Below are 57,671 nucleotides of genomic sequence, written 5' to 3'. Positions count from 1 at the left end.
CCACGCGATGTCCGGTTCGCGCGCCACGCCCCGCTGTGTCCGGCGTTCCGCGGCTGACTCCGGCTGTCCGTCGTGCGCTGCCGCACCGCTCGAACTCTCGCCGCTGATCCGGTCGCCCCCGGCATGATCGAGGGGCGGCGGTGACTGGCGTCCGGTCACCAAACTGCCGACCTCGATGACGAAGGTCCGCCCGTTGTACTCGACTATCGAGCCGTACGGGTCTGCCAGCGCCTCGAAAAGCGTCTTCTCACCGGGTATCGCGCCACCGGCCTCGTAGGCGGAGACGTAGCGGCAGCCGTCGTGGTGGCTCGCGCGCCGCGCGATGGTGATCGCGGGCAGGACAGCGGCGGTGAACAACTTGGTGTCCCCCAGGTCGTACAGCTCGAGCGGAGCAAGGTCGGTCAGCAGCAGTCGCCGGATGTTCGCGCCGGCCTTGGTGGTCAGGAATCGGTTGGCGCACAACAGGCCGAGCACGCCTCGGGCGGCCAGCAACCGGGGCAGCGTCGCGACGAACGGATGCGTCAGGTCGATCCGCCCGCGCAGGCCGAACCGCTTGCTCAGCAACCGCGCGGTCGATCCGCCCAGCTGCTGGGTGCGCACGTACGGCGGGTTGGTGATCACCGCGTCGAACGAGCCGTCGGCGAGCTGGGCCTCGACCGCGAGGAAGTCGGCCCTGCGCCAGTGCGCGGCGATCCCCGCCGCGCCGGCACGCTCGCGCGCGACCGCGAGCGCGCGGGCGTCCAGGTCGTAGCCGGTCAGCACCAGCCGGGCGCCCGGGAACCGTGCCGCGGCCTCGTGCCGCACCGCGAACAGCAGCTCGCCGTCGCCGCACGCCGGATCGAGCACGCGCAGGACGCCGGTCTTCGAAACCTCCACATGGCGCAGCAGCCGCTGCGCGAGAAACCGGGCCAGCACCGGCGGCGTGTAATGCCTGCCGTGCCGTTTGCGGTCCCGCGCGGCGGGGGCTTCGGACGCCATATCGGGATTCTGCCTCGTCCGAGCCGCGCGGATCGTGCAACGCGAACAACCGGCTTCCCGCTGAGCGCGTCGCGGTCGGCTCGCCCGTCCTCGGCGATCGGCGTGCGCCTCCCGGCTTTCGCACCGGAGTGTTCGATGCTAGCGTCTGGTCTCGAAATAAGACTGCCAAAGGAGGCGGGGGAATGACAGTGACGACCGACGAGTTCACGGCGCTGACCCGGGTGCTCGACCAGCGGTGGACGTGCAGGCAATTCCGCGGGCAGCCCGTCGAGCGCGACACGGTCCGCGCCCTGCTGCGGCTGGCCCAGCGGACGCCGTCGTGGTGCAACACCCAGCCCTGGCAGGTCGTGGTGACCGAAGGCACCGGAACCGATCGCTTCCGGAAGGAACTGCTCGAACACATCGCCACCGCCACGCCCGCACCGGATTTCGCGTTTCCGGCGCAATACACCGGTGTCTACCGGGACCGCAGGCGGGAATGCGGCAAGCAACTGTATGAAAGCGTCGGCATAGCCAAAGGCGATCACGGGAAGACCATGCGGCAAGCCGTGCGGAACTTCGAACTCTTCGACGCGCCGCACGTGGCGATCGTGACCAGCGAAGCGGACCTGGGCGTCTACGGGGCGGTGGACTGCGGCCTCTATATCGGCAGTTTCCTCCTGGGCGCACAGGCCCTGGGCCTCGGCGCGGCGCCGCAGGCCGCACTGGCTACCTACTCCCCGTTCATCCGGGACTACTTCGGCATTCCCGATCACCGCAAAATAGTTTGCGGCATCTCCTTCGGCTACCCGGATACGGATCACCCGGTCAACAGTTTCCGCACCGCTCGCGCCGAGCCCGACGAGGTCGCCACCTGGTTCGCCGAGTGACGCCCCGAACCGCAGTCTCGACCACCTCCGAGCAGTAACCACCTGCTCGGAGGTGGCAGAGCAACCCACTTACGACGCACCGCCCGGCCGAACCCGAACCGAATCGGCGGGGCGCGGCACGCCGACCTCGGCGTTCGTGTCACCAGGGCAGCACACCGTATTCGTCGCCCGCCGGAGCGCCCCAACGGTATCCCCACAACTGCCCGCTCGGTCCGCCCGCCGGCAGAGTCGCGAGGTGGACGACCACCTCGGCGCCCTGCGCCGCAGCGCGAAAACCGGTGTTGCCGTTGAGATCGGTCGCACAGTAACCGGGGTTCGCCGCATTCACCTTGATCGGTGTATCCCACAGTTCCTTGGCATACATCGCGGTCACCATGGTGAGGGCGGTCTTCGAGGAGGGATACGCGATCGAAGCCATCGGCCACATGGGCCCGTCGGGATCCATCATCAAGGCCAGTGAGCCGACCTCGCTGGACACGTTGACGATACGACCGGCGTCCGCGCGGCGCAGTAGGGGCAGCATCGCATTCGTCACGGCCACGACGCCGAACACGTTGGTTTCGTACACCTCTCGCAGGGTCGACAGCGCGGTGGACGAGGGCTTGCCGTCCCCGTCGAGTCGCCCCGCGATGCCCGCGTTGTTCACCAAGATGTCGAGTTCGCCGAACTCCTCCTCGATCCACGCCGCCGCTCGCGCGACCGAATCGGCGTCGGCGACGTCCAGTTGAACGAAGCGGGCGTCTGCCCCCTCGGCGTTCAGCTTGTCCGCGGCCGTGGTGCCGCGGGCGTTGTCCCTCGCCCCGACCAGCACGGTCGCGCCACGGGCGGCGAGCTGTCGAGCGGTTTCGTATCCGATGCCCTTGTTGGCGCCGGTGATCAGTGCTGTCGTCGTCACACCACGAGATTGGCAGCTGCCGATCCGGCCGGGGAGGACCGATTTGTACCACCCTCGGGCGCTGGCCGTGCGCCAGAATGTCCTCATGCCGAATCGAGCCGAGCTGGCCGCCTTTCTGCGCACGCGGCGCAGTCGGCTGCGGCCCTCGGATGTCGGGCTTCCTGACGTGGGCGCCCGGCGCACACCCTTCAGCGCGTGCTGCCCGCAGCCTTCGCACCGGTGGCGTCGAGCAGACCCGGACCCGGCTCCGGGGTGACATCGCGGGCGGTGAGTTCCTCTCCACACAAATCGCACTCGAGGCGTACATGTGCCTCGCCCGCACAGTCGCGGTGCCGGTAGCGCACCGGAGGTCCCTCGGGCGCCATGTAGGTGTCGCCCCAATCGCGGATGGCCAGCAGAATCGGGTAGATGTCGTGCCCCTTGGGAGTGAGGCGGTATTCCTCGTGTGCCCCCACGGCAGCCTTCTGCTTGACGAGGATGCCATTGTCGATCAGCCGGTCCAGCCGATCCTGCAACCTGCTGCGCGAGATACCCAGTGCGCTCTGGAACGCGTTGAACCTGCGGATGCCGGAGAAGCATGACTTGAGAATCAACAGAGTCCAGCGATCACCGAAGATCACGAGTGGGCGCGTGATCGAGCACGGCACATCGGCCAGTTCTTCGTAGCGCACCTCCCGATGCTACCGACCGCTCCCCCGCCCGCGCCCCGTGAAACCTCACTACCGCTGGGGGTGGGTGACCGGAGGTTTGCCACCACCGGGAAGCAGCGCGGCATCAGCGGTCGGACCCGAGTCCCGTTGACTCCCCGAGCGATGACGGCGGCGACTTGCGACCGACAGCCTGGTATGTGATCCATATCACGAACCATCTGGTCGGAAAGCGCCGTTGTGCGTATGCTGACGATTCGCCGAGAACGGGTGCCGCTCACGAGGTGCCGCCCCTCGGGCGCAGTGCCGGCAAGAAAGAACGAGTGCCACCTGATGAAGCGATCCGCTGCTCCCGTGATTCCGACCGCGCCGGGTGCGCTGCCTCTTATCGGCCACAGTCTGGCGCTGCTACGACAACCGTGGACATTCCTCGAGTCGTTGTCCGCCCTCGACAGTGGTTTGGTCCGGGTACGGATCGGTCCGATGGCTACCGCAGTTGTGGTGTGCGATCCGGTTCTCACCCAGCAGGTGCTGCGTAACGACCGCGTCTTCGACAAGGGCGGCCCATTGTTCGAAGTCGCTCGGCATGTCGTGGGCGACAACGTGATCACCGCCTCGCACGACGCGCACCGACGGCAACGCCGCCTGATTCAGCCTGCCTTTCATCGCGGGCGCCTACCTGGCTACGCAACCGCGATGTCCAGGGAGATCGATGCGGTGACCGGTCGATGGCGCGACGGTGAAACCATCGATGTACTGTCCGAGATGTTGCACATCACGCTTCGCAGTTTCCTGGCGGCGATGTTTTCCGAGAGTTTGACACCCGCTGCACTCGACCATGCACTGTCGGATGTCACGACGATCGTCACAGGCCTTTACCGGCAGATGTTACTTCCACGGCCACTCGATGAACTCCCGACTCGGCGCAATCTCCGTTATCACCGCGCGCGTGCCGGCCTGCGCCGGCTCGTCGATCGGATCGTCGACAAGCGGCTCGACGAGGGCGCCGACCACGGTGACCTGCTGTCGAGCCTGATCGCGGCACATGGGGGCGCTGCTCGGTGCGATAGGGACTCGCTGCACGATCAGTTGACTGCCTTTTTCATCGCGGGATCGGAAACAACCGCGAGCGTCCTGGCCTGGGCGTTGTACCTGTTGTCCCGGCACCCCGCTACCTGGCGAGCTGTGCAGCTGGAAGCAGACCGGGTATCGCTGGATGGCCATATGCGATACGGCCACGCAAGCGAGCTGACGACGACGCGCCGGGTGCTGGCCGAGACCATGCGGCTCTACCCGCCGGGGTGGCTGTTCACACGGACTGTGACCACCGAAACACTGCTCGGGGGATACCGGTTGGCTCCCGGCACCGCAGTGGTCTACAGCCCCTACCTCCTGCACCGCCTCCCCACCATGTTCCGCGAGCCGTCCCGATTCGATCCGGATCGCTGGAATGCCGATCCCGGACTCGATGACTGCCCCTCCTACATCCCATTCGGCGCCGGCGCCCGACGCTGCGCGGGTGAACACTTCGCGCTCGCCGAAGCCACGCTCACACTCGCCACAATCGCCCGCCGATGGCAGCTGCTGCCGTCTTCGATGCGGCCGGTCCGACCCGCCGTGGCCATGGCGCTGCGACCGCGCGCGTTTCGCCTCCGGGTAATGGCCCGAACTCACGCCGAGAGCGGTGTAGCGCAGTCATGATCGGATGCACACCCACCGGTCGGCACGACAACACCGTGGATGTCGACAGCCGACTCCGTCGTCTCCCCCCGATCGCCGTCTTCTGCCCGATCGAATCCGCGGTACATCCGCAGGCCGGCGAGCTCGAAATGGCGTCGATGCAGTGGCTGGCCGGCTTCGACCACCTCGGGGGCGCCGAGTACCGGCGCCGCCTGCTCGCCACGAGATCGGCCGAGTTCGCCGCACGTGTGGCGCCCCACGGCATCCTCGACAGACTGCAGATCGCGGCGGACTGGGACTACTGGGGATTCGCATTCGATGATCGCAGCGACGACGGTGCCCTCGCGAGGGATCTCGCGGGCTTCGTTGCTTATACACATCGGCTTATGCGATTGCTGGAGACGCCCGATCCCCGAACCCGCGAGACAGATCCGACGCTGGCGGCCATCGTCGATCTCTCGACACGGTTCTCGGCACAGGTCACCCACGCCCAGCATCGACGTTGGGTCGACGCGCATCGCAGCTGGTTGTTCGGGGTGACCGCCCAGATCGCGGCGACAGGCGTACCGGATCTCGATCGGTACTTGACGATCCGCTTGAACAATGCCGCAGGCGAGGTGGTCACGGTGATGACCGAACTGGTGACCGGCTACGAGATTCCCGACTCGGAATACAGTCACCCCACGATCCGAGCACTGTCCGAAATGGCCAGGCTGATAGCGGCGTTGGATAACGACCTGCACTCCTTCGCCAAGACCGTAGTTATGGGCGAAGCCAACCGGCAGAACATCATAGAGGTCCTCGCCGTGCAAGACGGGTGTTCGAGTGGGTCTGCTGTCTCACGCGCGATCTCGCTGCGGGACCGAATCATGTGCCGATTCCTCACGCTGAGCGCGCGAGCAGGGGAGTTCAGCGTCGATACCCGCCAATACATCCGGGATCTCGGGCATGTCATACGCGGGAACATCGACTGGGCGCTGACCGTGCCGCGGTACATCGTCGACGGTCAGGCGGTGTCGGAGTTCTTCTCCGTCATCGATACGCCTGCCGATGGCTCAGTCCAAGCGCCTGGGATACCTTGCATCGACTGGTGGTGGCAGCTGTAACGCCTTCAACGCGCATCGCGCCCATCCCTCGAAAACGACACGGTCGCCGCAGCCCCTCGAATAGAAGCGTTGCGGCGACCGCGTGAACCAAGCGTGCCGGAGCCCGCTTCGATGGTTCGATCAGAGCGGGATGTTCTTGTGGTGGCTGGCGCGGGCCGGGGCCGCGGCGAGCGCCGCGGCGATGGTGCTGCGGGTCTTCGCCGGGTCGATGACCTGGTCGACGACACCGATCGCGATGGCGCGCTCCACGCCGCCCGCGATGCGCTCGTGTTCGGCGGTGAGCCGCTCGTGCAGCGCCTCGCGCTCCTCCTCCGGCGCGGCCGCGAGGGCCTTCTTGTGCAGGATGCCGACCGCGGCCTTGGCGCCCATGACGGCCACTTCCGAACCGGGCCACGCGTAGACAGCCGTCGCACCGAGCGAGCGAGCGTTCATCGCGATGTAGGCGCCACCGTAGATCTTGCGGGTGACCAGGGTGACCCGCGGAACGCGCGCCTCGGCGAACGCGTGCAGCAGTTTCGCGCCGCGCCGGACGACGCCTTCCCACTCCTGGCCGACACCGGGCAGGTAGCCCGGGACGTCGGTGATCACGATCAGCGGAATGCCGAACGCGTCGCACAACCGCACGAAACGTGCCGCCTTCTCGGCGCTTTCGGAGTTCAGGCAGCCGCCCAGGCGGATCGGGTTGTTCGCCAGCACGCCGACCGTGCGGCCGCCGAGACGGCCCAGACCGGTGACGATGCTGCGGGCGTACAGCCCCTGCAACTCCTCGAACGACGACTCGCCGTCGACGTTGTCGAGCAGTTCGTGGATGATCGGCTTCACGTCGTAGGCGCGCTTGGCCGATTCCGGCAGCAGAGCCTTCAGGTCCATGTCGCCGTGCTCGGCCGCCACCAGGTCGAATTCGCCCTGCTCGGCGAACATCGACACCAGGCGGCGCGCGCGGTGCAGCGCGTCGGCCTCGTCGTGAGCCACGATGTGGGTGACGCCGGACTTCTTGCCGTGCGTCTCGGGACCGCCCAGGGTGGCCATGTCGACCTGCTCGCCGGTCACGCTGCGGACCACGTCGGGTCCGGTCACGAAGACGCGGCCTTCCGGAGCCATGATCACGATGTCGGTCAGCGCCGGACCGTAGGCGGCGCCACCGGCGGCGAAGCCGAGCACCACGGAGATCTGCGGAACCAGGCCGGACGCGCGGACCATGGCCTCGAAGACCAGGCCGACCGCGTGCAGCGCCTCGACGCCCTCGGCCAGGCGAGCGCCACCGGAGTGCCACAGCCCGACCACCGGGACGCCGGAATCGATCGCGGTGTCGATCGCGTCGACGATGTGCTTGCAGCCCTCCACGCCCATCGCGCCGCCCATGACGGTGGCGTCGGAGCAGTAGGCCACGGTGCGGACGCCGTCCACCTCGCCGATGGCAGCGAGCACGCCGGACTTGTCACGCGGGTGCAGCGGAAGGATGGTCCCGGGATCGAAGAAACGCTGGAGTCGGCCGAGCGGATCGCGCGGGTCGGTTGCCGTCTCTTGATGCAACGCGGGAGCGATGATTGTCATCGCGTGGTCTCCTCAACCTCAAAAAGTGGGCCGCTGGCGCGGCTGCGTAAGTCGAACCACGGCGGGGCCGGGCCAGTTCGATGGCCGACCCCGCCGGGATCGTGTGCAGTCGATCGCGCGGCTATGCCCGACCGAAGGCGAGCGCCACATTGTGCCCACCGAATCCGAAGGAGTTGTTGATCGCGTACTCGATCTCCTGGCGGCGGGCTTCGCCCTTCACCACGTCGAGATCGATCTCCGGATCCTGGTTCTCCAGGTTCAGCGTCGGCGGAACGATGCCGTCGCGGATGCTCATCACAGTCAGCACGGACTCCAGGGCGCCGACGGCGCCGATCGAGTGGCCGAGCGCCGACTTGGGCGCGTACACCGAGGCATGGTTGCCCACGGCCTTGGTGATCGCATTCGCCTCGGCGGTGTCGCCGATCGGCGTCGCGGTCGCGTGCGCGTTGATGTGCGTGATGTCCTTCTTGGTCAGACCCGCGGACTGCATCGCCCTGGTCATCGCCCGCGCCGCGCCGTCTCCCGTGGGATCGGGCGCGACGAGGTGGAAGCCGTCGGAGGTGATGCCCGCACCGAGCAGTCGCGCGTGGATGGTCGCGCCCCTGGCCTTGGCGTGCTCTTCGGTCTCGATGACCATGAGCGCGCCCGCTTCGCCGAAGACGAAGCCGTCGCGATCCTTGTCGAAGGGACGCGAAGCGCCCTTCGGATCGTCGTTGCGGGTGCTCATCGCGCGCATCATGGTGAACGCCGCGATCGGCACCGCATCGATGAAGCCTTCGACGCCACCGGTGACGACGATGTCGGCGTCACCCATGACGATCATGCGCCAGGCATTGGCGATGGCCTCGGAGCCGGACGAGCATGCCGAGACCGGAGTGACCACTCCTGCCCTGGCCTTCAGTTCGAGACCGACAACGGCCGACGGGCCGTTCGGCATGACCATCTGCACAGCCAACGGCGAAATCTTGCGATAGCCGCCGTTCTTCAGCTTGTCCACGGAATCGATGAGGGCGTCGCCGCCTCCCAATCCGGTGCCGATGGCCACACCCAGCCGCTCCGGGTCGACTTCGGGGCTGCCCGCGTTCCGCCAGACTTCGCGACCGAGCACGGTCGCGAGCTGCTCGACGTAGGCCATGCGCCGACATTCGACACGAGACAGCAGAGTGTCGGGCCGGACCTTCAGATGACCGCCGATGCGGACCGGAAGATCGTATTCCTCGACGAAGGAATCCTCGAGAACGTCGATGCCGCTCTCGCCGTTGAGGAGTCCCTTCCACGTCGCATCGACGTCACCCGCGATCGACGTGGTCGCCGCAAGGCTGGTTACGACGACGTTGGGGAAATTCCCGTTCAAGGTGGAAGGAGTGGTCACAGTTTCGGCCCTACTCGGCGTCGAACTTGGCCTTGAGCTCGGCCGCCGCGTCCGCGTTCTCGGCCTCGAGCTTCTGGATGTAGGCGACGGCGTCGCCAACCGTCTTCAGGCTGGCCAGATCCTCGTCGGGGATCTTCACGCCGTACTTGTCCTCGGTCTGAACCGCGATCTCGACCATGGACAGCGAGTCGATGTCCAGGTCATCGACGAAGGACTTCTCGATCGTCACCTCGGAGGGCTCGATGCCGGTCACCTCTTCGATGATCTTGCCGAGTTCCTCGACGATTTGTTCCTGGGTCAGAGCGGCCACTTCGTGGCTCCCTTCTTGTTACTTTGTAGGGCTCTACTGGTTTTTTTCGGATCGAGGGCGGTAATAGTTACCGACTCTCGGTCACGACCTCGCATCTGCATGCATGGCCGCGGAGGAAAGCTAGCCGGATACGGTCAACTCAGCCAACGCGGGGAGGTCTTGCGGGGTCTTCAGGGCCAGCGTGGGCGTGCCCTTCAGCTCCCGCTTCGCGATACCGACGAGGGTGCCCGCCGGCGGCAGTTCGGCCACCGCCGAGACGCCGGCCCGCCGGACGGTCTCGGTGCACAGATCCCAGCGAACAGGCCGGGTGACCTGGGCGGCGAGCTTGTCGATCGCGTCCTGTCCGGACGCGACCGGCTTGCCGTCGAAGTTCGACAGCAGGGTCCTGGTCGGCTCGTTCGGCGTGATCTTCGTTATGGCATCGGTCACAGCATCCTGCGCCGGCGCCATGAACGCCGTGTGGAACGCGCCCGCGACGGGCAACGCCCGGACCCGGGCCTTCTCCGGGGGATTCGCGGCGAGCTCGGCCAGAGCGTCCAACCGGCCCGCGGCCACGATCTGACCCACCGCGTTGCGGTTGGCCGGAACGAGGTCGAGTTCGGTGAGCCGTTCGAGCACGGCGGCCTCGTCGCCGCCGAGCACCGCGGACATACCGGTCGGCTCCAGTGCACACGCCTTGGCCATCTCCGCGCCGCGGATGGCGGCCAGCCGGACCGCGTCGTCGGCGGAGATGACTCCGGCGACCGCCGCGGCGGCGAGTTCACCGACCGAGTGTCCGGCGACGATGGTAGCGGCGGGAAGCGTCTCCGGCGAGATCTCCGCGAACGCGAGCAGCGCCGCGGCGACCACCAGCGGCTGGGTGACGGCGGTGTCGGTGATCTCCTCGGCCGTCGCGGTGGTGCCGAGACGGACCAGGTCCAGGCCGGAGGCCTTGGACCACAGCGTCAGGCGCTCATTCGCGCCGGGAAGGTCGAGCCAGGGCGCGAGCATGCCGGGTGTCTGAGAGCCCTGTCCAGGGGCGAACAACGCGATCACGCCTCTAAGAAAACACTGTGAGGCGGGCCGCACGAGATGTCGACGCGGATGAAGGTTCGGAGGCGCTTTTGTGGGGGTCCCACAAAAGTCCACGTGGGCTGTCCGAATCGACCGATTCCACGGATGCGTTACAAGCCCTCGGGACCCAACGCGACCGGAGTGGCTTCTGGGGCAGGAGTCGACGATTCGTTACGGGTTCGTGTCAAACGACCCACCGTGGCGGCGATCCGGAGCACATAAGCGTCCCGCGGATTCATCGGATCACGGCCGGTGATCTCGGCGATTCGCTTGAGGCGATACCGGACCGTATTTGGATGGACGTACAGCTGACGCGCACACGTCTCGACGGCTCCACCGCAATCCAGATAGGCATCCAGAGTGTCCGCCAGCGACGACCCCGCCGCGGCCAACGGTAGGACAAGGTACTCGTTCAGCGCGTCGATCGCAGCTCGATCGCCCAACAAAGCGCGTTCCGGGAGCAACTCCGCCGCGTGCACCGGTCGCGGCGCCCCGCGCCAGCCCACCACGGCCTCCATCCCGGCCAGCGCTTCCACCGCGCTGGCGTGGGCGGCGCCCAGCGTGCGGGTGGTCGGCCCGATCACCACCGGCCCGTCCGAGAACACCTCGCCGAGCAGATCGGCCAGGAACGGGGAGACATGCGACGGCTCGCCCAGATGGCCGGACACGACCATCACCAATCTGGTCCCCTGCACCACCGCCAAGGCGGCGCGACCGTGCCGCGCGGCGATCGAGTGCACCGCGCCCACCGACGAGACGCCCTGCTCCCCGGGGGGCGTGCCCACCAGCACTGTCGCGGGCGCGGTGGCATCCCAATTCAGGGTGGCGGCCCGCGACAACATGTCCGGCCCCGTGTCGCCGCGCACCACGGCGTCGACGACGAGCGCCTCCAGCCGGGTGTCCCACGCCCCGCGCGACTCCGCGGCGCTGGCGTACACCGAGGCGGCGGCGAAACCGAGCTCGCGCCCGTAACGCAGTACCGCCTCGGTGAGGGCGACCAGCTGCCGGTCGTTGCGCGCGAGCGCGGGCAGCCACTGCTCGAAGAACTCCATCGCCACGCGGACCATGTCCACGGTCTGGCGCAGCGTCAGCCGCCGGGCCAAGTCCTGCGGGATCACCTGGAAGGCGTCCAGGCTGAACCGGATGTCACTGTCCGGGTCCTGGAGCCATTCCAGGAAGTTCACCACCGCGGTCTGCACCAGCATCTGCACGCCGGCCCGCTGCGCGGCGTCCAGATCGGCGAAGAAGGGCAACCGATCCTGCATCGACCCCACCGCCTCGGTGGAGAGGCGGCCGGAGAACTGCTTCACACGTTTGAGCAGCGTGTCCGGGAGAGGGTCGCGCGTCTGCCGGTTCGGGGAGAGCGCGCCCGTCGGCAGATACACCTCGTGCTCGGAAGAGCCCTCGGAGATCCGTCGCGGCCGCGGCGGTTTACGATCCACCATCCAATATTCCGCTACGCGACGTCTTCGTCCGAACTCACCGCTGCCTTCGGCGCGGCGTCCACGTCGGCGATCCGGTATTTCGCCGCCGCTTCCACGGCCTTCGCGGGGTCGATCTTGCCGGTCCGGCCGAGACCGGCCAGCGCGGCGACCACGATGGACTGCGCGTCGACGTTGAACACCCGTCGCGCGGCCGGGCGGGTGTCGGAGAAGCCGAAACCGTCCGTGCCGAGCGTGGTGAAGTCGCCGGGCACCCACTTGCGGACCTGGTCGGGCACCGCACGCATCCAGTCGGTCGCCGCGACGTAGGGGCCCGCGGCCCGCGACAGCGCCTCGGTGACGTACGGGACGCCCGGGTCCGCACCCGGGTTGCGCAGTGCGGCGATCTCCTTGTCGAGCGCCTCCTTGCGGAGCTCACCCCATGAGGTCACCGACCACACGTCCGCCTGCACACCCCACTCCTGGGCGAGCAGCGCCTGCGCGCGCAGGCCGTCCGGCACGGTGACGCCGGAGACCAGGATCTGGGCGCGCACCGCGCCCTCACCTCCGCGCTTGTACAGGTAGATGCCCTTGAGCAGACCCGCGACGTCGAGGTCCTCCGGCTCGGTCGGCTGCGGGTACGGCTCGTTGTACAGGGAGATGTAGTAGAAGACGTCCTCGCCGCCGAACTCGCCCGCGCTGCCGTGCGGATGGGTGCCGGGTAGCGGCGCCGCGCCCTTCGGCGGGGTGCCGCCGCCGTACATCCGGCGCAGACCGTCCCGCACGATGTGGGCGATCTCGAACGCGAACGCCGGGTCGTAGGTCACCACGGCCGGGTTGGTCGAGGCGAGCAGCAGCGAGTGCCCGTCGTTGTGCTGCAGGCCCTCACCGGTCAGCGTGGTGCGCCCGGCGGTGGCCCCGAGCACGAACCCGCGGGCGAGCTGGTCGGCGGCCGCCCACAGTCCGTCGCCGGTGCGCTGGAAGCCGAACATCGAGTAGAAGATGTACAGCGGGATCATCGGCTCGCCGTGCGTGGCGTAGGAGGTGCCCGCCGCGGTGAACGACGCCGTCGACCCCGCCTCGTTGATGCCCTCGTGCAGGATCTGCCCGACGGCGCTCTCCTTGTAGGCGAGCATCAATTCCGCGTCGACCGATGTGTACAGCTGACCGTTGCGGTTGTAGATCTTCAACGAGGGGAACCAGGAGTCCATACCGAAGGTCCGGGCCTCGTCGGGGATGATCGGCACGATCCGCTTGCCGATCTCCTTGTCGCGCAGCAGCTCCTTCATCAGCCGCACCAGCGCCATCGTGGTGGCGACGTTCTGCTTGCCCGACCCCTTGCGCACCGAGCGGTAGGCCTCGTCACCGGGCAGCTTCAACGGCTTGGCCGCGGCGCGCCGCTCGGGCAGGAACCCGCCGAGCGCCTTGCGCCGGTCGAGCATGTACTGGACCTCGCGCGCCTCCATACCGGGGTGGTAGTACGGCGGCAGGTACGGATCCTTCTCCAGCTCGGCGTCGCTGATCGGAATCCGCTGCAGGTCGCGGAAGTCCTTGAGGTCCTGCAGGGTCAGCTTCTTCATCTGGTGCGTGGCGTTGCGACCCTCGAAGTGCTTGCCGAGGGTGTAGCCCTTGATGGTCTTGGCCAGGATCACCGTCGGCTGACCCTTGTGCGCCATCGCGGCGGCGTAGGCGGCGTACACCTTGCGGTAGTCGTGGCCACCGCGCTTGAGGTTCCAGATCTCCTGGTCGGACAGATCCTGCACCAGCGCCTTGGTCCGCGGGTCGCGACCGAAGAAGTGGTCGCGAACGTACGCGCCGTCGTTGGCCTTGTAGGTCTGGTAGTCACCGTCGGGGGTGCTGTTCATCAGGTTCACCAGCGCACCGTCGCGGTCGGCGCCCAGCAGCGCGTCCCACTCCCGGCCCCAGATCACCTTGATGACGTTCCAGCCCGCGCCGCGGAAGAACGACTCCAGCTCCTGGATGATCTTGCCGTTGCCGCGCACCGGCCCGTCCAGGCGCTGCAGGTTGCAGTTGACCACGAAGGTCAGGTTGTCCAGGCCTTCCATGGCCGCGACGTGCGCGAGACCGCGCGACTCCGGCTCGTCCATCTCGCCGTCGCCGAGGAACGCCCACACGTGCTGGTCGGAGGTGTCCTTGATGCCGCGGTCGTGCAGGTAGTGGTTGAACCGCGCCTGGTAGATGGCGTTCATCGGGCCCAGGCCCATGGACACCGTCGGGAACTCCCAGAAGTTGTTCAGCAGCCGCGGATGCGGGTAGGACGGCAGCCCGTGGCCGGGACCGCCGTGGCTGTACTCCTGGCGGAACCCGTCGAGCTGATCGGCCGAGAGCCTGCCCTCCAGGAACGCGCGGGCGTAGATGCCCGGCGAGGCGTGACCCTGGATGAAGATCGAATCGCCGCCGCCGGAGTGGTCCTTGCCGCGGAAGAAGTGGTTGAAGCCGACTTCGTAGAGCGCCGCCGAGGAAGCGTAGGTCGAGATGTGTCCGCCGACGCCGATGCCGGGGCGCTGCGCGCGATGCACCATGATCGCGGCGTTCCACCGGATCCAGGCGCGGAAGCGCCGCTCCACCTCCTCGTCGCCGGGGAACCACGGCTCGTTCTCGGTGGGAATGGTGTTGACGTAGTCGGTGGAGGTCAAGGACGGGATGGCGACACGACGTTCACCGGCCCGCTCCAATAGGCGGAGCATGAGGTAACGCGCCCGACCGGGGCCTTCCCGGTCGAGCATTTCATCGAACGACTCGAGCCATTCGCTGGTTTCCTCCGGGTCGATGTCCGGTAGGTAGGACGCCACCCCTTCGCGGATCACACGCACCCGTCCACCGGGCTGCGGCGCATGCGACCCGTTCGGATCGCGGCTCGCGGACGGCGCGGGGGCGGAACTGGAACCGGCGGATTTCGCCGGCGCGGAAGAGTGGATCAGGTCGGTCAAATCTGCTCCTCGTACAGGGGTGGACATGCTGATGGCGTCGGTATCCCCGGGCGGGTTCGCCGGTTGGCGGACCGCCCGTTTACGAAAGGTTCGGGCGCATCATCCATCCTTGCCGATGACGCGTCCCAAATCATCATGTCAGCCGTAAATCCAGTACCGTTCGACAGGCAAGGTGAGGATGACGAGCGTGGCAGCCCTGAGGAGCGGGAGAGCGATGAAGCTGCTGAACCCACGCGGGTTCGGAATGGTGTGCGCCAGCGGCGCCGTCGCCATCGGATTGGTCGTCGCGGGATGCGCCAACCGGGTGGAGGGCGTGGCGGGTCCGAACACCAGCGACCTGGCGGCGTACAAGACCGAGGCGGCGTCCTCGTCTGCGGCGGCGACCTCCTCGCGGCGTGCCGCGGCGCAGGCCAAGGCCATCGCCGACAATTGTGGCCAGTTCCCCTCCACCACCGGAGCGGGCGTGAGCAAGTACAACGAATTCGTCGACGCGCACGATGCGAACGCGCCCGACTACGTCGCCAAGCGCGACTCGGCGGTGCAGACCCTCGAGGACGCCGCGAACAAGGTGGAAAGCGGCGTGAACTCCGCCAGGGACGCGCTTCCTCCGGATCTTGCCGCGAAGTTCACCGAGTACGTGAACGCCGCCCGCGCGCTGGCCGCCGAGACCCGCCCGATGACCTACACCGCTCCGGTCGCGGCGCTCAACGACGCCAGCAGGCGGGTCAACGACGCTCGCAACGTCGTGCGCGACTCGTGTCCGAAACGCTGAGAAAGCCCTTGACACACCATCGCGACGCGACATTCCGTAGCTATTTCGCCGGATCGGCTTGCGCTGAAGCCCATAACCATGTTCGCTTGCAACTACCTACTGTCGGGAGTTGAGGAGGACACCACCGTGGTCGCCGCGGCGGACGCGCAGAACTACGCTCAGAAGCTTGGCATTACACACGGCTTGGTTGTCCAGGAATTGGGCTGGGACGAGGACGTCGACGACGAACTGAGGGCCGACGTCGAAGACGCGGTCGGCGGCGAACTCGTAGACGAGGACTCCGACGAGGTGATCGACGTCGTGCTGCTGTGGTGGCGCGACGGCGACGGTGACCTGGTGGACGCACTGATGGACGCGATCGGCCCACTGGCCGACGACGGTTTCGTCTGGGTGCTCACCCCCAAGACCGGACAGCCCGGCCATGTCGAGCCGAGCGAAATCGCAGAATCCGCACCGACCGCCGGTCTGACTCAGACCTCGGCGATCAGTCTCGGCTCGTGGACGGGTAGCAGGCTGGTTCAGCCCAAGGCGCCCTCGAAACAGCGCTGAACCACCGCGCTATGGTTTCCACCAGGGTTGGTCCCGCAGGGCCGCCCGGTGGAAACCCGACACGATGGAGGATTCGCTATGCCGCTCGAGGTCGGCACTGTCGCGCCGGATTTCACGCTGAAGGACCAGAACAACCAGGAAGTGACCCTGTCGGACTTCCGGGGCAAGAAGAATGTCCTCATCGTGTTCTATCCGCTCGCCTTCACCGGCATCTGCCAGGGCGAGCTGTGCAAGGTCCGCGACGAGCTGCCCAAGTTCCAGAACGACGACGCGGAGATCCTCGCGATCTCGGTCGGCCCGCCGCCCACGCACAAGATCTGGGCGGCCGAGCAGGGCTACACCTTCCCACTGCTGTCGGATTTCTGGCCGCACGGCGCGGTGGCGCAGGCCTACGGGGTCTTCAACGAGAAGTCGGGCTACCCCAACCGCGGCACGTTCGTCGTCGACCGCGAGGGCTACATCCGCTTCGCCGAGATGAACGGCCCCGGCGAGCCCCGTGACCAGGCGGCTTGGGAGAAAGCGCTCGCCGCGCTAGATTCATAAGCCGCCGGTAACGGCCACGGGCGTATAGCTCAGCGGTAGAGCACTGGTTTTACACACCAGCGGTCGGGGGTTCGATCCCCTCTGCGCCCACAGAAGAAGTACGGATGGACTGTGACGGGCCGGCGATGGCTGCCCCACGGCGATTTACGTGGGGTAGGTAGAAGGATGCTTGGCGTGGACACGCAGAATTCCCCGAGATGCCCGCTCGCCATGACAGAGAACCGGGCTGTACGGTGGCACCAGATTGTGACACCTTCCTGGGTGCCGGAGCGGGGCTCGTGACCATTCCCTCACTCGGCGGCCGGTTGGTGTTCGATCTTCGCCGCCCGAGCCGAAGTCGTTCCGCGAGCTCATCGTCGGCGGCACCCACGAAGGTTCGGCCGCAGCCCCGGCGCACAGCGGCTCGTGTGCCCAGCTCCCCCCTCCGTCAGTGGCGTCCGACCTCATCGAGGGATTACAAGGGGTTCCGGTAACAGTCGCTAACTGTGAAAACACAGCTGAACGGCCCGGAGCTCCGGGCCGCCGACAGCGGGCCGCGGCTCAGCTCAGGAGTCGGGTTGTGCTTCTGCGAGGCCAGCAATGGCTCGATCCCGGTTCTGGGAAGGCGATAGATTCTGGCCATGACGGAACCGTCGACCGAGCACGTATCCATTCACGACTTCCTGGCAGGTCATCGTGAGCCCGACGGCAGGTTGGGCGCGGGCGCGGTAACGTTACCCGACGAAGTCGGCGGCGGGGGTATCCAGGTCGGTCCCGGTGGTGATATCCGGTGGGGTCCCGGCACGCTGGACGGGATGCTGGTCCAGCATCATCCGCTCGGGCATCCGGAAGGACTCGAAGAACTGCTGCGCGCCCTGGTGACCTTCGTGGCCGGCGAGCAGTCCATGATAAGCACCGAGCTGGTAGAGGCAGCCCGCGCGCACGGGTCGGCTTCGACACTGCTGGCGACCCGCGGTGTGCTGCTGGAATGGGACACCTTCCGCGGCCGCCACGCCCGCGTCTATTCGCTTGGCTCCGCATTGGTTACTCAGAGTGCCGAACGCGGGCTGGTCAAGCTGGGCATTGTTCTGCTGTCGCTGTTCCGGACAGTGGAGGAGGCGGATCACCAGGCATTGCTGACGCTGGCGCTGCATGACGAGTTCACCCTCTACGTCATCCGAGCGTTGGAGTACAGTCGGCCGGATCCGGTCGCCGAAATGTTCTGGTTGGCTCAGCGGGTATCCGGCTGGGGCCGCGTGCATCTGGTGGAGCGCTTGGTGAAGGCCCATCGGCCGACTCCGGAGATCATGGACTGGATTGTGCGGCACGGTTTCCGCAACGATGTCGACGTCCTATATCTGGCCTACATTCCCGCCATCCACGGTGACCTGCCCGGTCGACTGCTCGTCGCCGAACAGGACACCGAGCTGCTGTACGCGGTGAGCGATGTCCTCTCCGCCCTGTTCACCGAAGGCGGCCCGGTCACCTGGGATATCCGCGATTACCCTGACGCATTCATTGTGGCAACGCAGTTCCTGGCCCGGGTTGCCGAACAACCCGCGAATGTGCGTCTGCTGCATGGCGTCACCCGCATCCGCTCCGCACTGGACGGAGACCGCGCACAGTGGTCTGCGGACTGGACCACCGAGCGGCGCGCGGACCTCTCACGCCGCTGCACCGATCTGATTCGACACCCCGCTTGGATCGAGGCGGCCCGAACCGCCCTCTTCACCGCCACCACCAGCGCCGACTACTTCCAAGCTGCCGCGGCGTGCCAAGCAGCCGGTATCTCCACCATCAGCTCCGACGTCGACCGCCTGCGTGCCGACCCCCTGTCGCCGGGTCTGTGGTCGAGTGTGCTGGAACAGGCGGAAGATGATGTCATCGAAGACCTCATGGAGTTGGCCACAGACATCCTGCCGCTCGACCGGATCGGCACCGGGCCCGCCCACGAAACCGGTTTCGGCAGCGGGTTCGAACCGCACCGCTGCCTGTGGCTGCTGATACCGAAACTGTCGGACCATCCTGGCGTCGGCTGGCCGTTGATCGCCGCGGCGCTGCTCAGTCCCGTCCCCAGTAATCGAGCATCTGCCGCCGATATCCTCGCCCAGTGGACCCCCGATCGCTGGCCTCCTGAAGCTGAACCCAGCCTTCGTCAGGCCGCCGCCCGCGAACCTGACGACACCGTCCGCCGCAAGCTGCAGCAGGTGCTACGCGTCCGGTAAGAGGCCGCTTACAAAGGTCGATCCGCTTGTACGCTGTGCCGACCTCGATATTCCGAACGTGCCCACGAGCGCAGCTGCGTAAGTTAGTTCCTTGGCTGCCGCGCCGGCCGTAGTCGCCGAGCGTGATTCGCCTGCGACAAGATGGGCTCGTAAGTCCATTCCCCTGGTCGCGTCGCGTCATCGCGGGTGCGCGCACCGCTGCCGGGTCGACCGCACGGGAGGCCAGAATCTCCTGGCGGAGCCGAGTGCTGGACCGATGAAGCGGTTCAGGGTTGGTACCGGTGCCAGCACCAACCGCTTGGACTGTTCCGTACAGCTTTCAAATGCACAGGAATCGCTTGAAGCGTCGGTAGGCGGCTCGTTCGATCGATGACGGGTGACCAGGTCAGGCCGCGCGGCGTGCGGTGACCAAAAGGTACTCCCACTCCATGCGCCCGTTGCCCAGGTCGTGCCGGGCAGCGAGTTCCGCGAGTTCCCGGTCCAACCGCGTGATGCGCTCGGGTTCCGCGGCGATGGCCTTGTACACCGCGACCGTCGGGCCGTAGTAGGACTTGAAGAAGTCGCGGAACTCGGCCCCGTCGGCGAAACGATCGATTTCCGCGTTCTCGCGCCGCAACTCCAGGTCGGCGACGCGATCGCCCAGCAGGGACCGCACGTGCGCCTCGTCGCCCCACAGCGGAGGCGGCTGCGCACCGGGCGGGGGCGGCGGAGCGAACGGTTTCATGGTGGCGAACATCTGGCCGATGAATCCGCTGGGTGTCCAGTTGATCAGCCCGATCGTGCCGCCCGGCTTGACCACGCGCACCAATTCGTCCGCGGCCGCCTGGTGGAACGGCGCGAACATCAGGCCGACGCAGGAGATCACGGCATCGAACTCGGCATCGGCGTAGGGCAATGCCTCGGCGTCGGCTTCCTGCCATCGCAGCTCGACGCCCCGGGCAGCGGCGATACGCCGGCCCGCCTCGAACAGCTCCGGCGTGAGGTCGCTCGCCACGACGTCCGCACCGGCCTCCGCGGCCGGGATCGCCGCGTTGCCGGATCCGGCCGCGATGTCCAGCACGCGCTGCCCCGGACCGATACGGCAGGCCTCGACCAGACGCCGGCCCAGCGCGGGGATGACTTCGGCGGCGATGGACGGATAGTCGCCCAGTGCCCACATCGCGCGGTGCCGCCTCTTGAGATCAGCGGAGCCTGATTCGGCCATCTGACGCTCCCTCTGTAGTCGGGCCGGTGGACGCTGCCGAAGAATCCTTCAGCGCCGAACCGATCGTCGAAACCGCGAGCCGAGCAGGTGTTACCCCACAAAGATCATCACAAACGGGACCACCTCACGCGGCGAATCGACTACTTCCCTCATGCCTAGCTCCACTCCACCCTGACGACATCGGATGAAATCCGGCACGCCGACGAATGGAACCGATGCATCGCCATTCGAGCTTGGATCGGCATGCTGGGCGCGAAGGCGGTACCCGGCGTCGACAGCGAGGGGATGACCGGACACTGCCGTCGACAGCGGTGCGGGGCTAGTGTCGGGGCATGTCGAGCAAGCCCTCGCCGCCCGTCCCCTCGTTCCACGTGGACGCGATCCCGGACGCTTCGAGCGCGTCCACCGACGACCCGATGGCCGCTCTGGTCGGCATCCTCGACCTCCAAGCGGCGCTGCCGGGTATCCGGCGCATGCGCGCGTGGGGACATGAGGTCCTGGCCGTCCGGCCGGGCGAACGCGCGCTGGACATCGGCGCCGGAACAGGCACCGAGGTGATCGAACTCGCCGACCGGGTCGGCCCCGGCGGCGACGCGGTCGGGGTCGACCCGAATCCGGCGATGCTCGCCATCGCTCGTGGACGCGCAGAGACCGCGAACACTCGGGCCCGCTTCGTCGAGGGAACCGCCTATCACTTGCCGTTCCCGGACGGTTACTTCGACGCGGTGCGTTGCGAGCGGGTCTACCAGCACCTCGACGACCCGGCGGCAGCCACCGCCGAGATCACCCGAGTTCTGCGACCGGGCGGCCGCGCGCTACTCATCGACAGCGACTGGCACACCGTCATCACCCATCCCGGCGACCCCGACGTCATCGCCCGCCTGACCAAGGCGATGCTCGCGACCACCCCGAACCCCGCATCCGGCCGGCACCTGCGCGGCCTGCTCAGCGCGGCCGGGTTCGCCATCGACGACATGGGATCGGAGGCGGTGATCTGGAACCCGGAAACCGCGCGCCCCCTGTTCACCCAGATGATCGCCTACGCCCGCACCGACGGCGCGATCTCCGAACAGGAAGGCCGCGACATCGTCTCCGCCATGGAAACCGGCATAGCCAAGGGCGACTATCACTTCTCGGTAACCATGTTCGCCGTACTCGGCCACAGAACAGAGTGAGCCCGACTGTCACCGCCGCCGACCCGCATCCGGCCGGATACGCCCCGCCTCGACCAGCGCCTGCCACGCGGTGGACTTGCGCGGACACTCACCGACACGACAGGCACGGTGCTGCTGCATCGTCATCTGAGCTTCCATGACGCCCATTACATGCTCGGGTGCCTCATGCTGAAAGCCCGTCGGCCGTACCGGCGAATCCATGCCAGAGCGCTCCCGTCGTACGCGCTGACTGATCTCCTCCACACTGCGTCCATCCGGTAGCCGGGCAGGCCACAGCGACACAGCCACGCCGACAAACACCGCCACGAGCAGACCTATGCCGACCGCGGCAGCAAACAACTGCAACCCGGTCACGGCAACCTCCGGTACGGATGGTTCGCGGGCAGCAACGACGGCCACCGATAACCACGCGGATACGTCTGTTCTGGACTGATCAGGTCGCATAGCTCGGTGATCGCCCGGACGAACGGCTCGACGTGCACCACCCCTGGCACGATCACCGCAGCCGCATCAGCCACCTGGATATGATCGACCGCCAGCAAAGCCGCAGTCCTGACCGCCGTTGCGAACACGACCACCTCCACCACGAAATATCCGCGCGCAGCGGCGATTTCCCGGATTGTCAACTCGTCGCGTATCACGTCCGGTCCGGAAACCTCGCGTCGGATGAATCCGACCGCGTTCGGCCCCAACTGTGTTGTTGCACAGCCGCTCTCACCGCCCATTGACGATCACTCCCCTGCTCGACTCATAGATGTGCCCTAGCCGCCGGGGATGTGAACGAATAGCGCTGCATCGACCTGGCGGCGGGCTGAGCAGCACGCTAGGCCGGTCCGATGAAGTGATCGGGTACGGTTCGTACCCCGCACTTCTCAGAGGCATCGTTTGTCCCGCTACAGCGGAGACCATCCGGTTAGGCTTGTCTCAATCGAACCAGCGGCGAGAGGGGTACAGCCGTGTACAGCTCCGATGACAATGCCCCGGTAGGCACACGAATCCGTCGGCACCGTGAACGAGCGGGCATGTCACGACCGGTCCTCGCAGGCTTGGTCGGCCGATCCGCCGAATGGTTGAAGGCCGTGGAGAACGGCCGCTTACAGACTCCGCGCCTTCCGATGCTGCTTCGGATCGCCCGCGCGCTGGAACTGAACGATCTGGCCGAGCTGACGGGTGACGGGCACGCGGTTCCCGTTGCGGTCTTCGCGGGCGAACGTCACGCTGCGCTGACCGATGTACAGTCCGCGCTGGCCGACTATCGCCTTCCTGCGACGAACCCATCGGTGAGCATCGAGCACCTCGCTACGCGGCTCCGACAGGCATGGCACGTGCGCCACGCGAGTCCCGACCACCGGACGCAGCTCGGTTCGTTGCTGCCCGGATTGATCAGGGACGCGCAAAGCGCTGCGCGTTCGCCCGGCGGCGATCGCCGGGCCGCCCGCCGTGTTCTGGCCGGGGTGTATCAGCTGGCGGACTTCTTCGTGGCCTATCAACCGGCTCCGGAACTAGTCTGGCTCGTCGCCGATCGCGCACTGAACGAGGGCTACGAGGCAGACGACCCATACCTGATCGCGAGCGGCGCATGGTCGATGGTCCAGGCGCTACGAGACTCGGGACGGTGGGGGGAGGGAATCGCATTGGCGCGTACTGCGATCACACAACTGGAGCCGCATCTGGACCGGGACGAGGCGTCCGATGACTGGCGCGGAATCGCCGGAGCTCTCCAGGCCGAGATCGCCTACGTCCAGGCCCGTCGCGGCCGCTACGGCGAAGCATGGGCGTCCTGGGAAGCTGCCCATCGGATCGCTCAGCGACTCGGGCCGACCTACCGGCATGTCCAGACATCGTTCTCGATGCCAGTGATGCAAGCGCACGCCACCACACTCGGGGTAGAGCTGCGCCGAGCAGGTGAAGGATTACGCGCGGCCCGTGGGTTCGATGCAGCTCGGATAGCGTCGGTACCTCGCCGCAGCCGCCACTTCATCGAGGTGGCTCGCGCCCATTATCAGCGTGACGAGTACGTAGCCGCGCTGGCAATGCTCGACAAGTCCGAACGCACGGCGCCCGAGACCATCCGATACAACGGCTACGCCCGCGAGATGCTGCACACGTTGCTGAAACGGCCACCATCGGGAATGCAAGACGACGTTCGAGCTCTGTGCGACCGAGTCGGCGTCACAACCAGATGATCTAGGACAGTGAACGCGGGTGAGCCGAGCCCGGTGTGAGATCGAATGTGACGGGAGCGTTGGCGCATGCCGCCAACGCGTCTCAGAACAGATGGCACTGATCCGCCGGAAGAATGCGGGCCAGGCACAAGCCCACGATGCCGAAGAACAGGACGCTCGCGATCGCGTTCCGTACTCCGTCGACCACAGCCGGGGGTACCTCCACTATCGCGGCGACCGGTTCGGCGGTGATCTCGGCGCTCGCGGCGGCGGGGACAGCCGTCGCGGCTGTCAGCGCGATCGTTGTGGCCGCGATGACGCGCATACCGGCATGTTTCATGGTCGGCTCCTCGCTATCGGCCCCGACCGTAGAACGACCGTACACACGTCTTCGAATCTCGGGCAGCCGCCATTTCTGGTGGCTGACAGTGGCGCGGCACTACCCCACGTGTCGGCGTGACCGTCGGACGTAGCTCTTCTGGCGGCTGGTACGAGATATTCCGACCCAGGGGTTGATGTACTCCCGCGCATCCTCCGAGCAGAGTTGACAACGCATCTCCTCGACAGCGCGGCGGCAAGGCAGGAGTCGGCTTCACCTGCGGCTCCGGCCATCAAAGGAGGATGAGATGAAGTACATGGTTTCCTGGACCTACCGTTGGACCGGCTCCGCGACCGAGAACGAAGCGGCTATTCGGCGCGCGTTGGAGGTGTTCGCCAATTGGAAGCCGCTCACGGGCATGGCGTACCACCAGTTCGTCGGCCGGCTCGACGGCAGCGGTGGGTTCGCGGTGGTCGAGACCGACAATCCGATGGACCTCGCCGACGCTCCGAACAAGTTCGCCTTTTTCGCGGAATACCAGATCTATCCCGTCGTCGACATCGCCGACGCTGTGCAGGCAGTCCAGGAGGGCGCGGAGTTCAGGGCGTCGATCACCTGAACATCCTCGGTCGGCTCGGGTTGGCTCGAACCGAACGAAACGTCGTGGCGTGCGGTCACATCTACCCCACGTCCCGGCGCAGCCAGGTGACCTCGGCGCCGGATTCCGTTCCATAGCGGTAGATTTCGAGGTCCTCGTCCCAGGCGGTGCCGAGGGCGCGGTCGATTTCGGCCGCCAGGTCGTAGGCGGAGTACTTCCCGAGTTCCCGGGTCGCCTGGAGCATGGCGCGCAGGCGCATCTCACCGATCATGACGTCGCCGTTGGCGCTCGTGGAACCGTGCCACAGACCGAGGCCGGGGACGAAGCTGTAGCGCTCGCCGTCCACGCCGTCGCTGGGATCCTCGGTCACCTCGAAGCGCAGAACCGGCCAGGAGCGCAATGATTGGGCGATCTTGGAGGCGGTGCCGACCGGACCGATCCACTCACTGGTGGCGCGCAGTTGACCGTCGGCCGGTTGAGCGGTCCAGCGCAGCTTCGCCGGGGCGCCAAGGGCCGAGGTGAGTGCCCATTCGACATGCGGGCACAGCGCGGCAGGCGACGAGTGGATGTAGACCACACCCGCCGTCGCATCCGCGAACTGACTCGATGCGCGCACCACCAACACCTCCAGCTTCGACGAGGAACGTCTTCCCCAACGATTTCGTCGAACTGGCGTTGCCTGAGTGTACTGGAGTGCCCGAAGTTACACGTGTTACTTCGTGACCGTGTCGCGCCCGGCAGTCGCCTCCGCCACGACAGCATCGCTCAGCGGTGGCCAAGCCGCGCGCGCCCAGTCGCCGAAATTCTCGTCGCTCAAGGCGAGACACGCCAACCCCGTTCTCGGGTCAACCCACAAAAATGTCCCGGATTGGCCGAAATGTCCATAGGTTTGTGGCGAATTCGTGCCACCGGTCCAGTGTGGAGTCTTACCGTCGCGGATTTCGAAGCCCAGGCCCCAGTCGTTGGGGCGCTGCGAACCGTAGCCGGGCAGAACGCCGTTCAAGCCCGGGAACTGGACAGAGGCGGCCTCGGCGTGCGTCTGCGCCGAGATCAAGCGCGGGTTCAGCAATTCGGCGGCGAAGCGGGTCAGATCCGCCGCGGTGGACCGCCCCGCGTGCCCGGCCGGACCGGCCAGCACCGACGCGGTCATGCCCAGCGGTCCGAACACCGCGTCGCGCAGGTACTCGTCGAACGCGATCCCGGTCTGCTCGGTGACGAACGCGGCGAGCACCTCGAATCCCGCGCTGGAGTAGATCCGCCTGGCTCCGGGCGCCGCCTGGACGTCGGTGGTGTCGAACGCGAGTCCGGACGCGTGCGCCAGCAGATGACGCACCGTGGCGCCGGGCGGCCCGGCGGGCTGATCGAGTTCGACCGCGCCCTCCTCTACCGCGACCAGAACGGCGTATGCCACCAAAGGCTTGGTCACCGACGCGAGCGGGAACACCCGCTCGACAGAACCTTCGCTCGCGACGCCGCCATCGGCGGTCACCACCGCGGCCGCCGCGTGCCGGACCGGCCATTCCCGAATCTGCTCGAGTGAACGCACCCTGCGAGCCTACGAGAACCGCGTGGCTACCATCGACTCACCATGAGTGAAAAGCCCACTGTTCACGGCGACGTCGCGTCCGGTTTCGAACCGGTCGCCGACGCCTTCGGCCGCAACTTCGAGCGGCACGGCGAAATCGGCGCCGCCGTAGCGGTCTACGCGGGCGAGCGCCCGGTGGTCGACCTGTGGGCAGGCTTCCGCGATCGGCGGCGCACACTGCCGTGGGAGCAGGACACGATCGTGCCGGTGTTCTCCTCGACCAAAGGCATGGCGGCGTTCACCGTCGCCGCCGCGGTCGCCGAAGGGCTGCTCGACTACGAGCAGCCGGTGGCGAAGTACTGGCCGGAGTTCGCCGCCCACGGCAAGGACACGATCACCGTGCGTCAACTGATCGACCATCAAGCGGGGCTGTCGGGCCTGAGCGAGATCGTGCGCCTGCCCCAGATCGCCGATCCGGACGGCCTCGCACCCGTTCTGGCGGCGCAGAAACCCGCCTGGCGGCCTGGCACCAGGCACGGCTATCACGCGATCACCCTCGGCCTCTATCAAGGCGAACTGCTGCGCCGGGTCGACCCGCGTCGCCGCACGCTCGGACGAATCTTCGCCGAGGACATCGCCGCACCGCTCGGCGCGGATTTCTTCATCGGCCTGCCGCCCGAGCAGAGCATGGATCGCATCGCCACGATGTCGGCCACCCGCGGCCTGGACATGCTGCGTTACGAACGCGATCTCCCGCTGCGGATCGGCGCGGAGATCTACGCCCGGCGCGGGCTGTCCTACGCGGCGCTGACCAACCCGCGCTGCGGGGCTCCGGCGCGGGCGACCCGGCGCGAATTCCTCGAGGTGGAACTGCCGGGGTCCAACGGAGTGGGCAACGCTCGCGCACTGGCCAAGGTCTACGGCGCGGCCGCGGGCCGCACCGGCGCGCTGCCGATCGACGACGCATTGCTCGACCGGCTCGCCGCCGAGGAGACCGCCGACGACGTCCCCGCCTACGACCTGGTGCTGCACACCAAGAGCCGCTACCACCTCGGCTTCCGCAAGTCGCGCGGCACGTTCCGATTCGGCTCGGACAAACGCGCCTACGGCACCACGGGCCTCGGCGGCTCGTTCGGGTTCGCCGACCCCGCCACCGGTCTGGGTTTCGGCTACACGATGAACCGGCTGGGGTTGGCCGTCCTCGACGACGTCCGTAGCCGCAACCTGCGCGAAGCCCTGCTGCGCTGCCGGATCTGAGCGCGGGAGCGCGGCGCGCCGAGCCGTCCGCGATTCCCGGTGCGGCGCGGTCGGCTGCCTACACTCACGGCGCCCGGGCCGGCGAAGAGCGGTCCGTAACCGACCGTGGAAGCGAGGGACCTCGTGGCAGACAAGCCGACCACCGTCGAGGCATATCTCGCCGCCTTCCCCTCCGACGTGCGGGAAGTCCTCGATGAGATCCGGCGCACCATCCAGACCGCCCTGCCGGATGCGAGTCAGGCGATCAGCTACGGCATCCCCACCTTCAAGCTGCACGGTCGCAACATCGTGCACTTCGCGGGTTGGCAGCACCACATCAGCCTCTACCCCATCCCGGACGGCGACCCGGCGTTGGAACGCGAGCTCGAGCCGTATCGGGCGGGCAAGGGGACGCTGCGTTTCCGGCTCGGCGAACCGGTGCCGTACGACCTGATCGCACGGATCGCCACCGCGCTCGCCGAGCAGCGGTGAGGCGCTCTACCAGTCCGCTTCGGTGTACTTGATGATGCCGCGGATGTTCTTGCCGTCCAGCATGTCCTGGTAGCCCTGGTTGATCTCCTCCAGGGAGTAGCTGCGGGTAACCATGTCGTCCAGGTTCAGCTGTCCCGCCTTGTAAAGCGCCAGCAGGCGCGGCGCGTCCTGACGGGCGTTGCCGCCACCGAAGATGCAGCCCTTGACCGTCTTCTGCAACATCGACAGCAGGAAGCTGTTCAGCTTCACGTCGTTCTCGTCCATCCGGCCCATCGAGGTGACCACCAACGTGCCCGCCTTCGAGGTGAGGATGAGGCCCTCCTCGATGTACTCGCCGCGCATCTCGCCCATGGTCAGGATGACCTTCTCGGCCATCCGTCCCTCGGTGGCCTCCATCAGCGGCATGATCGCGGCGGCCATGCTCTCGTAGGTGTGCGTGGCGCCGAACTTCTGCGCCTGCTCGCGTTTCCACGGATTGGGGTCGACGGCCACCACCTTCGAGGCGCCCGACAGCACCGCGCCCTGCAGCGCGCTCATGCCCACGCCGCCGATGCCCGCGATCACCACGGTCTCCCCCGGGGACACCTGGGCGACGTGGGTGGCGGAGCCGAAGCCGGTGGGGACGCCGCAGCCGACCAGGCAGGCCACCTCGAAGGGAATGCTCGGATCGATCTTGACCACCGAGGTGTGGTGCACCGTCATGTACGGCGCGAAGGTGCCCAGCAGGCACATCGGGATGACGTTCTCCCCGCGGGCCTGGATGCGGTAGGTGCCGTCGCTGATCGCCTGCCCCATGAGCAGGCCCGCGCCCAGGTCGCACAGCGCCATGTGTCCTGCCACGCACGCCGGGCAGCGACCGCACGCGGGGATGAACGACAGGATCACGTGGTCGCCGACCTGGAGATCGGCCGGGCAGTTCGGGCCCAGTTTCGTGATCACGCCCGCACCCTCGTGCCCGCCCATGACGGGGAAGGACGGCATCGGGGTCGCACCGGTCACGATGTGATGGTCGGAGTGGCACATGCCGGCGGTTTCCATCCGGATCTGCACCTCGCCGGCGACCGGGTCGCCGACCTCGATCTCCTCCACCGACCACTGCTGGTCGATCCCCCACAGGATCGCGCCCTTCGTCTTCATTCCTGTCGACCCTCTCGCATGCGCGTGCTTGTATGTGACTGCACCCACACTACGAGAAAAATGTAACGCGTTCTAGTACCGGCGGAAAAAATCGTCGGTATAGCGTGACCTCGAACCCGAACGCGTTACAGTTGCGCGACAGTCAGCCCCGGACGTCGTGCACGTGGTGCACCAGATCGTGCACGAAGTACCGCGCGAAGGACTCCACCGTGAACAGCGCCCCGTCGCTGCGCGCCCCGCGTAGCCCGCGCCGCCCGGGCGGCACCGACTCGAAGGAGCGCGCCACCCGCTCGGCCGCCTCGTCCAACTCCGCGGCCACCCGGGCCGGGTCCTGCTCGTTGTAGCGGTCGGCGATCGCGGTCGCGTCCTGATCCCAATTCGCGAAGCGTGGCGCCTCGCCGTCGGGGTCACCGTCGAGCATCTGACCGAGGCGAGTGTCGAACAGACGGCACACGTCGCGCACGTGCGCGCCGTATTCCAGCGCGGACCAGGTCGATTCGTCCGGTCGCGTGCGGACGCCCGGGCGGCCGAGTACCGCACCGAAGCGGACGGCTGTCTCCTTGGTGAGCGCGGGCACGGCTTCGTAAGTGGTCGCGGCGGCGTCGAAACCGCATTCCGGACAGGGCTGTTCGAGCACCCAGGTCCAGTCCTCGACGTCGGGAACGATCGGCATGCGCTCGAGGTAGGCGTGGCCGGATAACACCCTCAACCGATATCCGGTCAACTATCGCAACATCCCGACAGTCATTCCATCAGCCGCCGCGCCCGCTCGAAGAGTTCCAGCGTGATCGCGTGCAGGAAATCGCCCACCTGCTCAGGGGCCTTCCCGGCGAACGCGCGCGCGTGCGTGCCTTCCAGGACGATGCCGAGCTTGAAACAGGCCAGCACGGTGTACCAGGGCATCGCGCTCAGGTCGCGCTCGGAGAACTGCCCGTAGTGCGCGATCATCTCCTCCGCCGTCGGCAGCCCGCCGACCGCGCCGAGCTTGCCCACCAGCGCCGCGCCGGTGGTGCCCGGTTCCGGGCGGGTGGCGATCTGCCAGCCGAGGTCGAGCAGCGGGTCGCCGATGGTGGACATCTCCCAGTCGACCATCGCCGCCACCTGCGGACCGTCGAAGGAGAACATCATGTTCGCCAGATGGCAGTCGCCGTGCAGGATGCCCGGCGTCCACTGGGCGGGACGGTTGCGGTCCAGCCACTCGCCCACCGCCGCCACACCGGGGATCTGCGGACCGGGGTAGCCCTCGTTGGCCGAATAGGACTCGAGCTCACCGAGCCAGCGCGGCACCTGGCGCTCCAGGAAACCCTCCGGCTTGCCGTAGTCGGCCAAGCCGAGCGCGCGATAGTCCAGCGCGCCGAGCCGCGCGATGGCCTCGACCGCGGAAAGGCCCATCCGCCTGCGAATCTCCGGATCACTCGCGTGCAGCTGGGGCAGTTCGTTCTGCGGGTTGAAACCGTGGATCGGCTCCATCAGATAGAAGACCGCGCCGAGCACCGACTCGTCGGCGCAGGCCGCTATCACCCGGGGTGCGCGGACCTCGGTGTCGCCCAGCGCACCGAGCAGCCGGGCCTCGCGGCGAATCACATCGTTGCTCTTGGCTCGCAGGTGCTTCGGCCCACGGCGCAGCACGTAGGTGCGGCCACCGCGAGTGAAACGGAGCATGATGTTCTGCGTTCCGCCGCCCAGCGCGGTCACATCCTCGAAGTCCCCCGAGGGCAGACCCTGCTCATCCATCCACTTTCCGACGACGGCGAAGTCGACGACCGCGGGATCCACATCGACCGGTTGCGCAACAGACATGCCCCACATTGTGCACCACCTGCCGACCCTAACTGAAGGCAGACGACAACAGTTAGCTCTCACCGGCGCGGCGTAGGGTTTCCAGAACCATGCACACGCTGTTGATCGACAACTACGACTCCTTCACCTATAACCTGTATCAGCTGATCAGCGAGGTGAACGGCGTCGAGCCGACGGTCGTGCGCAACGACGAGGCGCGCACGGTCGCCGAACTCGATCTCGGCCGGTTCGACAACGTCGTCGTCTCGCCCGGACCGGGGCGGCCGGACGTGCCGCGCGACGTGGGAATTTCCGCGGCGGTGATCCGCGAGAGCCACCTGCCGCTGCTCGGGGTGTGCCTGGGCCATCAGGGCATCGTCGTCGCGGCGGGCGGCGTGGTCGCCGGGGCGCCCGCCGCCAGGCACGGCTATCTCGATCGCATCGAGCACGACGGCCGGCACCTGTTCGCCGGGCTTCCGCAAGGCTTCACCGCCGTGCGCTATCACTCGCTGGCCGCGCTGCGGCCGCTGCCAGGCGATCTGGAGGTCACCGCGCTGTCCGGCGACGGGGTCGTCATGGGCGTACGGCACCGCACCCGGCCGCAGTGGGGCGTGCAGTTCCACCCGGAGTCGATCGCCAGCGAGTTCGGCGCCGGTTTGCTGCGCAACTTCGCGAGACTCACCGCCACGCATCGCAGCCGACCTGCGCCTCCCACTGCGAGCCGGTCGATCGAGCGCGAGACCGCGCCGGACCCGGTCGCCTCGGGCTCCTCCCTTTCCCCCGCCTGGACCACGCACATGCCGCTCGCGGCCGAGCAGTTCCCCGCCGCAGCGGTCGAGCTCGAGCGTCCCACCGACCGCGGATCATCCGCCCGGGCCGCGGATCCGGTTCGCCCCGATCCTGCGCTCCCGCGGACCTTCCGGCTCCAGCGGTCCGTCATCGAACGGCCGATCGATACCGAGAGCGCGTTCGTGCAGCTGTACGGCAACTCCCCCACGGCGTTCTGGCTGGACAGCGAGCATGTCGAACCCGGAGCGGACCGGTTCTCCTTCCTGGGTGACGCCGGCGGCCCGCTGGCCGAGGTGCTGCGCTACCGCGTGGGCGACGGCGAGGTGACCGTCGAGTCCGCCGACGGACATCGGCGCACCGCACCGGGCGGCATCCTCGATTTCCTGGCCGCCGAACTGCGCAAGCGCCGCCTGGAAGCGCCCGAGCTGCCCTTCGATTTCGTCGGCGGCTACGTCGGCTATCTCGGCTATGAGGTGAAAGCCGACTGCGGTGCGAACGCGGTCCACCGCGCACCGACTCCCGACGCGCAGTGGATCTTCGCCGATCGAATGGTGGTCGTCGACCACGTCGGCGGGCGGACGCACCTGCTGGCGCTGAGCGACGACGGGGAAACCGCCCGATCCGCCGCCGACTGGCTGCGCGACACCCGCGAAACCCTGGATACCCTTCCGACCTGGACGAATCCGCCGCCGCTCGAGGTGCCTCAGGACGGCGACGCCGTCGCGCCGCTGCTCACTCGCGGCCGGGAGCGCTACCTCGCCGACATCGCGGTCTGCCACGAGCGGCTGCACGCCGGGGAGTCCTACGAGATCTGCTTGACCGACAGCGCCACGATCCCCGCCGCCGCGGCCGAAGGCCTCGATTTCTACCGCACGCTACGCCGGTGCAATCCCGCCCCGTATGCCGCCTATCTGCGCTTCGACGATCTCGACATCGCGTGCTCGTCGCCGGAGCGCTTCCTGAAGGTCGACCGCAGGCGCATCGTGGAGAGCAAGCCGATCAAGGGGACCGCGCCGCGCGGCGCGACCCCTGAGCAGGACGAGCGCCTGCGCCTCGAGTTGGCCGACAGTCCGAAGACCAGGGCGGAAAACCTCATGATCGTCGATCTGCTGCGCAACGATCTGGGCCGGGTCTGCGAGATCGGCAGCGTGTACGTGCCGAAACTGATGGCCACCGAGCAGTACGCGACCGTCCATCAACTGGTGTCCACGGTGCGCGGCAGGCTGCGGCCGGAGGTCGGCGTGATCGATTGCCTGCGCGCGTGTTTTCCCGGCGGATCGATGACCGGCGCGCCGAAGCTGCGCACCATGGAGATCATCGATGAACTGGAAACCGAGGCGCGCGGTGTCTATTCGGGCACGATCGGCTTCCTCGGGCTCGGTGGCACAGCGGACCTGAACATCGTGATCCGCACCGCCGTCCGCTACGGCGGACGCTGGCGAATCGGGGCGGGCGGCGCCATCGTGCTCGACTCCGACCCGGCCGAGGAGTACCACGAGGTCCTGGTCAAGGCGGCCGCCACGCTGCGCGCGGCCGCCGACCACGCACACCGCTGAACGCTCGTACTCGGTCATTTGCGCCGCTTGGCGGGCTTGCGCCGGGGCGGCTCCTCGGCGGGTTGTTCCGGCGCGCTCAGACCGGTCAGCTTGCCCAGCAAGGCGACGCCGGGCAACTTCGCCAATCGCCCGAGCACGTCCTCGCCGAGCGAGATCATCGCCTCCAGCCGGGGCAGCAGCCGGTCGTAGGCCGCGAAGGCCGGGTCGGCGAGGGCCAGAGTGCGGTCGAGCCGATCGATGGTGGAGTTGAGCCGTTCGATCGCGGTCGAGAGGTTCTCGACCAGGTCTGGCAATTGGGCGGCCAGCTGAGCCGATGCCGGCGGCAGCCGCACCGCCGCGTCGAACGCCGACGTCGCGGTCAGCTGGGCGGCTTCCAGCGCTTGGCCCGCGGCCGTCTGCGCGGCTTCGACGGCCGCCTGCGCGGCGGCCAGGACGTCGGTGGGACCGGGCACACGCCCACCGGGCAACTTCGGGGTCGGCGGCTTACGACCCGGGCGTTTCGGGTTCGTCATAGGACCACTGTGCCGCACGCCCCGCCGAAGGCCATCCCCTCGCACGTTCGGCGTGTCGGAGGGTCGTGGCATAGTGCGAGCACAATGAAACTCAGCAAGGGCGCGAACGCAGCGGTACCGACATCCCTTCTAGCCGTGGTTGTTTCATGGCGGTCGGAGCATGCGGTGGATGCGCACGCCTTGCTGCTGGACGCGTCCGGCACAGTCCGCTCGGACCGGGACCTCGTGTTCTACAACGCCCCGCGGCATGTCTCCCAGGCGGTCACGCTCGATCAGGAACCCGCGCCGGGCACCGCGCGACTGAGCGTCTCGCTGCCGCGCACCGAAGCCGACGTCGATCGCATCGTCGTCTCCGGTTCCGTGGACGGGGGCACTTTCGGCGACATCCACGGGCTGACCGTCGCCGTGCACTCCGTCGACGGTGCGGTCGTGACGTTCGAGATCGATGACGTGGACGCGGTGACCGCGCTGATGTTCGGTGAGTTCTACCGCCGCGACGAGCAGTGGCGTTTCCGCGCCATCGGCCAGGGCTGGTCCAGCGGACTGGCGGGGTTGGTCACCGAGTTCGGCGTCCGAATCGAGGATCCCTCGACGCCCGCCCGCACCACTCATCCCACCAACCCGTTCCGGGTACTCCGGTCCACCGCGACCACGTCGGCGCAGGAACGACTTCCGGCCCGCTCGACGCCCACGGCGGAGCCCGCCGACCAGCCCGCACGGCACGACCTCACCCCGGCCCGGCACGTCGCGCAAGGGCCTTTGCCCTCCGGCCCCGCCCTTGCGAACGGGGAATCCCCCGCCGGGATCGAGCGAGCCGACGTACCGAACGTCACCGCGGAAGACGTTCCATCGCAACTGGTAACCGATCACCACCGCCGGTCCGCCGAGCCGACCGGGCAATCCGCAGGGGCTCGACCGAGCTTCGACTCCCCCGCCTGGCCGCGCACCGAAGTGCTCGACCGCGTGGACACCTCGCCCTTGCCGCGCCCCCGACCGGTCGACCTCAACCGGTACATCCCCGAAACCGCACCGCACGCTCCCGTGCCACCCCCGAATCCCGAATACGCCGACTGGCACCCGGATCCGGACAACCCGCAACGCCTACGTTGGTGGGACGGGACCGAATGGACCGAGGACAGGCGGCTACGCCACCCGCACAGCGGCCGTCATTGCGATCGTTGCGGTAACCCGCTGCGCCGGAAGCTCTTCGGCGGGCTCGCACCGTGCCAAAGGTGTGAACAGGAGATCGAGGAATACCTCACCCATTGGCACACCCGGGCGTGGCGGGTGCTCACCGGCCACGGCCCGCGTGGTCCCGAGTGGGCGGCGTTGTGGGCGTCGTTGCGCTATCAGCGCATCGACGCCGAAGCGGGTCGGACGGCCTTGCGTGACGTGGCGCTCAGCTACGTCGAGCGGCTTGTCACCTTCGCCTTCGCCGACGGTGAGGTCAGGCACGCGGAACTGGAACTGTTCGAGCAGGCGGTCACCGAACTCGCGCTGGGTGGGCCGCTGATCGAGGATCTGCGCCGACGGATGCATCGCGGGAACACCCTCTACCGGCTGCGCACGGGCGATCTGCCGCTCGTCCGCACGCCGGGCCTGCACCTGGACCCCGAGGAGACGGTGCATCTGGACCTGCCCGCCACACACGTGCGTCAACTCGCTCGCGGCCCGAAGCTCACCGAGGGCAGGCTGATCGGCAGCAACAAGAAGCTGCGTTTCGTCGGCGCCGACACCGGCATCGAGATGCCCTGGTCCCGCGTCGTCTCCGTGCACGCGGAACAGGGGACGGTGGTGATCGCGGCCACCTCCGCGCGCGGCGGCGCGACCTTCGCCGTCGACGATCCGGACTACGTCACGGCCGCCCTGGAAGGCGCCCTGCGCGTGGCCAAACGTCTCGTCCTCACCCCGGGCCAGCGCGACACCCGAAGCATTCCGCAAGAGGTGAAGGCGCAGGTGTGGCAGCGCGACGGCGGACGGTGCGTCGAATGCGGCGACGGGCACTACCTGGAATTCGACCACATCATCCCGCTCAGCCGCGGCGGCGCGACCAGCGCCGCCAACCTCCAGATCCTGTGCCGCGCGTGCAATCGCGCCAAGGGCGCCCGCATATAGCGCACGAGCCACCGGGTCTCACTCGGCGAGCAGGCCCGCCGTGCGGCCGAGATCGGCCAGCATCGCGTCGAACAGGATCTCCGGATTCTCCAGCGGGATCGGGTAGTTCCCGAACACCTCGAGCGTGACATGGCCGTAGAGCCGCGCCCAGATCTGGATCATCAGATACGTCACCCCGAGATCCAGTTTCTCGGCGGGAAACTTCTGGCCCGACTCCGACAGCGCGGCCAGCAGTTCGGTCTGGAAGTGCGCCAAATCCTCGCGCAACTCCGGCGGGATGACGTCGGTGGGTGGGGTGACGATGTCGTAGTTGGCCAGCAGCCTGCCCGCCGCGGCCAGGAAGATCCGGCCGAACGGCTCGTCGAAGCGGCGCAGCGCGCGAGCCTGCCCGGTGCCGGGCGAAGCGAACACCAGGGTGAACTCCCTGGTGTGCGTCAGCGCCCAGCGCCGGAAGCCACGGCAGATGGCGAAGAACTGCACGGCGCCGTCGTCGGGCAGTGTGGCGATCTCCGCGGTCAGGTCTTCGGCCAGGTCGGCGCAGAAGTCCAGGCGCAGGCGCTCCAGCAGGTCTTCCAGCGACTTGTAATACCGGTACAGGGCGGGCGCGGTGACACCGAGCTCACGCGCGATGGCGCGCAGGGTGACCGCGTCGGGCCCGCGCTCGACCAGCAATCTGCTGGCGACCCGCCGGATGTCGGTGTCGGTCACCACCGGCGCACGGCCCCGTGGTCTGGACTGTTGCACCGAACGATTCAAGCGTATTCGACGTCCCAGCGCTTGATCCCGTTCAACCAGCCCGATCGCAACCGCACCGGATCGGACACCTGCCGCAGGCCGGGCATCGCATCGGCGATGGCGTTGAACATCAGATCGATCTGCAGCCGGGCCAGGTTCGCGCCCACGCAGTAGTGCGTGCCGGTACCGCCGAATCCCACGTGCGGATTCGGATCGCGCAGCACGTCGAAGGTGAACGGATTCTCGAACGCCTCCTCGTCGAAATTGGCCGAGCTGTAGAACAATCCCAGCCGCTGGCCCTTCTTGATCTCTTGGCCGCCGAGCACGGTGTCCTGGGTCGCCGTGCGCTGGAAGGCGGTGACGGGGGTGGCCCACCGGACGATCTCGTCGGGCGCGGTGCGCGGACGCTGCTGCTTGTAGATCTCCCATTGCTCGGGGTTGTCCACGAACGCCTTCATGCCGTGGGTGATCGAATTACGCGTGGTCTCGTTGCCCGCCACCGACAGCAGGATGACGAAGAACGCGAACTCGTCCGAGCCCAGGTGTTCGCCGTCGATGTCGGCGTTGACCAGTTGGGTGACGATGTCCTCGGCCGGGCAGGCACGCCGCTGCTCGGCCATGTTCCAGGCGTAACCCATCACCTCCGCGGTGGCGGCTTGGTGATCGCCCTCGAATTCCGGGTCGTCGTAGGAGATCATCTGGTTGGACCAGTCGAAGATCTTCTTCCGGTCCTCCTGCGGGATGCCCAGCAATTCGGCGATGGCTTGCAACGGCAGTTCACAGGCGACCTGCTCGACGAAATCGCCGCTACCGGCCTTCTTGGCCTCATGCACGATCCGAGCGGCGCGTTCGGAGAGCGCGGCGCGCAGGCTCTCCACCGCCCGCGGCGTGAACCCCTTGGAGATGATGCGGCGGGTCTTGGTGTGCTTGGGCGGGTCGAGGTTGAGCAACAGCATGTCGCCGAGCATGTCGATCTGCTCGCGCGTGGTCTCCTCGTTGAACCGGATGATCGCGGTGTTCTGATGCGAGGAGAACACCTCGGGATTCTTGGAGATCTCCTTGATGTGCGCGAGCTTGGAGACGACCCAGTACCCGCCGTCGTCGAAGCCGCTGGCCCGGTTGTGCTGAGCGCACCACCACACCGGGGCGGTGCGGCGCAGTTCGGCGAACTCCGCGATGGGCAGGCGGCTGGCGAGCAGGTCGGGGTCGGTGAAGTCGAATCCCGTCGGGATCGACGGCGTGGTCACGGTCACGGCTAACTCCTACGGTCCGGTCCTGGCGCAGACCTGGACGACGATGTGGGAACTCGGTCCAAGCAGATGCAACCACAGAACCAAGCTCCGTGAACAGTGTTTAGTAAAACCCGTTTACTTTTTGCGGCGACGGCCGCGCCACCGATTCGCGAACTCCCGCGCTCGACCTGGTCGCGAGGACCGGCTCACCGCAGCGCAATCAGCGGCGGTGGCTGCCAACGCCTCTGCAAGACCGCCGCTTTCGGCGCGAACAAGGCCAGGGTCACCGAAAACGGCTCCGATTCCGGGACGGGCAGCCAGTTGCCCTGGGGGACGCCCGGGCCGGGGTCGTCGTGCTGGAGCGTGAGGTCCAGGGAGCCATCCGGGTTGAGCACGACGGGTACATGATGGCCCACCGAGTAGATCTCGGCCGGGTTGGCCACCAGATAGTCCTCGGCGTCGTAGACGGCCAGCGACCAGAAGGCGTCGACCGGCGGCAACTCGCCCGACACGAAGTGCAGCCGGAAAGGGCCCGCGCCCGCGGGGACCGCCGTGAAGAAGTAGTGCGCGTCCTCCGGCAAGGGGATGCCGAGAGCGCCGAACGCCGTGACGGCACGCAACAGATAGTCGGTGCCGAACCGGCCCGCCCCGAGATCGGAGACCCAGCCGTTGTCGTTGCTCGTATTCGCTCCGATGGTCACCGGGAGTTGCTGCTCGACGGTCTCGGCCGCGGCGGTCAGTTCGGCCTCGGACACGCCTTCGACCGCACCGCCGGGCCGGATGCCGATCTCCGCGAAGCGCCGCATGGCGGGCGCATCCTCTGGCGCCGGCGGGTTGATCGACAAGAGCGCGCACATCCGATCGAAGAACTCCGGCGCGTCCATCTCCAGGACCTGGTCGACCGCGCGTTGCGCGTCCGTGTCCCCGCCCGGCGGAGCGGCGCGCGCGGGCGGCTCGGCGCCCGCGATCCACGCACTCAACGGAACCAGTTTCACCCTCTGCTGCAACGAGCGAACAACCGGCAGATCGTTCTCCCCGTCGACCTGGATCCGGACGATCAGCCACACCGTCGGCGTCGGCATCGGCAACGGCGTGAGACCCTCCGGCAGCGCGCCCGACCATCCCGGACCGGTCACCACGTAGGTGTGCGACGCGGCCGTGGGCTCGGTCCGCGGCCGGATGCTGCTCGGGGCGTGCACGTTGTTCGTCCAGGCATCCAGCACTTGCGCCAGCCAGAACCGGCTACCACCCATCGCGGGAACGCTCAGCACCATCGGCTCGGCCGTCACATCCAGCCAAGCGGTCGAGTGCAGTGTGTCGGGGTCCGGCCGCACCACCCTCCGTTGCGCCGCGGTGTACAACGCCGTGGCGTGGTCGAACCGGTTGGCGGGTGTGGTCGCCTCGGCGATCGACCGGGTCGAGTCCATCAGCACCAGCGGAAAGCCGAATACGTAGGCGTCCTTGGCGATCATGCCGCCCTCGCTGGTCATGGAGCGTTGGGTCGAGCCCTCCCCGTTCGATCCGGCGCACGCCGCCGCACCCAGCGCGGCCACCGACGTCGCCGCCAGGCCGAGCGCGGCGCGGCGCGACAGCGCGGAATCGCGGTAGGTCCACTCGCCCATGATCCTGTTCCGCCTCCGCTCGACCGGTGCCGCGCCGCAACCGTCCCGGATTATAACCGGCGAACACAGCGAAATTGCTGGTCAGCGCGTAGACGATACCGCGGTGGTGGGACGGTTCACCCGCCGAGCAGGGCCGAAGGACGCACCTTCCACTCGATGCCGGTTGCCCACGGCTTTCGGCGGGCCGTGAGCAGCCGCGCGTGGTTCACCGACCGGATCAGGGCATGGACCCGGATCAGAACACCGGCAGCAGCGGCGGTGGACGCCACCGTCCCTGGATCGCCTCCGCCTTGGGCGCGTACATGCGCAGGGTCAGCGAGAACTGACCGGATTCCGGGATGGGTAACCAGTTCCCGGCGGGCACACCCGGCCCCGGGTCGCTGTACTGCAACGCGATATCGGAGGACCCGTCGGGATTGAGCACCACCGGCGCCGGGTGGCCCACCGCGTAGATCCCGGCCGGATTGGGCACCAGGTAGCTGTCGGCGCCATAGGCGGTCAACGACCAGAAGTCGTCGACGGGCGGCAGTTGGCCGGGCGCGAAATGCAGCCGGAATCGGCCCGCGCCGCCGCCCGCGTCGGTCGACGCGAACAGCGTCGGATAGAAGGCGTTCTCGGCCAGACTGGCGCCGAGCGCGATCTGCGCGATGGCGGCGCGCAGCATGTAGTCGGTGCCGAAGCGCCCGACGAGGGGATCGATGAGCCAACCGTTCTCGTTGACCGTGCGGGCGCCCAGATACACCGGAATCTGCTGTTTGGCGGTGTCGATCGCGGCCGAGAGATCGCCTTCCGACAGACCCTCGACCGCGCCGCCGGGCCGGATACCGATCTCCGCGAAGCGCCGCATGGCGGGGGCGTCCTCGGGAGCGGGCGGGTTGATCGACAACAGCGCGCACATCCGATCGAAGAACACTCCCGCGTCCATCTCCGCGACCCATTCGGGCGGCGGCTGTACACTCGCCTGCCGCGGCGGAGCGGCGGGAGCCGGCGGCTCGCCGCCCGCGATCCACGCACTCAACGGAACCAGCCGCAATTCCTGCTGCAACGAGCGGACAACCGGCAGATCGTTCTCCCCGTCGACCTGGATCCGGACGATCAGCCACACCGTCGGCGTCGGCATCGGCAACGGCGTAAGACCGCCCGGCAACGTGCCCGACCATCCCGGACCGGTCACCACATAGGAATACGGTGCAGTGGCCGATCTCGCCTGCGGCCGCGCCTGGCTCGGATTGTGCACGTTGTTCGTCCAGGCATCCAGCACTTGCACGAGCCAGAACCGGCCACTGTCCATCGCGGGAACGCTCAGCACCATCGGCTCGGCCGTCACATCCAGCCAAGCGGTCGAACGCAGCGAATCCCGGTCCAGTCGCACGACGTCGCGTTGTGCCGGGCTGGGCAACGCCGTCGCGTGCTGGAACCGGTTGGCGGGCGTGGCCCCCTCCGCCGCCTCGCGCGTGACGTCCATCAGGACGAGCGGATACCCGAAGACGTAGGCGTCCTTGGCGATCGTGGCGGCGTCCTCAGGGACGAAGCCCGGGGCGCGGTCTTCGTCGTCACCCCCACACGCCGCCAACCCGGCCGCGACCACCGATGCCGCCGCGATACCGAGCGCCGTGCGCCGCGAGACCCCGGACTCGCCGCCGGTCCTGTCGTCCATGATCCTGCTCCGTCTCCGATCGTGTCGGGCACCGCGAGATCCGCACCGGAGTATAGCCGCCCCGAGCAACGGAAATAGCAGGTCAACGCGGTGATCGCAGGAAAAGGGGGAACCGTATGACGGACGCGAAACATCCGGCGGCACCCTCGGCGGTCGCGACCGGCGCCTCGCGGCGACCCGTTCTCGGCACGCTCGTCGTCACCGACGAGGATGTGCCGGGCGGGATCGCCGCGTCGCGCCCGCGGTCAGAACTCCAGAACGGTGTTCATGATGGTGCCCGCGCTGGTGGCGACCACTCCGCCGAGCATCGCACCCGCGATCATCTTCGGCGACTGCAAGCCGCCGCCGCTCCACTTCTCCCAGGCGAATCTGCCGCCCGCGTAGATGATGCTGACGATGCCGGACGCCAGCGCGAACCAGGTGAGATACCGGACGAACTGTAAGAGCTTGTCCGCCAAGGGCGGCGCCTCCGGGGTCGGATTGCCGATCTGCGCCAACGTCGTGAACGAATCGCCGACCGACGCCAGAATGATGCTCACCGTCTACTCCCTCTACGCTCGAATACAACCCTGCCGCCGACCAGTCGCTATGCGAAAGCCGTTCGACTACCGATGAATTCGGCCACGAACCAGGATACGGGCACAGACCGCGCTGCGGTGTGCGCACTGCGCGCAACGTTCCCGACCAGCCGCGAGACAGGCAGACCCGGCCAGGCTACCGGGAAACGCGAACTTTCCTGCGCTGCACGGACCCGACTGCATCGCGGCGAGCGAACGGATACGATCTTCTCAGCGAATCACCTGCCCCTGTCCCGAATCCAGAATGAGCGAACGACGATGATCCTGGCCGCCGCTTACGACACCTTGGCGCAGATCGGCAATCCCACTCCAGAAGCACCGCCGATCTCCGACAAGTTCCTCCAACTGGTCCGTTACCTGACGTGGTTCGTGCTCCTGTCGGGCATCTGCGGCATCATCTACGCCGGTGGCCGCTTCGCCTGGGAGAAGTGGACCGGCGGCGGGCTCGAATCACCGAAGATGGTGGCGGGAGCCATGATCGGCGGGGTGATCGCCACCAGCGCGGGCACCATCATGAACGCCGTCATCGGCTGATCCGAGGCGCACCGAAACTCCACACCGCCATAGCTTCTCGCTATATCAGGCGGGTAATGTCGAGTGGGCAGGGCAGCTTTGCGCTGTTCGACGCGTTGATGCCGCTGCGCGGTCACCGCGTGGGTCAGCGCAGGATGCCCGCGGTTCGCGCCGCGCGCAGCCAGTCCGGGAACTCGCCGAGCAATCGCGCGTAGAGCTGCGTGTCGTCGACCTGATCGATGTCGTCGAGGGCGAAGAACCCCGCGTTGTCGACCGCCCGGTCCGACAGCTCGTCCAGGGTGCGCAGCAGGCCGTAGTTGGCGCGGCCGAGGCCGACGAACTGCCAGAAGGCGGGCCGCAGCGAAGCTTCGCGCATGAGCGCCGCGATCTCGCGCTTCTTGGCGAAGCCCCCGTCGGTGAAGAACAACACGAGTGTGGGGCGATCGCCTCGGCGCAGCGAGTCGATGATGTCGCGCATGATCGGCAGTTCGTCGTTGCGGCCGCCGAGCCGGTCGTAGTCGATGCCCCCGTGGGTTCCGGTGAGATGCAGGTAGGTCCGCGCCCACTCGTCACCGTGCTCGACGGCGATATCGGGCAACTTGGCGAAGGAGACCGCGTAGAGATACGCCTCCAGCGTGCCGTCGTCGTCGAGCTGGGTGGCCACCGGAATCATCCGCTGCACGACACGATGTACGACCTGGTCGCGGTACTGCCGAGTCATGCTGCCGGTTTTGTCGATGACGAGCACGACGCGGGCGCGGATTCCGAAAGCGTTCTTGTCGATGAGAACTTTCGCGACTTCACGTTTACGCAGGTCCAGCGTCGCGCGCTTGTCGAAGGAAAGCCGGGCCTCGCCGGGAACGGTGAAGACGTCGGTCGGCGGCGTGGTCCAGGTGGTCGCGGGCGCGGTAGAGCTCGAGGATGCGGTGCCTCCTTGGGCTGGTTCGTCGTCCACGCTCACGCCGTGATCGGTGACGAGCGCGGCGAACCCGCCCGCATAACCTTGTCCGACCGCGCGCACCTTCCACGAGTCCTGGCGGCGGTACAGCTCCAGCGCGATCACCACGGATTCACTGCCCAAACCCTCGATGCGGTACTCGTACAGCACGGTCCCCGCCGCGTCGGCGACCGTGGCGATCGGCGGCGGGAACCCGCCGAAGGACTCCGCCGGATCGTCGAGGGTGAGCACCGCACGCAGCTGCGCGACGTCCGGGGGCAGTTCGCCGAGCGAAACCGACAGCGCGGCAGGCGTTCCGCGCCTCAGCGACACGCCCGGCGCGCTCGGTTGATTGAAGAACACGAAGTCCGCGTCCGATCGCACGCGCCCCGCTTCGGTCACCAGCAGCGCCGATACGTCGACCGCGGCCTCGGTCCGCACCGACACCAGCACGCGGGCCACGTCCAATGCCCCGTTCTGACCTTTGACCAATGCCGCGCCCACCGAGACTCCCAGCCGTCATCACTCCGAAATCGCCACCGGAATCAGGGTAGGTGCACGCTGGGGAGAATGCGGACCTTCGCGCCGCATCGAGACCGCCTCGCCCTCCGACGAACTCGCGGTCATCCCGTGCGCGACGATTCCGCGGCGCCGGTGATATTGCGCGCCATCCCACCGAAGATGACCGCGTGGAACGGCGCGATGGACTTCCAGTACAGATGCCCGGCCAGCCCGCGCGGTTCGAACAGGGCACGCTGGCGGTAGGTGGCGCCCGGACCGTCCGGCTCGACCGAGAGCTCCAGCCAGGCCCGGCCCGGCACCCGCATCTCGGCGCGCAGCCGCAGCAACCGAGGTCGCTCGAGCCGCTCCACCCGCCACCAATCCAGCGCCTCGCCCTCGTGCAGCCGGTGTGGATCGCGACGGCCGCGCCCGAGACCGACGCCGCCCGCGAGCCGGTCCATCCAGCCGCGCAGCGACCAGGCCAGCGGGAAGGAATACCAGCCGTGTTCGCCCCCGATCGCCTCGATCACCCGCCACAGCGTCGCCGGGTCGGCGTCGGTGTGCCGTTCGCGCACATCCCGGTACAGCGAGCCACCCGACCATTCGGGGTCGGTAGGCAGCGGATCCGAGGGCTCGCCCGGCGGATCGGCATCCGACCACCTGGTCGGCACATCCAGGTCGCGAATCTTCTCCAACGCCAACGTCACCGCCCGCCGGTAACCGGTCGGTCCGCCCGGCGGGTCCGGGATGAGTTCGGCGATCGCGTGGTCGCGGCAGACCACGTCGTTGATCAGCGACTCCATCAGCGGCACGGCGATGGCGCGTGGCACCGGGGTCACCAGATTCACCCACTGCGCCGACAACCACGGCGTCAGTACCGGCACCGGCACGATCAGCCGTCGCGGCAGCTGCGCCACTTCGGCGTAGTCGCGCATCATCCGTACATAGGTCAGCACGTCGGGACCGCCGATGTCGAACGCGCCGCCGGCGCCTTCGGGCAGCGTCGCCGCCTCGGCCAGGTAGTAGAGCACGTCACGCACCGCGATCGGCTGGATCCTGTTGCGTACCCAACGCGGTGTGACCATCATCGGCAAACGCTCGGTCAGGTAGCGCAGCATCTCGAAACTGGCCGAGCCGGAACCGATGATCACCGCGGCGCGCAGCACCAAGGCGGGCACCGAGCCCGCCAGCAGGATCTCGCCGACCTCGGATCGGGAGGCCAAGTGGCGCGACAGCCGCTGCTCGTCCGGGACGATGCCGCCCAGGTAGACGATCCTGGTCAGCCCCGCGTGCGCCGCCTCGGCCGCGACCAGCGTGGCGGCCTCCCGGTCCACCGTGTCGAAGTCGGCGCGCGTCAGCGAATGGACCAGGTAGTACAGCACGTCCTGTCCGGAAAGCGCGGCGCGCACATCGGCGGCGGACGTCACGTCACCGGCCAGCACCTCGATGCGATCGCGCCAGGGAGCATCGGCGAGCTTGCCCGGTGTGCGCGCCAGCACCCGAACCGTATGACCGGCGCGCAGCAGCTCCGGCACCAGCCGTCCGCCGATGTAGCCTGTCGCACCAAACACCACACACCGCACGACAACCACCCTTCCCATGACCTGTTCAGGTGATGACCAGCGGCTGCCGGGTCAAACCGCGTCCCGCTTCCGCGCCGCACGCGTGCCCGACGGGGCCGCAACCGGTATGGAGGGCGGGCTCGAGCCCTGCTCGATCCGGTGACCTCGTGCCAGACTGGGCCGGTGAGCGAACGTAGCAAAGGCCACGGACCGGACAAGCCCACCTTGCGGGATCGCGGTGACGTCATCGGGGTGGGCCTGCTGTGGCTGGCCAAGTGGGCGCTGTGCATCGTCGCCATCGCGGCGGGCGCGTGGGTGCTGGGATTCCTGGTGGCCCGGCTGTGGGTGGTGATCTTGCCGGTGGCGCTGGCGATCGTGGTCGCCACAGTGCTGTGGCCGCCGGTCCGCTGGCTCACCGCACACGGTTTGCCGCCCGCCGCGGCCGCCTCGATCGGGGTGATCGGTTTGATCGGTGTGCTGGCCGGCGTCATCGCGCTGATCGTGCCGTCGGTCGTGGACCAGGCGCCGGAGCTGGCCGACAAGTCGAGCGCGGGCGTCGAGCAGGTGCGCGACTGGTTACAAGGTCCACCGCTGAGAATCCGTGACGAACAACTGGATTCGGCTGTGGACGCGATCGTCTCCCGGCTGCAGTCGAGTTCTGAGCAGATCGCCAGCGGCGTGTTCAGTGGTGTGTCCACCGCGACGTCGGTGCTGATCACCCTGTTCCTGGTGCTCGTGCTGACCTTCTTCTTCGTCAAGGACGGACCGCGCTTCCTGCCCTGGGTGCACAGCGTTTCCGGAAGCCGCAGCGGCAAGCACCTGGAGGAGGTGCTCAGTCGGGTCTGGGCCGTGCTCGGCGGATTCATCCGCACCCAGGCGCTGGTCAGCCTGATCGACGCGGTGCTCATCGGCGCGGGCCTGGTCATCCTCGGGGTGCCGCTGGCGCTGGTCCTCGCGGTGGTCACCTTCCTCGGCGGATTCGTCCCCATGGTCGGCGCGTTCGTCGCGGGTGCGCTCGCGGTGCTGGTGGCGTTGGTGGGCAACGGCTTCGTGACCGCGCTGATCGTGCTCGGCATCGTCATCGCCGTGCAACAACTGGAGGGCAATGTGCTGCAACCGGTTTTGCAGAGCCGCACTATGCAGTTGCACGCGGTCATCGTGCTGCTGGCGGTCACCGCGGGCGGCTCGCTGTACGGGATCGTCGGCGCGTTCCTGGCCGTTCCCGTCGTCGCGATGGCCGCGGTCGTCCTGCGCTACGTCGGCGAGCAGATCGACGCGGCCACCGTGACACCGCCGGAACCGGAGACCGAGGCCGAGCCCGCGGAGTGACGGCGGTGCACGAGAGCCGCGCGCCATCGTTGCACTCAGTCCGAATGTAACTATCGCCGTCGCCCGCCGCGGTTCCTAGCGTCAGTGGACATGACAACTGATGTGAGCACCCCGCTCAACGACATCGCCGACGCGACGGCCAGGGCCGTCGCGGATGACCCGGCGAACGCTCTGGTGGTGTTCCGTGCCTCCGGGGTCCCGGAGGGTACGGTGGGCAGCGCGATCACTCTCGGCAAGCACACCGTTCGCGTGGACGAGCCGCCCGCGCTCGGCGGCGCGGACACCGCGCCCAACCCGGTCGAGGTGTACCTGGCGTCTCTCATCGCGTGTCAAGTGGTGACCTACCGGTTCTGGGCCCAGCGCCTCGGCATCACGATCGATGAACTCGCCGTCAGCGCCGAAGGCGATCTCGACGTGCGCGGGTTCTTCGGCTTGGACGAGGCCGTCCGCGCCGGGTTCCAAGCGGTGCGGGTGACCGTGCGCGTCAGCGGCCCCGACACCGAGCAGCGTTATGCCGAACTCCAGCAGACCGTCGACGCGCACTGCCCGGTGCTCGATCTCACCACCGGACGCACCGCGGTCGACACCACCCTGATCACCGATTAGCCGCCGTACCGACCCGATCGATTCCCGAACAACAGGAGGACCTCCCGATGACCGAACGCGACCTGTCCCAGAACTGGAGCTTCGAGACCAAGCAGATCCACGTCGGACAGATTCCGGACGGCACGACCAACGCCCGCGCGCTCCCGATCTACCAGACCACCTCCTACACCTTCCGCGACACCGCGCACGCGGCGGCGCTGTTCGGTCTGGCGGAGCCGGGCAACATCTACACCCGGATCATGAACCCCACCCAGGACGCGGTGGAGCAGCGCGTCGCGGCACTCGAAGGCGGCGTCGCCGCCCTGCTGCTGGCCTCCGGGCAGGCCGCGGAGACCTTCGCGATCCTCAACATCGCCGGAGCGGGCGACCACATCGTCTCCAGCCCCCGGCTCTACGGCGGCACCTACAACCTCTTCCACTACTCGCTGCCCAAACTCGGCATCGAGGTCTCCTTCGTGGATGACCCCGACGACCTCGAGCAGTGGCGGGCCGCCATCCGTCCGAACACCAAGGCGCTCTACGGCGAGACGATCTCCAACCCGCAGAACCACATCCTCGACATCCCCGGTATCGCGCAGGTCGCCCACGACAGCGGCGTGCCGCTGATCGTGGACAACACCGTCGCCACGCCGTACCTGATCCAGCCGCTGGCTCACGGCGCCGACATCGTCGTACACTCGGCCACCAAGTACCTCGGCGGACACGGCGCGGCCATCGCGGGCGTGATCGTCGACGGCGGCAAGTTCGACTGGACCGGTGGCCGGTTCCCCGGCTTCACCGAACCCGACCCGAGCTACCACGGTGTGGTGTACGCCGATCTCGGCGCGCCCGCCTACGCGCTCAAGGCGCGCGTGCAACTGCTGCGCGACCTCGGCTCGGCGGTCTCGCCGTTCAACGCGTTCCTGATCAGCCAGGGCCTGGAGACGCTGAGCCTGCGGATCGAGCGGCATGTGCAGAACGCGCAGGCGGTGGCCGAATTCCTCGACACCCGTTCCGAAGTCACCTCGGTGTCCTACGCGGGCCTGCCGTCGTCGCCGTGGTACGAGCGGGGCCGCAGCCTCGCGCCCAAGGGCGCGGGCGCGGTGATCGGCTTCGAGCTGGCCGGCGGCGTCGACGCGGGCAAGCGGTTCGTCGAGGCGCTGCGACTGCACAGCCACGTCGCCAATATCGGCGACGTGCGCTCGCTGGTGATCCACCCGGCTTCCACCACCCACTCGCAGCTGACGCCGGAAGAGCAGCTGGCCGCGGGCGTGACGCCCGGCCTGGTCCGGCTCGCGGTCGGCATCGAGGGTATCGATGACATCCTCGCCGACCTGCGCGCGGGATTCGACGCCGTGAATTCTTGAGGTTCGGTGCCCCGGGCGATCGACCCGGGGCATTCACCTCTGACACCATGGGGCGCCGAGCGCCGACAGCGGGGCTGAAACCCGTTTCACGCGTCTTTTTCGAGATTTACGTCGACAAAACAAATAACAAAGCGGGTACACCACGGCGGCCCCCGCTTTCGCATCGCCCTCTGACGATTCCACCGCCCGCGCGTATGGGCTGTGGAAACCGAAACGAGATCAAATCTTCGCGCATCCGTAAGACGTTCGGAACCGAATCAGAAAGGTAGGTATATGTCTTCTTCAGAATGAGGTGGATGAGTTCATGGACGTAGAGACACCCGAAACTCCGGCACACCCGTTCTTTCGCCGCGCCGCCACCCTGGTCGTGGCGAGCGCCATCCCGCTGTCGGTGATGGGGGCCGCGACCGCCACCGCCGAGCCGCTGGTGCCGGAGATCTCCATCCGGATTCCGTTCGCCCCGGTGCCCGCCGTCGGCGTCCTCGCCCCGGCGGCCGATCCCGTGGATCCCGCAGCGGTTCCGCCGGAGGCCGCGCCTCCCATGCCCCCGGTGTCCGCGGGCCGCAATGACCTGAGCACCACTCGTCCGATGCCGGACCCGAACGTGCTCGCGCCCATCCTCCCGCACCGGCTGCACCTGCCCAACCCGGCCGCACCGGCTCCCGCGGTCGCGCCGATCGAGGCGCCTCCCGGGACGCTGCGCGTGGGATCGGTGGTGATCGGCCGGCCGGACTTCCTGACTCCTGAGCAGGGCAAGATCTTCAACGACGCGATCGCGGGGCCGGAAGCGAGCATCGCCCAGACCTTGGATTCGGCCGGGTTCGAGCCGTCGCGCTCCGACCGCATCGCCGCCGACATCCTCGGTTCCACCGCCGTCGGCGCCTCGGTGGGCAGCATGGTGGCCGCGCCGGTCGCCTCCATCGGAGCCGTCATCGGCGCCATCTGCGGCGCCATCGCAGGCATCCCGATGTTCCCGACCGGGACGGTGGCCGTCATGGCCTTCGGCGCCGCGATCGGCTACGGGTTCGTCGCGTCCCCGGCCATCGCTCTGGGCGCGGCCCTCGGCGCGGGCGCCGGAGTCGCCCAGGGACTTCTCACCCCGCCCACGGTTCCGGCCTCGTAATCCGTCTCTCCGGCTCCGGACAGGAGCAGCGCGCCGACCTGGTCGGACACCTCCCGAGAAGACCCGGTTCGCGCCGGGTCTTCTGCTGTGCGGCAGGGAACCGATGTTTGGCCGCGCTGGATAGGGCTATGGCGAAGAAGACCGGCTGAAGATGGCCGGCCGGTCTCTTCACAAAGGAGGTTGTGACATGGGCACAGTCGACAAAGCGAAGAACAAGGCCGAGAAAGTCGCAGGCCAGGCCAAGGAGAAGCTCGGCGAGGCGACGGGCGACCGTGGGAAGCGGGACGAAGGCCGCACCGACAAGACCAAGTCGGATCTGAAGGACGCCGGGGAAAAGGTCAAGGACGCCTTCCGGCGCTGACCTCGCACTCTCTCTCGCCTGAACAGAGCGGATGGCCGCCCGACGCGGTCATCCGCTCTCCTGTCCGCCGACCGGCCGCTCCTCCTCGACGAGGCGCAGTTCGCTCGGCCACCAGATCTTGCGCCCGATCAGGCTGAACAGCGCCGGAATCACCACCGTGCGCACGACGAACGTGTCGAGCAGGATACCGAGGCCGACCACGATGCCGACCTGGGTGAGGGTGATCAGCGGCAGCACGCCGAGCACACAGAACACCGCGGCCAGCACGATGCCCGCGCTGGTGATCACCGCGCCGGTCACCGCCACCGCCCGCACCATGCCGCGTGTGGTGCCGTGTCGCGGTGTCTCCTCCCGTGCCCGGGTGACGAGGAAGATCGTGTAGTCGACGCCGAGCGCGACCAGGAACAGGAACGCGAACAGCGGCACACTGATGTCCAGCGCCGGGAATCCGAACACGTGCTCGCTCATCCAGCTGCCCAGGCCGAGCGCGGCCAGCGCGCTCAACACCGTGACCGCGACCAGCAGCACCGCCGCGGGCACCGCGCGCAGCAGCACCAGCAGCACCACGAGCACGACGACGAGGATGAGCGGGATGATCACCTCACGGTCCCGGCTCGCGGCGTCCTGCACGTCCAGCGCTTGCGCATCGGTGCCGCCGACCAGCGCGTCGGCTCCGGGAGCCCGCGCGAGCGACGCGCGTAGCGCCTCGATCGTGTCGAAGGCACGTGCGGACGACGGTGGCGCGTCGATCACCACGGACCACCGCGTCAGCCCGGTCGGGGAAGTACCCGACTGCCACGTCAGCACCACGCCCTCGGTGCGGCGGAACGCCTCCTCCACCGCGGGCGACGCCTCGCTGCGCGCGAGCACGATCGCGGGATCGGAAGAACCGGACGGGAAGTGCTGCGCGAGGGCGTCGAATCCCTCCACCGACTCCGCGCGGACCCGGAATTGTTCGGTCTGCGAGAGCCCCACCTGCGCCGTCAGCAACCCGGTCGCGCAGACCGCGAGCACCGCGATCGCACTCCCGGCGACCAGCGCGGGCCTGCGCACCACGCGCGCGGCGATGGCGTGCCAGATTCCCTCGTCGGCCGTGTCCCGGTCGTCGGCCCGCGGCACGAAGGGCCAGAACACGTTGCGCCCGCACAGCGCGAGCGCGGCAGGCAGCGCGAGCAGGACGAACACCACGGCCACCAGCAACCCGAGCGCGGCCATCACACCCAGACTGCGGGTACTGGGCACCGAAGCCAGCAGCAGCACGAGCAGTGCGGCGACCACCGTCACGTTGCTCGCCAGGATCGCGGGCCCGGCGCGCCGCACCGCCTGCCGCAACGCCGCGCGATGGTCGGACTCCCGGTGCAGTTCGTCGCGATAGCGCGACACCAGCAACAGCGCGTAGTTGGTGCCCGCACCGAACACCAGCACGCTGGTGACGCCGGACGTCGAGCCGTCGAAGGTCAGCGGCGTCAAACGGGCCAGGGCGGTTCCGGCACTGGTGGCCACCCGGTCGGCCACGCCGACCACCGTCAGCGGCACCAGCCACAGCACCGGGGAGCGATACGTCGCGATCAGCAACACCGCGACGACCACCGCGGTCACCGCCAGCAGGGTGACGTTGGCTCCGGAGAACGAGTCCGCGATGTCGGCTCCGAACGCCGGACCACCCGTCACCTGCAGGATCAACCCGGCGGGCAAGCCGTCCCGCGCCGCCGCACGGATCTCCCCGACGCGGTCGGTCAGCGCGAATCCGTTGAGGTCGGCGCTCACGGGCACCTGTCCGATCGCCGCCTTCCGATCCGGCGCGGCGAGCAGCTCGCCCGGGCCGGGCGCGCGTCCCGACGCGCGGGTCACCGCCGCTGCGGTGGCGTCGCGGTCGTCTTCGGTCAGCTCGGCGCCGTCGGCACGGGTGACCACGATGATCGCGGCGGTCGTCCCCGCGTCCGGGAACTCTTCCAGCGCCTGCTCGACCCGGGCGGACTCCGCCGTCGACGGCAGCGCGGTGGGAGCCTGCCCGGCGGCCTCGTTCTCCCCGACCGCACCGATCAGGCCTATCGAGGCCGCGGCGAGCACGAGAAGCAGTACCCACGATGTCCGGGCGGTCACCACCGACGCATAGCGATCCCAAGCGCTCACGCGGCCAACTCTCTCAGAAACTGAAATATTAAGCAATCGAGACACCGGCTGAACTACGCTGACCCCCGTGTGGAAAGGGATGCGCCGTTGACCGGAGAGCCAAACACGGGCGGGACGGACCGTGACGAACTGGAAACCGACATCGCCGCCGACATCCGCGCCCTCAGCGCGATCTCCGAACAGATCGGGCAGGTTTTCGCACGGTCCAACCAGCTGCGGACCAATGACTTTCGCGCGCTGATGCACGTCGCGACCGCCGAACTCGAGGGCGCGCCGCTGACCGCGGGCGGCTTGGGCAAGTTGATGGGAATCTCCTCATCCGCGGTGACCTATCTGGTCGAGCGCATGATCGACTCCGGTCACCTGCGCCGCGCCGCCGACCCGACCGATCGCAGGCGGGTCATCCTGCACTACGACGAGCACGGCATGGACGTGGCCCGCGGCTTCTTCACACCGCTCGGACGGCAGACCCGCGCCGCGATGGCCGAACTGCCCGACGCCGACCTACGCGCGGCGCACCGCGTGCTGGTCGCCGTCGTCCGGGCGATGCGCGAATATCACGACGACCTGACCGGCGAGTGAAAGCAGCACCGGCAGGTCCGAGTTCGGTGTGTCAGTCCCGGAGAGCCTGTTCGCGCAGCGACTTCAAGGTCTTCGACAGAATGCGTGAGACCTGCATCTGCGAACAGCCGATCCGCTGGGCGATCTGCTCCTGGGACATCGAATCGAAGAAGCGCATCACCAGAACCTGCTTCTCCCGCTCGGGCAACGCCGCCAGCAGCGGCTTCACCGCCAAGTAGTTCTCCACGGTGCCGAAGTCCGGATCCTCGGCGCCGAGCGAGTCCAGCAGGGAGGGACCGCCGGACTCCGCGTCGTCGGTGTCGGAGGCGGCGTCGATCGAGGAGGTCTGATAGGCGTTGCGCGCGATGAGCGCCTGGGTGACCTCGTTCAGGTCCGCGCCCAGTTCCTCGGCGATCTCCCTGGCCCGGGGCATCCGGCCCAGCCGCTGCGACAGGACCTCCACCGTGGGACCGATGGTGGACTGGATCTCCTTGAGCCGCCGCGGGACCCGCACCGACCAGGCGTAGTCGCGGAAATGCCTGCGTACTTCGCCCATGATCGTCGGCACCGCGAACGACAGGAACGTCGCGCCGTGTCCGGGATCGAAGCGGTCGACGGCGGCGAGCATGCCCACCCGCGCGATCTGCAGTAGGTCCTCGAAACTCTCGCCGCGCCCGCTGAACTTGCGCGCGATGTGCTCGGCCAGGGGCAGGCAGCGCTCGATCACCTCGGCGCGCAGGGCTTCCCGGCGCGGGTCGTCCGGCGCCAGTGCGGCCAATTCGGCGAAGAGTGGCTCGATATTGTCGTAGCTGTCGCCCCGCGATTTGCGTTTGGGAGTGAACTGATTCGAATCGCTACCCATTATTCGAGCCGCCGCGCACCCAACGGAAGTCGACGACAGTCGGGTAGCCGCCCGCGGCGGGATCGTGTTCGCCTCGCCACGACGAGACCGAGTCCGTCAACGTCGCCACGATGTGCCAGCCGAAGCCGGACTCGTCCGGACTCGCGTCCGACACCGTGACGGTGGAGACACGCACGTCCACCGCGTCGTCCTCGAAGCCGAACGCACACTCGAGCTCCGCGCCGTCCACCGCGTCCAGCACCAGCGCGCTGGCCACCTCGTCGAGCGCCAGCCGGATGTCGGTCACCTCATCGATACCGAAATCGGCCATGAGTGTGACGGTCTCGGCCAAGGCACGCAGCATCGCCAGCTGCTCGGACACCGCGGGCACCCGCACGCTGATCGTGCCGGTCCGCGTCGTAGCGGGAGGAGTCCCCTCACCCTTGCTCATGCACCGCTCCCAGAAGTCGCGCCGTCCGTCGGAGCGCTCAGCCTACGCCCTCTCGTCGACTCGCCTTCGAACGGCCACGGCACAGTGCGCGCGTCTCGGCCCGCAGCGGGGGTCGTGCAGCGACTCCGGCGTGAGCGCGCTCACGAAACACAACGGGCGCACGCCCAGGATCATCAGCGCATTCCTCGGGCCGCCTCTTCGGCGTCCAGGCCCGGACGCGGCGGTATGGCCGGTCCTCGATCGGCGCCTCCGGATCACCGAGTCGCCGATGATGCCGGAGATGTCCGTGTCGAGGGGAGGCGACGACGGCCGTCCCCGACCGCGCCCGCCAGATCGGCATAGGCGATCTCCCATTCCGCCAGCCGGGTCCACGCGGCGTGCACGCGCTCGCCGGCCGGGTCGTCGTGCATCAGCAGGTGGAACGCCTGCTCGGCTACCGCGGCCATCCGGTCGATCATCTCGCCCAAGCTCGAATCGTGCAGGCGCGCACCCGGCGCGGCGCACGGGAGGTGCAGCGTCGCCCACGTGTTGATCCGGTCCACCAACTCCGCACGGCGCTCCTCGATCTCGACTCGGCGTCCCACCTCCCGGCGACGTCCGTGCAGTTCGGTCAGCTCGCGCGCCCACCGGCTCACCGGGCCCTCCACGTGGTGGCCGCCGAGGGCGCACAGCAGAGTGCTCGGACTCGGCAACGCCGAGCCCTTCCGGATCGGCCACGGCCGCGCCGGCGCCACAGCACGTGCTGGATTCACAGTGGCGCAGTGAGTTCGAGGTGGATGCCGTCGGGATCGGAGAACGACAGGATCGCGATCCCGAAATCAGCCATTTCGGTGATCTCGCCGTGTTCGATGCCCGCTTCCGACAGGCGCGCGGCCGCGGCCACCAGATCGGCCCGCGCCGGGACGGAGAAGCTGAGATGGTCCAAACCCACCCGTTCGGAATCGAATCGATCCGTCGCGGCCGCCACCGGGCGCAGGCCGAGCAACATGCCGTTGGCCTGGAACACCACCCCGCCGAAAAGCCGCATCGGATCGGCGCGCACCGCCGGATCGTCCGGGCTGCCAGGCGATTCGGCGGCGACCGGGAACCCGAGCACGTCCCGATAGAAGGCGCGGGACCGGGCGATGTCCGTCACGGTCAACCGGATGTGGTGGGTCCCGGTCGTTTCGATCATGGTCACGCGAACTCCTCAAGTGACGAGGTACGGCAGGCTGTATCGACTCCGAGGGACCGCGCTTGCGGGACGGGGAGCCGTCTGGCGATGACAGTAGGTCAGAATTCCACCGGAACCGAGTGTCGTGAACGACATCTTCGGTACTGTTTCCGACATGGACGTCGCGGTCTTCGTGGTGGACGGTGTGGCCGATTTCGGATACGCCGCCTTGCTGGAGACCTTCAACACCGCCAACGCCGTGCGGACCGAACTTCCCGACCCGCCGCAGCCGTGGCGGGTGCGCAGCGTGTCGTTCGGCGCCAGCGTGCGGTCGGGCAACGGCAACACCGTGCCGACGATCCCCCTCGACGAGTTCGGCGACGCATTCGAGCTGATGATCGTGCCCGCGGTGAACGTCCTGGAGGCCACCGCGCTGATCGACCTCATCTCCGCACCGGCCAGCCGCCCGGTGCTCGACCGGCTGATCGCGGCGCGCGAGCGGGGGGCTCATCTCGCCGGCGCCTGTACCGGAACGTTCTTCCTGGCAGAAGCGGGCGTACTGGACGGCTCACCCGCCACAACGAGCTGGTGGCTCGGTCCCAGCTTCCGGCGCCGCTATCCGCGGGTAGAGCTCGACGAGGGCCGCACGCTGTGCCGCGGCCACGGCGTCACCACCGCGGGCGCGGCGCTGTCGCACATGGACCTGGCCCTGTCGCTGATCGCCACCAAGAGCCCGGCGCTGGCCGAGCGCGCGATGCGCTACCTCGCGGTCGGCGCGGGACGACCGCAGCGGGAGTTCATCGTTCCCGAGGTAATCGCACGCGGTGATTCGGTCACCGCCGCCTTCGAACGCTGGGTGCGCGAGCACCTGGGCGACAATTTCCGGATCGCCCAGGCCGCCCGCGCGATCGGTGTCACCGAACGCAGCCTGCAGCGGGCAACGCATGCCGAACTCGGCATGTCCCCCACCGAATTCGTGCACGACATCCGCCTGGAACGCGCCGTGCATCTGCTGCGCACCACGTCGCTCACGGTGGACGCGGTGGCGGCCAAGGTGGGCTACCTCAATGCCGGAACGCTTCGCGGCCTGTTCCGCCGCCGACGGGGCATGTCGATCTCCGAGATCCGCGTGGCGCGCGTTTCCTATTGAGGTCCAGCGCCGGACCCTAGGAGCGGAACCGGCTGGTGAGCAGTAAGGCGGTACGCAGGCCACGCCGGGGAAACGCGTCGGCTCCGGTCGCAGGGCGGGCGCCGAACTTTCGTTCCGAGGCGGTCTCCGGCGCGTCGTCGGAGGTCGCGGTCAGCAAGCTGTCCGGGAGAGCCAGCTTGTGGATGGTGCGCAGCGTCAGCAGGTACTGCCGCAGCAGGGGTCCGGTGGTGTAGGGCAGGTCGTACTTGTCGCATATGGCGCGCACGCGCACAGCTATCTCGGCGTACCGGTTGCTGGGCAGGTCCGGAAACAAATGGTGCTCGATCTGGTGGCACAGATTCCCGCTCATGAACGCCAGGACCGGTCCGGCATCGAAGTTCGCGCTGCCGAGCATCTGCCGCAGATACCACTGCGCCTTCGTCTCGTTCTCCACCGCGGCGGTGGTGAATTTCTCCGCGCCGTCCGGGAAATGACCGCAGAAGATCACCAGGTACGCCCAGAGATTCCGCAGCACATTGGCGGCGGTGTTCGCGGCGAGCGTGCGACGCCAGCGCCGCCCGCTCAGCGCGGGAAACAGCACGTAGTCCTTGGCGACCTGCCGCGCGACCTTCCGGATCAGCGCTCTGGTCTGTGCGGCCTTCTCCGCCGGGACAGGCGTGCGGTCGCGCTCGGAGTACAGGTCGTGCAGGGCGATGCCCCATTCGAACGTCATCGCCAGGAACAGGTTCTGCAACGGCTGCAGCAGCAAGCGCGGCCGCCACCCCTGATCGCGGGTCACCCGCATCACGCCGAAGCCGATATCGTCATCGATGCCGATGACATTGGTGTACACGTGATGGCGGTAGTTGTGCGAATAGCGCCATTGCGATGACAGACCCGCCATATCCCATTCCCATGTCGTGGAATGAATTTCCGGGTCGTTCATCCAATCCCATTGGCCGTGGCACACGTTGTGGCCGATTTCCATGTTCTCGATGCTTTTCGCCGCCGCCAGCGCCGTCGTCCCCACTATCCAGCCGGGTTTCGCGGGGGCGCAGGCGATCACGAGCCGTGACGTGGCTTCCAGTATTCGCTGGAAAGCGATGGTGCGGCGGATGTAAGCGGCATCCCGAGCGCCGCGTCGATCCAAGATGTCGCGGCGAATCGCGTCGAATTCCCGCCCCATCGCTTCGACATCCGCATCGCTCAAATGCGCGTAGGCCGCGACCTGCGTGATTGCCATTGGTGATTCTCCTCGAGTCTCTTGGGATCACTTGCCGCGACGAAGAGCCGGTCTCTGGGATGATCGAGGTCGGAGTCAGCGGGTGAACGCCTGCTTCACCTTGCGCCCGGCCAGTGCGATGGCGCCGCCGGGACGCCTGCCGCCGACGTCCGTCCTACGACGGCTGTCTTCGTCCGTCTTGGCCAGCAACGTCCGTAGAGACGCCCTGCTCGCCTGGACTTGGTGCGCGATTTTGTCCCTGATGGTCATCGAAAAGTTCCCGTCTCCCGGTCGCGCGGGCTCGGCACGGACTCTTCGATCGGCCGACAGCGGATGCATGAACCGGTTGTACCCAGTCTAGGGCCGTCCACAACGTACGTCTACACCGTAGACGTACGTTGATGACAGCACGGTGTCGTCACCCTCGACCGGGCTGGAGCAGCGCTGCGGTGAGGCCGGTGAGCAGGATGTCGAGGCCGCGTTCGAGTTCGGCTTCGCCGTCGTAGGCGGCCAGGACGGGTGCGAGTGCGCGCAGCAGGGGGAATTCCGCGATGGGTAGGCGGTGCAGGCCGA

54 protein-coding genes, 1 tRNA gene and 2 pseudogenes are annotated in these 57,671 nt (G+C 67.9%); 23 read left to right on the top strand and 34 right to left on the bottom strand.

Features of this window, described 5'->3' with window-relative positions:
• Window positions 1–363: 363 nt before the first annotated feature.
• Window positions 364–978: pseudogene (locus M8859_RS37720) on the bottom strand (Eco57I restriction-modification methylase domain-containing protein); the annotation flags it as partial.
• A gap of 182 nt (window positions 979–1,160) precedes the next feature.
• Between M8859_RS37720 and M8859_RS28695 the strand changes: the two are divergent.
• The gene (locus M8859_RS28695) at window positions 1,161–1,847 is read left to right on the top strand and encodes a nitroreductase (RefSeq protein WP_159927327.1); all 687 of its coding nucleotides are present in this window, start codon (window positions 1,161–1,163) and stop codon (window positions 1,845–1,847) included.
• Between the two features lie 139 nt (window positions 1,848–1,986).
• Here the strand turns inward: M8859_RS28695 and M8859_RS28690 are convergent, their stop codons facing one another.
• On the bottom strand, window positions 1,987–2,742 hold the full coding sequence (locus M8859_RS28690) for an SDR family oxidoreductase (protein WP_249645086.1): 756 nt from the start codon (window positions 2,740–2,742) through the stop codon (window positions 1,987–1,989).
• 188 nt (window positions 2,743–2,930) lie between these two features.
• Window positions 2,931–3,413 (bottom strand): winged helix-turn-helix transcriptional regulator, encoded by a 483-nt coding sequence (locus M8859_RS28680; RefSeq protein WP_159927330.1) that lies wholly within the window; start codon window positions 3,411–3,413, stop codon window positions 2,931–2,933.
• Between the two features lie 309 nt (window positions 3,414–3,722).
• On the opposite strand from M8859_RS28680, the gene M8859_RS28675 reads away from it, so the two are divergent.
• Window positions 3,723–5,090: a cytochrome P450 gene (locus M8859_RS28675; protein WP_159927332.1), complete on the top strand. Its 1,368-nt coding sequence runs from the start codon at window positions 3,723–3,725 to the stop codon at window positions 5,088–5,090.
• Window positions 5,087–6,175 (top strand): terpene synthase family protein, encoded by a 1,089-nt coding sequence (locus tag M8859_RS28670; protein ID WP_249645085.1) that lies wholly within the window; start codon window positions 5,087–5,089, stop codon window positions 6,173–6,175. The genes M8859_RS28675 and M8859_RS28670 overlap by 4 nt, the downstream gene beginning before the upstream one ends.
• 120 nt (window positions 6,176–6,295) lie before the next feature.
• Here the strand turns inward: M8859_RS28670 and M8859_RS28665 are convergent, their stop codons facing one another.
• The 6 genes from M8859_RS28665 to aceE all read right to left on the bottom strand — a co-directional run bounded on the left by M8859_RS28665 (window position 6,296) and on the right by aceE (window position 14,836).
• Window positions 6,296–7,729, bottom strand: a complete 1,434-nt coding sequence (locus M8859_RS28665; protein WP_159927336.1) for an acyl-CoA carboxylase subunit beta — start codon at window positions 7,727–7,729, stop codon at window positions 6,296–6,298.
• A gap of 121 nt (window positions 7,730–7,850) precedes the next feature.
• Window positions 7,851–9,101, bottom strand: coding sequence for a KasA/KasB family beta-ketoacyl-ACP synthase (locus M8859_RS28660; protein ID WP_159927338.1), 1,251 nt, complete (start codon window positions 9,099–9,101; stop codon window positions 7,851–7,853).
• Window positions 9,102–9,111: 10 nt separating this feature from the next.
• Complete coding sequence (gene acpM, locus M8859_RS28655) at window positions 9,112–9,411, bottom strand: meromycolate extension acyl carrier protein AcpM (protein WP_014982996.1); 300 nt, start codon at window positions 9,409–9,411, stop codon at window positions 9,112–9,114.
• 120 nt (window positions 9,412–9,531) lie between these two features.
• The gene (locus tag M8859_RS28650; RefSeq protein ID WP_195070148.1) at window positions 9,532–10,446 is read right to left on the bottom strand and encodes an ACP S-malonyltransferase; all 915 of its coding nucleotides are present in this window, start codon (window positions 10,444–10,446) and stop codon (window positions 9,532–9,534) included.
• 128 nt (window positions 10,447–10,574) lie between these two features.
• Entirely contained in the window at window positions 10,575–11,909 is a 1,335-nt protein-coding gene (locus M8859_RS28645) for a PucR family transcriptional regulator (RefSeq protein WP_223517389.1), read from the bottom strand.
• A gap of 11 nt (window positions 11,910–11,920) precedes the next feature.
• A complete protein-coding gene (gene aceE, locus M8859_RS28640; protein WP_195070147.1) occupies window positions 11,921–14,836 on the bottom strand; it encodes a pyruvate dehydrogenase (acetyl-transferring), homodimeric type in 2,916 nt (971 codons plus the stop codon).
• Window positions 14,837–15,050: 214 nt separating this feature from the next.
• Between aceE and M8859_RS28635 the strand changes: the two genes are divergently transcribed.
• From M8859_RS28635 to M8859_RS28615, 5 genes are all read left to right on the top strand, one after another.
• Window positions 15,051–15,608, top strand: a complete 558-nt coding sequence (locus M8859_RS28635) for an Rv2240c family protein (protein ID WP_159927344.1) — start codon at window positions 15,051–15,053, stop codon at window positions 15,606–15,608.
• Between the two features lie 126 nt (window positions 15,609–15,734).
• Window positions 15,735–16,157: a DUF3052 domain-containing protein gene (locus M8859_RS28630; RefSeq protein WP_043688988.1), complete on the top strand. Its 423-nt coding sequence runs from the start codon at window positions 15,735–15,737 to the stop codon at window positions 16,155–16,157.
• A gap of 78 nt (window positions 16,158–16,235) precedes the next feature.
• Window positions 16,236–16,700: a peroxiredoxin gene (locus tag M8859_RS28625; RefSeq protein WP_159927346.1), complete on the top strand. Its 465-nt coding sequence runs from the start codon at window positions 16,236–16,238 to the stop codon at window positions 16,698–16,700.
• Window positions 16,701–16,718: 18 nt separating this feature from the next.
• Window positions 16,719–16,790 (top strand) — tRNA-Val (locus M8859_RS28620).
• Window positions 16,791–17,320: 530 nt separating this feature from the next.
• A complete protein-coding gene (locus M8859_RS28615) occupies window positions 17,321–18,904 on the top strand; it encodes a hypothetical protein (protein ID WP_195070146.1) in 1,584 nt (527 codons plus the stop codon).
• A gap of 385 nt (window positions 18,905–19,289) precedes the next feature.
• Here the strand turns inward: M8859_RS28615 and M8859_RS28610 are convergent, their stop codons facing one another.
• Window positions 19,290–20,108: a class I SAM-dependent methyltransferase gene (locus M8859_RS28610; RefSeq protein ID WP_195140156.1), complete on the bottom strand. Its 819-nt coding sequence runs from the start codon at window positions 20,106–20,108 to the stop codon at window positions 19,290–19,292.
• 332 nt (window positions 20,109–20,440) lie between these two features.
• Between M8859_RS28610 and M8859_RS28605 the strand changes: the two genes are divergently transcribed.
• Window positions 20,441–21,283: a methyltransferase domain-containing protein gene (locus M8859_RS28605; protein WP_236565584.1), complete on the top strand. Its 843-nt coding sequence runs from the start codon at window positions 20,441–20,443 to the stop codon at window positions 21,281–21,283.
• 9 nt (window positions 21,284–21,292) lie between these two features.
• On the opposite strand, the gene M8859_RS28600 is transcribed toward M8859_RS28605, so the two are convergent.
• Both M8859_RS28600 and M8859_RS28595 read right to left on the bottom strand, forming a co-directional pair.
• Entirely contained in the window at window positions 21,293–21,637 is a 345-nt protein-coding gene (locus M8859_RS28600; RefSeq protein ID WP_195070145.1) for a hypothetical protein, read from the bottom strand.
• On the bottom strand, window positions 21,634–21,867 hold the full coding sequence (locus M8859_RS28595) for a hypothetical protein (protein WP_249645084.1): 234 nt from the start codon (window positions 21,865–21,867) through the stop codon (window positions 21,634–21,636). The genes M8859_RS28600 and M8859_RS28595 overlap by 4 nt, the downstream gene beginning before the upstream one ends.
• Before the next feature lie 372 nt (window positions 21,868–22,239).
• Here M8859_RS28595 and M8859_RS28590 point away from each other — a divergent pair, with 372 nt between their 5' ends.
• Complete coding sequence (locus tag M8859_RS28590) at window positions 22,240–23,469, top strand: helix-turn-helix domain-containing protein (RefSeq protein WP_255466240.1); 1,230 nt, start codon at window positions 22,240–22,242, stop codon at window positions 23,467–23,469.
• An 82-nt stretch (window positions 23,470–23,551) separates the two neighbouring features.
• Here M8859_RS28590 and M8859_RS28585 read toward each other — a convergent pair whose 3' ends face one another.
• Window positions 23,552–23,788, bottom strand: coding sequence for a hypothetical protein (locus M8859_RS28585; protein ID WP_195140158.1), 237 nt, complete (start codon window positions 23,786–23,788; stop codon window positions 23,552–23,554).
• 286 nt (window positions 23,789–24,074) lie between these two features.
• Between M8859_RS28585 and M8859_RS28580 the strand changes: the two genes are divergently transcribed.
• Window positions 24,075–24,386 carry a DUF3303 domain-containing protein gene (locus M8859_RS28580; RefSeq protein WP_159930636.1) on the top strand — a complete coding sequence of 104 codons (312 nt, stop codon included), beginning with the start codon at window positions 24,075–24,077 and terminating at the stop codon, window positions 24,384–24,386.
• A 61-nt stretch (window positions 24,387–24,447) separates the two neighbouring features.
• On the opposite strand, the gene M8859_RS28575 is transcribed toward M8859_RS28580, so the two are convergent.
• Both M8859_RS28575 and M8859_RS28570 read right to left on the bottom strand, forming a co-directional pair.
• Complete coding sequence (locus M8859_RS28575; RefSeq protein WP_039796858.1) at window positions 24,448–24,981, bottom strand: DUF3145 domain-containing protein; 534 nt, start codon at window positions 24,979–24,981, stop codon at window positions 24,448–24,450.
• A gap of 96 nt (window positions 24,982–25,077) precedes the next feature.
• Complete coding sequence (locus tag M8859_RS28570) at window positions 25,078–25,911, bottom strand: serine hydrolase domain-containing protein (RefSeq protein ID WP_195070141.1); 834 nt, start codon at window positions 25,909–25,911, stop codon at window positions 25,078–25,080.
• A gap of 42 nt (window positions 25,912–25,953) precedes the next feature.
• On the opposite strand from M8859_RS28570, the gene M8859_RS28565 reads away from it, so the two are divergent.
• Window positions 25,954–27,147 carry a serine hydrolase domain-containing protein gene (locus M8859_RS28565; RefSeq protein ID WP_249645083.1) on the top strand — a complete coding sequence of 398 codons (1,194 nt, stop codon included), beginning with the start codon at window positions 25,954–25,956 and terminating at the stop codon, window positions 27,145–27,147.
• A gap of 123 nt (window positions 27,148–27,270) precedes the next feature.
• The gene (locus M8859_RS28560; RefSeq protein WP_195070140.1) at window positions 27,271–27,618 is read left to right on the top strand and encodes an iron chaperone; all 348 of its coding nucleotides are present in this window, start codon (window positions 27,271–27,273) and stop codon (window positions 27,616–27,618) included.
• Between the two features lie 6 nt (window positions 27,619–27,624).
• Here M8859_RS28560 and M8859_RS28555 read toward each other — a convergent pair whose 3' ends face one another.
• From M8859_RS28555 to M8859_RS28545, 3 genes are all read right to left on the bottom strand, one after another.
• Window positions 27,625–28,755, bottom strand: coding sequence for an NDMA-dependent alcohol dehydrogenase (locus M8859_RS28555; RefSeq protein ID WP_159930640.1), 1,131 nt, complete (start codon window positions 28,753–28,755; stop codon window positions 27,625–27,627).
• Between the two features lie 142 nt (window positions 28,756–28,897).
• A complete protein-coding gene (locus tag M8859_RS28550; protein WP_249645082.1) occupies window positions 28,898–29,428 on the bottom strand; it encodes a DinB family protein in 531 nt (176 codons plus the stop codon).
• A gap of 71 nt (window positions 29,429–29,499) precedes the next feature.
• Entirely contained in the window at window positions 29,500–30,564 is a 1,065-nt protein-coding gene (locus M8859_RS28545) for a phosphotransferase family protein (RefSeq protein ID WP_159930641.1), read from the bottom strand.
• An 80-nt stretch (window positions 30,565–30,644) separates the two neighbouring features.
• Here M8859_RS28545 and pabB point away from each other — a divergent pair, with 80 nt between their 5' ends.
• Window positions 30,645–32,879, top strand: a complete 2,235-nt coding sequence (gene pabB, locus M8859_RS28540) for an aminodeoxychorismate synthase component I (protein ID WP_249645081.1) — start codon at window positions 30,645–30,647, stop codon at window positions 32,877–32,879.
• Between the two features lie 14 nt (window positions 32,880–32,893).
• On the opposite strand, the gene M8859_RS28535 is transcribed toward pabB, so the two are convergent.
• Window positions 32,894–33,391: a hypothetical protein gene (locus M8859_RS28535; RefSeq protein ID WP_195070139.1), complete on the bottom strand. Its 498-nt coding sequence runs from the start codon at window positions 33,389–33,391 to the stop codon at window positions 32,894–32,896.
• Between the two features lie 84 nt (window positions 33,392–33,475).
• On the opposite strand from M8859_RS28535, the gene M8859_RS28530 reads away from it, so the two are divergent.
• A complete protein-coding gene (locus M8859_RS28530; RefSeq protein WP_195070138.1) occupies window positions 33,476–35,506 on the top strand; it encodes a TerD family protein in 2,031 nt (676 codons plus the stop codon).
• Window positions 35,507–35,524: 18 nt separating this feature from the next.
• Here M8859_RS28530 and M8859_RS28525 read toward each other — a convergent pair whose 3' ends face one another.
• From M8859_RS28525 to M8859_RS28505, 5 genes are all read right to left on the bottom strand, one after another.
• On the bottom strand, window positions 35,525–36,250 hold the full coding sequence (locus tag M8859_RS28525) for a TetR/AcrR family transcriptional regulator (RefSeq protein WP_195070137.1): 726 nt from the start codon (window positions 36,248–36,250) through the stop codon (window positions 35,525–35,527).
• An 8-nt stretch (window positions 36,251–36,258) separates the two neighbouring features.
• Window positions 36,259–37,488, bottom strand: a complete 1,230-nt coding sequence (locus M8859_RS28520) for a cytochrome P450 (protein ID WP_159930661.1) — start codon at window positions 37,486–37,488, stop codon at window positions 36,259–36,261.
• Window positions 37,489–37,679: 191 nt separating this feature from the next.
• Window positions 37,680–39,095, bottom strand: a complete 1,416-nt coding sequence (locus tag M8859_RS28515) for a DUF1254 domain-containing protein (protein ID WP_195070136.1) — start codon at window positions 39,093–39,095, stop codon at window positions 37,680–37,682.
• A gap of 235 nt (window positions 39,096–39,330) precedes the next feature.
• Complete coding sequence (locus M8859_RS28510) at window positions 39,331–40,752, bottom strand: DUF1254 domain-containing protein (protein WP_159930645.1); 1,422 nt, start codon at window positions 40,750–40,752, stop codon at window positions 39,331–39,333.
• A 245-nt stretch (window positions 40,753–40,997) separates the two neighbouring features.
• Window positions 40,998–41,291 carry a hypothetical protein gene (locus M8859_RS28505; RefSeq protein WP_040865713.1) on the bottom strand — a complete coding sequence of 98 codons (294 nt, stop codon included), beginning with the start codon at window positions 41,289–41,291 and terminating at the stop codon, window positions 40,998–41,000.
• A gap of 297 nt (window positions 41,292–41,588) precedes the next feature.
• Between M8859_RS28505 and M8859_RS28500 the strand changes: the two genes are divergently transcribed.
• Window positions 41,589–41,864 carry a hypothetical protein gene (locus M8859_RS28500; RefSeq protein WP_039796837.1) on the top strand — a complete coding sequence of 92 codons (276 nt, stop codon included), beginning with the start codon at window positions 41,589–41,591 and terminating at the stop codon, window positions 41,862–41,864.
• A 124-nt stretch (window positions 41,865–41,988) separates the two neighbouring features.
• Here the strand turns inward: M8859_RS28500 and M8859_RS28495 are convergent, their stop codons facing one another.
• Complete coding sequence (locus M8859_RS28495) at window positions 41,989–43,284, bottom strand: vWA domain-containing protein (protein ID WP_249645080.1); 1,296 nt, start codon at window positions 43,282–43,284, stop codon at window positions 41,989–41,991.
• A 119-nt stretch (window positions 43,285–43,403) separates the two neighbouring features.
• Window positions 43,404–44,882 (bottom strand): SDR family oxidoreductase, encoded by a 1,479-nt coding sequence (locus M8859_RS28490; protein WP_249645079.1) that lies wholly within the window; start codon window positions 44,880–44,882, stop codon window positions 43,404–43,406.
• Window positions 44,883–45,026: 144 nt separating this feature from the next.
• Between M8859_RS28490 and M8859_RS28485 the strand changes: the two genes are divergently transcribed.
• From M8859_RS28485 to M8859_RS28465, 5 genes are all read left to right on the top strand, one after another.
• Window positions 45,027–46,172, top strand: coding sequence for an AI-2E family transporter (locus M8859_RS28485; protein WP_249645078.1), 1,146 nt, complete (start codon window positions 45,027–45,029; stop codon window positions 46,170–46,172).
• A gap of 90 nt (window positions 46,173–46,262) precedes the next feature.
• Window positions 46,263–46,778, top strand: coding sequence for an OsmC family protein (locus tag M8859_RS28480; RefSeq protein ID WP_195140169.1), 516 nt, complete (start codon window positions 46,263–46,265; stop codon window positions 46,776–46,778).
• Between the two features lie 47 nt (window positions 46,779–46,825).
• A complete protein-coding gene (locus tag M8859_RS28475; RefSeq protein WP_249645077.1) occupies window positions 46,826–48,124 on the top strand; it encodes a bifunctional o-acetylhomoserine/o-acetylserine sulfhydrylase in 1,299 nt (432 codons plus the stop codon).
• Between the two features lie 304 nt (window positions 48,125–48,428).
• Window positions 48,429–49,247 carry a hypothetical protein gene (locus M8859_RS28470; RefSeq protein WP_195140170.1) on the top strand — a complete coding sequence of 273 codons (819 nt, stop codon included), beginning with the start codon at window positions 48,429–48,431 and terminating at the stop codon, window positions 49,245–49,247.
• Between the two features lie 187 nt (window positions 49,248–49,434).
• The gene (locus M8859_RS28465; RefSeq protein ID WP_159930652.1) at window positions 49,435–49,608 is read left to right on the top strand and encodes a CsbD family protein; all 174 of its coding nucleotides are present in this window, start codon (window positions 49,435–49,437) and stop codon (window positions 49,606–49,608) included.
• Between the two features lie 48 nt (window positions 49,609–49,656).
• Here the strand turns inward: M8859_RS28465 and M8859_RS28460 are convergent, their stop codons facing one another.
• A complete protein-coding gene (locus tag M8859_RS28460; RefSeq protein WP_236565780.1) occupies window positions 49,657–51,741 on the bottom strand; it encodes an MMPL family transporter in 2,085 nt (694 codons plus the stop codon).
• An 87-nt stretch (window positions 51,742–51,828) separates the two neighbouring features.
• Between M8859_RS28460 and M8859_RS28455 the strand changes: the two genes are divergently transcribed.
• Window positions 51,829–52,323 carry a MarR family winged helix-turn-helix transcriptional regulator gene (locus M8859_RS28455; RefSeq protein ID WP_236565781.1) on the top strand — a complete coding sequence of 165 codons (495 nt, stop codon included), beginning with the start codon at window positions 51,829–51,831 and terminating at the stop codon, window positions 52,321–52,323.
• A 31-nt stretch (window positions 52,324–52,354) separates the two neighbouring features.
• Here M8859_RS28455 and M8859_RS28450 read toward each other — a convergent pair whose 3' ends face one another.
• The 4 genes from M8859_RS28450 to M8859_RS28435 all read right to left on the bottom strand — a co-directional run bounded on the left by M8859_RS28450 (window position 52,355) and on the right by M8859_RS28435 (window position 54,768).
• Entirely contained in the window at window positions 52,355–53,164 is an 810-nt protein-coding gene (locus tag M8859_RS28450) for an RNA polymerase sigma factor SigF (protein WP_159930654.1), read from the bottom strand.
• The gene (locus M8859_RS28445) at window positions 53,157–53,594 is read right to left on the bottom strand and encodes an ATP-binding protein (RefSeq protein ID WP_159930655.1); all 438 of its coding nucleotides are present in this window, start codon (window positions 53,592–53,594) and stop codon (window positions 53,157–53,159) included. Before M8859_RS28445 ends, M8859_RS28450 begins: the two co-directional genes overlap by 8 nt.
• A 254-nt stretch (window positions 53,595–53,848) precedes the next feature.
• Window positions 53,849–54,286, bottom strand: coding sequence for a hypothetical protein (locus tag M8859_RS28440; protein ID WP_159930656.1), 438 nt, complete (start codon window positions 54,284–54,286; stop codon window positions 53,849–53,851).
• Window positions 54,287–54,342: 56 nt separating this feature from the next.
• Window positions 54,343–54,768 carry a VOC family protein gene (locus M8859_RS28435; protein ID WP_159930663.1) on the bottom strand — a complete coding sequence of 142 codons (426 nt, stop codon included), beginning with the start codon at window positions 54,766–54,768 and terminating at the stop codon, window positions 54,343–54,345.
• 154 nt (window positions 54,769–54,922) lie between these two features.
• Here M8859_RS28435 and M8859_RS28430 point away from each other — a divergent pair, with 154 nt between their 5' ends.
• Window positions 54,923–55,897 (top strand): GlxA family transcriptional regulator, encoded by a 975-nt coding sequence (locus tag M8859_RS28430; protein WP_159930657.1) that lies wholly within the window; start codon window positions 54,923–54,925, stop codon window positions 55,895–55,897.
• A gap of 16 nt (window positions 55,898–55,913) precedes the next feature.
• On the opposite strand, the gene M8859_RS28425 is transcribed toward M8859_RS28430, so the two are convergent.
• The 3 genes and pseudogenes from M8859_RS28425 to M8859_RS28415 form a co-directional block, all read right to left on the bottom strand.
• Window positions 55,914–57,119, bottom strand: a complete 1,206-nt coding sequence (locus M8859_RS28425; RefSeq protein WP_159931016.1) for a fatty acid desaturase family protein — start codon at window positions 57,117–57,119, stop codon at window positions 55,914–55,916.
• 75 nt (window positions 57,120–57,194) lie between these two features.
• Entirely contained in the window at window positions 57,195–57,368 is a 174-nt protein-coding gene (locus M8859_RS28420; RefSeq protein ID WP_159931014.1) for a hypothetical protein, read from the bottom strand.
• 148 nt (window positions 57,369–57,516) lie between these two features.
• A pseudogene (locus M8859_RS28415) lies at window positions 57,517–57,671 on the bottom strand (TetR/AcrR family transcriptional regulator); the annotation flags it as partial.

Source organism: Nocardia sputi, from assembly GCF_023501985.1.
Note: the sequence above shows the minus strand (reverse complement) of the source record. Positions and strands in the feature narration are given on the sequence as shown.

Coding starts and splice junctions, on each gene's coding strand:
- M8859_RS28695 (WP_159927327.1), top strand. CDS start 1,161: ATGACAGTGACGACCGACGAGTTCACGGCGCTGACCCGGGTGCTCGAC.
- M8859_RS28675 (WP_159927332.1), top strand. CDS start 3,723: ATGAAGCGATCCGCTGCTCCCGTGATTCCGACCGCGCCGGGTGCGCTG.
- M8859_RS28670 (WP_249645085.1), top strand. CDS start 5,087: ATGATCGGATGCACACCCACCGGTCGGCACGACAACACCGTGGATGTC.
- M8859_RS28665 (WP_159927336.1), bottom strand. CDS start 7,729: ATGACAATCATCGCTCCCGCGTTGCATCAAGAGACGGCAACCGACCCG.
- M8859_RS28645 (WP_223517389.1), bottom strand. CDS start 11,909: ATGGTGGATCGTAAACCGCCGCGGCCGCGACGGATCTCCGAGGGCTCT.
- M8859_RS28635 (WP_159927344.1), top strand. CDS start 15,051: ATGAAGCTGCTGAACCCACGCGGGTTCGGAATGGTGTGCGCCAGCGGC.
- M8859_RS28625 (WP_159927346.1), top strand. CDS start 16,236: ATGCCGCTCGAGGTCGGCACTGTCGCGCCGGATTTCACGCTGAAGGAC.
- M8859_RS28615 (WP_195070146.1), top strand. CDS start 17,321: ATGACGGAACCGTCGACCGAGCACGTATCCATTCACGACTTCCTGGCA.
- M8859_RS28610 (WP_195140156.1), bottom strand. CDS start 20,108: ATGGCCGAATCAGGCTCCGCTGATCTCAAGAGGCGGCACCGCGCGATG.
- M8859_RS28605 (WP_236565584.1), top strand. CDS start 20,441: ATGTCGAGCAAGCCCTCGCCGCCCGTCCCCTCGTTCCACGTGGACGCG.
- M8859_RS28585 (WP_195140158.1), bottom strand. CDS start 23,788: ATGAAACATGCCGGTATGCGCGTCATCGCGGCCACAACGATCGCGCTG.
- M8859_RS28580 (WP_159930636.1), top strand. CDS start 24,075: ATGAAGTACATGGTTTCCTGGACCTACCGTTGGACCGGCTCCGCGACC.
- M8859_RS28565 (WP_249645083.1), top strand. CDS start 25,954: ATGAGTGAAAAGCCCACTGTTCACGGCGACGTCGCGTCCGGTTTCGAA.
- M8859_RS28555 (WP_159930640.1), bottom strand. CDS start 28,755: ATGAAGACGAAGGGCGCGATCCTGTGGGGGATCGACCAGCAGTGGTCG.
- M8859_RS28550 (WP_249645082.1), bottom strand. CDS start 29,428: ATGCCGATCGTTCCCGACGTCGAGGACTGGACCTGGGTGCTCGAACAG.
- M8859_RS28545 (WP_159930641.1), bottom strand. CDS start 30,564: ATGTGGGGCATGTCTGTTGCGCAACCGGTCGATGTGGATCCCGCGGTC.
- pabB (WP_249645081.1), top strand. CDS start 30,645: ATGCACACGCTGTTGATCGACAACTACGACTCCTTCACCTATAACCTG.
- M8859_RS28535 (WP_195070139.1), bottom strand. CDS start 33,391: ATGACGAACCCGAAACGCCCGGGTCGTAAGCCGCCGACCCCGAAGTTG.
- M8859_RS28530 (WP_195070138.1), top strand. CDS start 33,476: ATGAAACTCAGCAAGGGCGCGAACGCAGCGGTACCGACATCCCTTCTA.
- M8859_RS28515 (WP_195070136.1), bottom strand. CDS start 39,095: ATGGGCGAGTGGACCTACCGCGATTCCGCGCTGTCGCGCCGCGCCGCG.
- M8859_RS28510 (WP_159930645.1), bottom strand. CDS start 40,752: ATGGACGACAGGACCGGCGGCGAGTCCGGGGTCTCGCGGCGCACGGCG.
- M8859_RS28500 (WP_039796837.1), top strand. CDS start 41,589: ATGATCCTGGCCGCCGCTTACGACACCTTGGCGCAGATCGGCAATCCC.
- M8859_RS28490 (WP_249645079.1), bottom strand. CDS start 44,882: ATGGGAAGGGTGGTTGTCGTGCGGTGTGTGGTGTTTGGTGCGACAGGC.
- M8859_RS28480 (WP_195140169.1), top strand. CDS start 46,263: ATGACAACTGATGTGAGCACCCCGCTCAACGACATCGCCGACGCGACG.
- M8859_RS28475 (WP_249645077.1), top strand. CDS start 46,826: ATGACCGAACGCGACCTGTCCCAGAACTGGAGCTTCGAGACCAAGCAG.
- M8859_RS28470 (WP_195140170.1), top strand. CDS start 48,429: ATGGACGTAGAGACACCCGAAACTCCGGCACACCCGTTCTTTCGCCGC.
- M8859_RS28465 (WP_159930652.1), top strand. CDS start 49,435: ATGGGCACAGTCGACAAAGCGAAGAACAAGGCCGAGAAAGTCGCAGGC.
- M8859_RS28450 (WP_159930654.1), bottom strand. CDS start 53,164: ATGGGTAGCGATTCGAATCAGTTCACTCCCAAACGCAAATCGCGGGGC.
- M8859_RS28445 (WP_159930655.1), bottom strand. CDS start 53,594: ATGAGCAAGGGTGAGGGGACTCCTCCCGCTACGACGCGGACCGGCACG.
- M8859_RS28435 (WP_159930663.1), bottom strand. CDS start 54,768: ATGATCGAAACGACCGGGACCCACCACATCCGGTTGACCGTGACGGAC.
- M8859_RS28430 (WP_159930657.1), top strand. CDS start 54,923: ATGGACGTCGCGGTCTTCGTGGTGGACGGTGTGGCCGATTTCGGATAC.
- M8859_RS28425 (WP_159931016.1), bottom strand. CDS start 57,119: ATGGCAATCACGCAGGTCGCGGCCTACGCGCATTTGAGCGATGCGGAT.
- M8859_RS28420 (WP_159931014.1), bottom strand. CDS start 57,368: ATGACCATCAGGGACAAAATCGCGCACCAAGTCCAGGCGAGCAGGGCG.